We start from the raw sequence: 57,671 nt of genomic DNA, 5'->3' as shown, positions 1-57,671 counted from the left end.
TCGTTGCCGATCGGCTCCCGGCCATCCTGATTTCCAGTCAGTACAATGTAAAAAGGTACCGGGCGCCCCAGGCGACTCCGGAAGCGGGTAATCAGCTCTTCCAGTGCCTGTTCATATTCAGCAGGGGTCATCTTTTGGTCGAAGATGGCGTTGGCATCACGCTCGCCCTGCAACCAGATAATGCCGGCCGTCTTCAGGCCTGTTTTCCGTTCTGCCTGCTGAACTTTGAGGATGGCGTTTTCAAAAAGCGGCTTGCGGCCGGTCGGGTACCACGTCCCCATGTCGCCCAGCTCCGCTTTTTCGTGGCAGGAGCTGCCGCCACGGGCCGCTGGCACCAGTACTACTTCTCTGCCTGTCCGCTCAAAGTACCTCGCGGCGAAGGCAGGCCAGGCGCTGCCGGTATTGGCCCGTTGAAAGTCGAGCGCATTTTCGCCGACAGGATCAAGCAACCGGGCGAGGGAATCTCCCTGCGAACGGTATTCCCATCCATGCGCCGTTTTCACGGATTGAGCGGCATCTCCCTGCCCTACTGAATTGCTTTGACCTGCAGCGACGAACAGAACCCGCTGGCCCATACCTGCCTGATATACAAGCAGAAAAGCGATAACCAGGTATCTTTTCATTGGCCGGTCAGGTCTATCGCCAGTACGTCAATCCCGAAGCCGGGGATCTCCAGCGTCCCTTCGTTCCCTGTTTTTCCCGACGTCAAACTGCGGATAGCACGAACGCTGCTTCCGGCTTTCCATTTTTCGGGATGAAAGGCAAGGCGGGTAGTCGTCGGCTGCACGCGGTTATTCAACAGAATGACATACAGCCGGTTGGATTTCTCTGAACGGGCGAGAACATAGTCTACCGCCGGCTGGTCTGTCTCTACTACCCCTTCACGAATAAGCAGGCGGGCTTTGTCTCCATAAATCGTTCCGGCAGCAAAACCATAGGTCTGGTGCGGGCCTACTTTCGGCGTTACAAAACCGCGGGGAAAGGCTACTTCCCGGTTCGACCGTAGTTCCGCCTCCGCCATGAGGTAATCTGTGATCCAGCCGATCTGCCACCAGGCGTGGTGCGGATAGGGGCCGGCACCGCGGTTCATCGCCTGCCAGTAGTAGGAAGCGACGCTGGTTTTCGGGTCGACGAACGCGTCACGACCAATCGCGCCGGCACGGGCCATATCCCGGAAAAGCGGGTCTTTCGTCAGCTGATACAACCGGATAAACATCCCGGCATGGCTGCACAACTGAATAGGTCCGTGGCGGTTGGCCGAGCCGAAAATACCGCCGTGCTCGAAGCTGAGGCCTGATTGGGCAATTTCCCAGTCTTCCCGGGCGATGCCGTTGACTGTTTTCGGTTTCGTATCTGCAATCGGATGCGTATAAATGGAACTGGTGTAGATTTTCGCTGCCGTGATAGCTCCCTTCTGGTAGCGGGCGTCTTTCGTCAGGTCAAACAGGTCCAGTAAGGCTTGCGCCGATTGGCCCGTTGCAAAATCGGGCGCATAACGCGCATCCCCGCAGACGCCGAGAAAGTGGCCTTTCTCTACCGATTCTTTCAGGAACCAGTCAGCGCCTTTCCGGGCGGCCGCCAGGTACTTCGGATCTTTCAGGATGCGATAGGCGACAATGAGGCCGTAAAACGTCGGACGCACATCGGGAATATCCTTGAAAATCTCTTCCTGGCTATGGTGATCATATGCCACGGCCCAGTGCCCGTCCGGAAACTGATTATGAAGAAGGAAATCGGCGCCGGCGCGCAGCTTTTCCTTCAGCTCCGCATTCTCCGGCTCAAAAAGAAGAATATTGCCGATGTCGAGCATGGTATAGTAGGTAACGCCGATCGGTTCGACGACCTCGCCCCATTCTTCCACAAACTTCTTTGACTTCGCCAGGTAGTACTGCCCTTCCACTGCGCCCTTGAAAAAACCACTGCCGGTTTGCTGGGCGAGCTTGAAGTTCAGGGCATAGGGAAGTACTTTCTGTGTCAGCTCGGGATCACCCGTCGCGTTCGCCAGGAACCACATCGCACCGTAATCGGCGTTTTTCATGGCATCCTTGTTCGAACCTACTACGCCGCCCATGTACGACTGCGCCCCGATTTTCATGCCTTTGTACTCTTCGACATTCCACATCGAGGTGACAGGGTCTGTCAGGTAGTGGTGCATTTTTTCGATCCGGCTCGTGAGCGACTGCCTGCTTTGCCGCAGCGCCAGCGACTCCCGGAACCGGTAGATGTCATACACGGCGTGGTGAATCGCCCGGAACCAGTCGCCTTCCCGGAAGGAATACCGGAACTGATAACTCACGGATTCTCCGGCTTTCAACCCCGATTTCTCTTCCCCGAGTACCGGGTAGTACAATGTCGGTGCGAGTTGGGACTTCCGGTTTTTGTGGGAAAGACCGATGTGCCAGTCTACCTGCGTGATTTTATCCTTCTCCCACGGATCCCGGGCGAGGCCCGGTTCAGGAATAATGGAATACGTAATTCCGGATTTGGTCGTCACCAGCGGGCACAAGGTACTCGCGCAGCGTTCGCGGTAAACGACCGGCAGCTCCGGCACGCCCATTCCGTACGCATAGGCCCGCGGGAAATCCTTCTGAATCGTATTTCCCTGAAAATAACCGGGAACCGACGCCCACGAGAGCTGCTTTTCCTCTACCGAAACCAGCGTAGGAGACGGCAGGGAAAAATACCCGGCCTTCCGGGCGGTCAGCGTCTGAGTAACCTGAATGTCATTCGGGAAACGTGCGTCGAGGCGGTAGTCGGTCACAATGACCCCTTCCGGCATTTCCGTCTCAAACTGTACGTGGCCCTTTCCCTCCTGTCTGCCTTGTTGCGGGAAGAAATGAACGGCAGTACCGGCGGTATTCAGCGACACCGGGTTGATGCTCTCCGCCCATTGGGATTCCTGGTAATGGTAGTTAGCTTCCGGGAAAGTACCTCCGGTGCTTTTCTGAAAGCTCGTCTGCGGCTTTCCGTCGGGCTTTTCTGCTGAGAAAAGCAGCGTTCCCTCTCCGGATGGATTCGCGAGCGTTTCCCACTGCCGGCCTTTCCGGACCGCCGCTTTTTCGAGTACCCAGCCCTGCGGCTTTTTCGTCCACACCAGGTCGAGCTGGTCGTTTTTCAGGGAAAGCCCCGACTGGGCGGCCACCGGAAGCCAGCAGCTCAACGCCAGCCATGCAATCGTGTATCGGATCATTTTGGATTCGTTTCGGTTGAAAGAATGGCTTTCAGACCGTCCGTTGCTTCAGTTTTCAAATGCCCGGTTTCGTCGGCGTAGACGAGCCAGGCGTCCAGTTCCGGATGGCGGGCCAGAAAGGCCCGTGTCCGTTCGAGGCCCATGACCATGAAGGCCGTATCGTAGCCGTCGGCCGTCATCGCATCCGGCGCGAGTACCGTTACACTCAGCAGGTTACTCTGCTCCATCAGACCCGTTTTCGGGTTGATGATGTGGGTATATACCTGCCCGTCGGCGACATAGCGGCTCCGGTAGTTTCCGGCGGTGGTCATGGCCCGGTTTTTCAAGGGAACGGTCGCCAGGTTCCGGCCGGGATGTTCCGGGTTTTCGATGCCGATCGACCAGGGTTTTCCAGGCTGTTTTTCGCCCCGGCAGCGAATTTCTCCGCCTATTTCGACGAGGTAATCGGCTACGCCTTTTTTTTCGAGGTACCGGCCGACGAGGTCAACCGTATATCCCTGTGCAATTCCGTTGAAATCGAGCCGGACGCCCTCCTTTTTCTTTCGGACCGATGTGGCATCATACGCAATATACCCGAACCCGACCCACTGCCGGAGGGAATCAGGATCGGCTCCGGTCCGCTTCCGCGATGCGCCGAATCCGTAGGCCTCGACCAGCGGAAGTACCGTCGGGTCAAACAGCCCATCCGATTCCCGGAATATCTCTTCCGACTTCTTCAATACTTCGAAAAAAATCGGCGAACGGAACCGGTGACTTATTCCCCTGTTGAATGCTGATAGCTCTGAATCGTTCCGGTACAGCGACAGGCATTGGTCCATCGCCTCGAGTACCGAATCGACGCCTGCTTTCAGGGATACGGGATGCCGGCATTTTACCTCCCAGGTAGTTCCCTGTGCCCGACCGCCGAGTACCTGGAGCGGCTGCGCATAGCCCGGAAGTACTCCGGCAAACAGGCAGAGTATCAGAAACAGCTTCATCTAATCTCGGATCAGGGTAACCAGCTCCTGCAGGTAGTCCTGGTAGACGCCGCGGGGGCTGGTCTGGTGTTTCTTTCCGACATATGCCGCATACCCGACTACCTCGCCCATCATTCCGCAAGTACGCATGACGCGCGTACTGCCGAAGGCAACGTGCGTGGTACTGATGTTCCGGCCCGCCATAAACAGGTTGGTAATATTCCGGGAATACAGGCAGCGGTACGGTATGGTATACGGCGCGACCTTGATGTGTTTCGTCCCTGCAAAAAACTCCTGTCCTTCAAAGTACTTGCTGTTTTTGGGGTCGGGGAAGTGAAGGTCTATCGTCCAGGTCGCGGTAGCGGTGCCGTCGGGGTAAAACTTCCCGTCCTGAATATCCATCTGGGTCAGGATATGGTCGCCGAGAAGGCGGCGGGACTCCCGCTTGCCGCCGATGTACGCTACCCAGGCCAGCTGCTTTTTCCCGTACTTTTCCTTCTTGTTGTTTTTGAGGTACGACCAGTTGCCATAGATCGCGCGGAGGTTGTGATCACGGATTTTTTCGGCTTCTGTGATCGTATTGAAGTTACCAAAACCGGTTTCCCACTCCCAATCGGCCTTGTGGCTGTCTACGTGGTATTCTTCCGAAAACGGAATGGCCCAGGGCGTCACGGGGAAAGTCGTCAGGCTGTCCCGGTCGACAGACGCCCAGAGGTTGGAAGTGCCAAGCGTAAAATTGTCCGCTTTATCCGGCGCGAGGGATTCTCCGGTTTCCGCCTTACTCTCCCGACCCATGTGGAAATCCGCGCCGGCCAGGTAGCCGATGGTGCCGTCGCCCGTGCAATCGGAAAAATAGGTTCCCGAAAAACGGTACTCCTGGTTGGTCAGGATATTCCGGCCAACGACCGACTTAATCGTCTTGTTTTCCGTTTCAACCTGATCTACAAACGTATTCAGAAACAAGGTGATGTTCTTTTCAGCCTTGACGATGGCGATTTTACGGGCGTCGCCGTACTCGTTTCCGTCGGGGTTGCCGTTACCGGGGTCGCCATTGTCCATTTCCCGGACAATACGGCCGAGTTTCGGGTAATGGTTCTGGTCGGTTTCTCCCTTCAGGTGTACCCGGATTTCGGAGCTGTTGTTGCCTCCGAGCATCGGGCGGTCCTGAATCAGCGCCACTTTCAGGCCCAGGCGGGCGCCGGAGATCGCGGCGCAGGTACCGGCAATACCGCCGCCGATGACGACGAGGTCAAACTTCCCGGCGTCAATCGGCTGGCTGGTCAGCCCAAGCAGTTTCCGGCGCAAAGGTGTCAGCTCAGCTGTCGTGGCGGGCGGCATAAACTTCGGGGCATCCGTAAAGAGCAGGGCGTCGCAGCGGCCGTTGAAGCCCGTGAGGTCATGCAATGCTACGTTGAGCGTCGCATCAGTGATGTTTACTTCTCCCCCATCGTACCATTTCCATTCGTCAGAACCGCTTTCACCGAAGACCGTACTGACCGGCGTTCCGTTCAGTACCACCTGAAAACGGCCGGGGCCTTTTGGAAACGGCGCCCAGTCTTTCGTCCGGACCCAAAGGCGGTATTTCCCTTTTTTCGGGAATGTTACGGTGGTCGACGCGTCCTTCACCGGCCGGCCCATGCCATGCGCCATCAGGTACGAAGAGCCGATGACGACAAACGATTGCTGGTCGGTGACCCAGCCGCCTTTATTCGCGAAGGATTCTGTTTCAACGAAGACGTGATTCTGCGCCCGGAGTGCGAGGCTTGTCAGGCAGCACAGAAAGAGTAGCAGGTATTTATTCATGAGTCTGTTTCCATTTTTTGAGTTGGTCCCGGACGGCCCGGTCCGCGAGCTTCCAGCTGTCGAGCAGCCGGTAGACTTCTTCGCCCTGTCCGGGTGTGGCGGTGGCGAGGGTTGCGGCCAGTTTCCGGGCGACAGCCACCGACGGTTTTCCTTTTCTCAGAATGCCGAGGAAATAGCCGGTCTGTTCGGCATTGGCGGCGGGCAGGGCCTCCGCGAGGGTTCCGGCGAGGGCGGGGCGTACCGGTATCGTTTCCAGTTTTTTCAGAATAGCGAGCTGGAGCGTATAGCCTGCCCGCCGGTAGGTTTCCCAAAGCCAGACCTGGCGGTCGTCGGAGGCAAATACCTGCGGGTCCAGCTTTTGAAGGGCAGCGCGGGCGACGAACGGATTCTTCCCCCGGATAACCGTCAGCCAGTCGTTCAGAAACGCCGGATTTCCCACTACTTTTTCCATCGCAAAGTACTGATAATGAAAGTTTTGTGATTGAAGAAAGGCATGAAGCAAATCATCTGTCATCAGTGAATCGGTAAGCCGCTTCATTTCGCCGCATCCTTTGCCATAGGCGATGTGCCAGAGGGTATAGCAGGTATAGACGGCGCCTTCGATCACTTCGTTTTTGATGGTTTTGAGCGTGGCTCCGGTTTTTGCGTCAACCGAATCCCGGAGCTTATCGGTATCAGGACCGATGAGGTCGTAGATCGTGACGTCTTTCAGGAGCGACTCCGGGTCACTCAGAATCTGCTGCAGCTTGTCGTAGTTGGCTTCGTCAAATTCCTTGTGGTCCATTTTGGTGAGGGTTTTGCCCTCGGGCAGGTCGTACCGGATGTAATTGCCGAGCAAATCCCAGTAAAAATTGACATAGACCGGTTTGCATTCTCCTGTATAGCAAACCGGCGTGAAAATATTCCGGTAGAAGTACGACGGTTGACCGGCGGCGTCATACGCCAGGTTCAGTACATATGCCGTCGTGTCGTTCTCCCGAAAAGAAAAAGCCTTCACTTTACCCGGCGGATCGCTCTTCGGGAATGCAGCGAGCATTCCCGAAGAGACCATCCATAACCAGGCGGCGACGTACTTTTTCATGCGTTATTTCCAGTCCGGATTCTGCTCCAGTTTGGGATTGGCGTTGATTTCTTCCTGCGGAATGGGGAAGTACTTGTTTTTCGCCTGAACATTCCGGGTCGGATACACGGCGTTGACTGCTTTCGGGATCACCGTGAGGAACTTACCCGTGCGGGTGAGGTCATACCAGCGGTCGCCTTCAGCAAAAAACTCCCATGCACGTTCCTGAATCACAGCGTCGACAAAGGCATCCTTACTCAGCCCTGTTGCCAGATCGGCAAGGCCGGCGCGCTTCCGGACGGCGTTGATGTATCCATACGCGGAAGTAGTAGCTCCGTTCAACCGCGCCTCTGCCTCAGCAGCGATGAGGTACATATCCGGCAGGCGAAGAATGGGGATATTCGGAATCAGACCGATCGTCGAAACCGGGTCCTGGTACTTCTTGATCAGCACGCCGTCGGTCGTAATCGGCGTAACACTGCGCTGCGGAATGGTTTTACCGTTTTTGTCGACATAGGTGGTATCGAGCAGCAAACGTCGCTGGTCTTTCGGATTGAACGAGTTAAAGAAAGACTGGTAGGCGAACATGGAACCGTACGTGGTAACGCCGTATGCCGGCCCGGCACTCCCCGGAGGGCCGCAGAGGCCTGTCAACTGATGTGCGCGCCCCGGAGAAATCGGGTCGGATTCGTAGGCCCACATGTTCTCGATGCGGGCAGCGTCTTCTTTGTCATATTTATAGACGTCGCGGACGTCGGCCATGAGCGAGTACTTTCCGGATGTAATAACAGATTGTGCTTTTTCGAGTGCCTTTGCCCAATCTTCGTTGTACAACGCGGCTTTCGCATAAAGGGCATTGACAACTTCCTTGGAAGGACGGCCTTTATCCACAGTCGGATAGGATGGTAAGCCTGCTTCCAGTGCTTTGTCGAGATCGGCATAAATCTGTTTATACACATCTGCGCGGGAGCTTTTCCCGACAATTGCAGCTTCCTGACTATTACTGGGAGTTGTCTTAATTGGGACATCTCCGAAATTCTTGGTCAGAGACCAGAAGAAAAACGCCCGAAGAAAATAGGCTTCCCCTATGATTTGCTTCTTTCGCGTTTCGTCCATAGCCGTTTCCGGGACCTTCGCAATAAGCCAGTTTGCTTTCTCAATGCCACTATAGGAGGATGCCCAGATTTGCTGCGGAGATTCGTTGAGGCGACCGTTGCTCCGTTGCGTCGTATAGAATGGATCGTAGGTGAAAAGGGTGAGTGTATTTCGCCCTACAACACCGCGCGGGTAAGACTGGTCATCGCTGAAATCCGGCACCAATGTAGCGGCCGGTCCGGAGTACATGTCGCCGAGGGGTCCGTATACCGCGATCAATGCTTTTTCGGCATCTCCAGCCGTTTTGTAAAAGGCATCCGTATAAATGGAAGAGTATAGTTTTTCATCCAACTCGCAGGAGCTCAGCATAACAGCCACTCCGGCGACGGCAAAATTCAGGATCTTTTTCATCTCAGGATAGAGGCTTAGAATGTCAGTTGAATACCACCAAGGAAGGATTTCGCCTGCGGATACACGAGGTTATCAACTCCGATCACCGTATTGGAACCCGCATACGTGTTCACTTCGGGATCATAACCGCTGTAATTGGTGATTGTAAACAGGTTGTTTCCGCTTGCATACACGCGAATCCGTTGAACGCCTTTGATTTTCGGTAGTGTATAGCCCAGTGTGATGTTCTTGCAGCGCAGGTACGACCCGTCTTCAACCATGTGATCCGTCACCGGCAGGCGTCCGCCTTGAAAGCCGCTGACATACTCGTTGCTCGGATTGGAAGCCGACCAGCGATTAGCTACTCCGGCAAACTGATTCCGCTGCCCGAGCGGCATTTCAAACGATAACCGGGCTGCGTTGTAAATCTGGTTACCCTGTGTCCCGGAAAAGAAAGCACTGAAGTCAAAGTTCTTGTAGCTCAGGTTGGTAGAGAATCCATAGATAAATTTCGGATTCGGGTTTCCGGTGATGACCTGATCGGCTGAAGAAATCTGTCCGTCGCCGTTAACATCTTTTACTTTGTACCCGCCGAGACGCCCGTCATAACCCTGGAGAATAGCTTCTCCAGTTTGATTGATACCATCGAAAACGAACGTTTTAAACACTCCAAGCGGCTGGCCAACTTTCAGCAGGGTATAAGCTGTCATGAAAACCTCATCGGTTACGCCGCCATCAATACTCAGAAGCTTGTTTCTGTTGGCCGTTATGTTGGCAGATGCAGACCATTTAAGCGGTCCATTCAAAATCTGACCGCTTACCGCCAGTTCAATTCCTCTGTTTTCAAGAGAAGCGAAATTGCCAACCATGCTTGAATAACCGGAGCTGAGCGGCATGGTTTTCTGATAAAGAAGGTCTTTGGTCTGTTTATAATAGTAATCAACAATGATGTTCAACCGGTTTCGCAACAAACTGATATCCAGACCAATATCTGCCTGAGATGACTTCTCCCAACGCAAATCCGGGTTGGCAATACCCGTCGGGTTCATCCCCGTGGTATAGGTATGATTGATATCATAGTTACTACCCGTAGACCCGACAATCGCCAGTGACTGGTACGGTGATAAACCTCCTGCGTTGCCCGTCACACCCCAGCTTCCGCGTAACTTCAGGTCTGACAGCGAGTTGATATTCTTCAGAAAGGGTTCCTCTATGATCCGCCAGGCTGCTGAAACCGCAGGAAAGATGCCGTACTTATTGTTTTTCCCGAACTTGGAAAGACCATCTGCCCGTGCTGTCAGATCAAGAAAAAACTTGTCTTTGTAGCCATAATTGACACGGGCCATGTACGAATCAAGGCGTTGTTCATTACGGTCAGAATTAGCCGTGAATGTCGCCGCTCCCTGAAGACTTTCGTTTGTCGTCAGGTCATTAGGAAAGCCTTGTGCCGAAATTCCATTGTAGTTATAGGAGTCCTTCTGGGTTGCGAATACCGCTGTCAGTTTGACGCTATGGTGAGCAGCAAACGTTTTGGCGTAAGTCAGGATGCTTTCGTGAAGGAGAGTCAGATTGTTCGTGTTTGTTTTCGATGCCGATCCTGATGTCGCCGTTTGATCTTTTACTGCAATAATCGATCTCGGGGAATAGGTATCCCGAAGACCACTCTGCATATCAACATTGAAAGACGCCCGGTATGTCAGACCCTTCGCCAGAGTGGCTTCACCATAGAGGTTGACAAGCGTCCGCTTCAACGTCAGCTGGTTTTTAACAGCCGTAAAACCAAGAGGATTTGATACTTCTCGATATTGTCCCCCCGCCTGTTCACCGAATGGAGAAATAGACCCGTCAGAGCGATAGGGCTGTAAGGTCGGAGGCGCCCCGATAGCAGCCCCTAAAACTGACGCCGTCACTACTCCCGCATCGCCAATAGCCGTGGCACCGGTGTTAATACCGTTATTAACAGAATAGCTGCCCAGGATGCTGGTACCAACTTTTAACCAGTTGCTGGCTTTATGGTCGACATTGACGCGGTAGGAATACCGCTTAAAGTTCGATGCGACAATGATTCCATCCTGATCAAAGTAGTTAAGAGACATCGCAAGCTGCGTTTTCTCAGAACCTCCTGTTATCGACAACTGATGGCTCTGGATAGGCGCCTTCCTGAAAACAAGGTTCTGCCAGTCCGTCCCCTTCCCAAGCGATGCTGGGTCGGGATAATAGTTATTCTTAAATACTTCATTTTCCAGTTGAGCAAACTGAGCGGCATTCAAAACGGGTAATGTTTTGTTTACCTGCTGTGTGCCGTAGTAACTGTCGACCGTCACGCGGGTCATACCCGATTTGCCGCGCTTTGTAGTAATCAGAACGACACCATTCGCAGCACGCGCGCCATAGATAGCAGAAGCCGAAGCATCTTTCAGTACTTCGATCGACTCAATGTCATTGGGGTTGATCGTCGAGAGCGGACTCACATCGTTGATACCGCCGCTATTGGAAATCTGAATTCCGTCGATAACGTACAACGGTTCCGATGTGCCGCTAATTGAGTTCGTACCCCTTATACGTACACTGACATTGCCTCCTGGTGAACCCGAGTTCTGGTTAATCTGCACCCCCGATACCCGGGACTGAAGCCCCTGAGCGAGGTTGGCAACCGGCGTCTGTACCAGATCCGAGGCCTTCACCGAAGCAATCGATCCGGTCGTTTCCACTTTCCGCTGGGTACCGTAGCCGACGACCACCACTTCATCCAGCCCCTTTTCCTCTGCCTGCATCGAGATGTTGATGATTGTCTGGTTACCCACCGCGATTTCCTGCGACTTGTAACCGATTGATGTGACCGACAGCGTTGCGCCCGCAGGCACGTTACTCAGGACGTATTCTCCCGTGGCGCTGGAGTTCGTTCCGCGGGTTGTTCCTTTGATGGCAATACTGACGCCTGTCAGGGGCTCTCCCGACGACGCTTCCGTTACTTTTCCACGCACAGTGACGTTCTGAGCCGCAACCGAGAGACTCAGCAGACACCCCAACCCGATCCAGAGCTGACGTATGAATGTAGGCATAGGTTTAGAAGTTAAGTTCTTTTTAAAATACAAATTTTGATTGAAACGACCGAATTGCCCCGCTCTGGCTCTTCTGACGTCAATCCTTTGAACTTACTTCGTTTTTTACCAGAATCAATAGAAATAGTGACAGAATGATCGATGAAACTACCGGGAACATTCCCGGAAATGTTCTCGATAGGTAGATTTCAGGAAAATTTGTAGATTTGTGTATCACTTTGGGGAGAATAGGCCAACACATGAAAGTTCTTTCCCAAACCCACACATAATTAAAAAAGTACAATTTCTAAGCCTATGATACGCTGCCCGAAATGCCAGCAGGTCGACGCCGTAACGAAAGCCGGAATCGTCCGGGGAAAACAACGGTATTTCTGCAAAACCTGTGCCGCTCACTTTACCCTTGCCGACACGGCGCCGCCGGCTGCCCGCTCCCGGCACCAGGTGACTATTGTGGATATTGCCCGGGAACTGGGCATTTCGAAGTCGACCGTCTCCCGCGCGCTCCGCGGGCAGTCGGATATCCACCCGGGAACGCGGGAGGCCGTGATGGAGCTCGCCCAGCAGCTCGACTACCAGCCGAACCTCCTCGCTTATGGCCTGGTGAAAAGCCAGAGTAATATGGTCGGAATGATTGTGCCCGAATTCCGGCATTATTTCTTTCCGGAAGTCATCATTGGCGCGCAGGAAGTACTGCAGGCAGCCGGGTACAACCTCATGATCTGCCAGTCCAACGAATCTTATCAGACAGAAGTAGCAAATGTGAAAGCGCTGATGTCGAGCCGGGTCGATGGCCTTCTTGTATCCATCACCAGCCAGACCAACAACGTCGAACACTTCCGGGCACTGGAAAAGAAAGGCATTCCCCTGGTCTTCTTTAACCGCATCTGCCCGGAGCTGGATACGCACCGGGTGGTAGTCGACGACTACGCCGGCGCGTTCCGGGCCGTTCAGCACCTCATCGACCAGGGATACCGCCGGATTGCCCATATCGCGGGCCCGCCCAGTCTCCTCGTCAGCCGCCTCCGGCAGCAGGCCTACCTCGATGCGCTGGAGCAGGCCGGTATTCCCTTCGATCCGGAGCTCCTGATTTCCTACGATCTCACAGACGAAAAAGCACGGATTTACGCCCGGTACCTCCTCGACCTGCCGCAACCGCCCGAAGCGATCTTTGCCGTCAACGACCCCACAGCTATTCAGGTTATTCTGGCAGCCAAAGCACGGGGTATTTGTATTCCCGACGAGCTGGCGGTAGTGGGCTTCAGCGACGACCCTATTTCGGCGATTATTGAACCGGGCCTGACGACGGTCGCCCAGCCCGTCTACGAAATGGGCCGCACCGCCGCCCGCCTGTTCCTCGAAACGGTCGGCACACAAACCGCCCCGACGACGCGGGTTCTTCAAACGGAGTTGATTGTGCGGGGATCTTCGTCGCGGAAGATCTGACAAGCCCCATGCCCTCTGCCCCATGCAATAAAAACGGCTGCCTCTTCCGAAGCAGCCGTTTTCCTTACTCCTTAATCTCCGTCAGCGGAGGTACGTTTTCTTCGTATCCGGAGTACCCCTTGTTCTGGTTGATCCTTCCCTTGGTATTGGAACGGATCGCGTTCCGGGGTATAGGCCACAGTACATGGTAAGGGCTCATCGTGTACTTATCTCCATGATTGGTGACGACGCCCTTGTTGTAGAACTCATTCTTTTCCATGATACGATCATAGAAAAAGTTATTCTCCGAGAAGTTTTCGAGTTTGTACGTCTTGCCGTTGTATGCCGTTTGACCGGTCAAGGCAAAGAGGTAGGCAATCCGCGTCAGCTCGGTTTTCCGGGGCTCTTCGAAATAGAGTTCGCGTGCGCGCTCGTCGAGAATTGTGCCGATGTTCACTTCTCCGGCAGTCAGCGGAGTAGCCCTTGCGCGACTGCGGACCACGTTCAGGTCTGCCGCCGCAGCCGCCAGGTTTCCTTTCCAGTAATGCGCCTCGGCCCGGAGAAGGTACGTTTCGGCGAGGCGGAACACATACCAGTCGGAGTTACCGCCCCGCGCAGGTTTGTTTTGCGGATCGGGAATAAACAGCTTGTAGTGCGGCCAGCTGAACCAGCTCCGGATGGTATCCGTTACGAGCATCACCCCGCTGGCATTGAAGCGCTGAAGAGGTTTTCCGTAGTAGGAGTCGTTGTTTTTCTTGAGATCCGGGTGGTTGTAGACCAGGTCTTCCATGTCCATCCAGTTGCCTTTGGCATGGCGGAGATCGGTCTTGTCGGTCCAGATCCGGTGCGTGCTGTACCAGGTACCCCGGCAGCGGCCGATGCCCCGGCCATATTTGGTGGACTGATCAATTTCAATATCGGCGGCGTCGCTCGTTGCCTTCCGTCCGCTTGGCGTATTGATGGTGTTGTACCATTGCGGGACGGTATTCCGCATGAGCTGCGTGCCGCCATCCATATTTCCTTCAATATTGATCCGGTCGATGACCAGCATCAGCGCTTCCCGGTTCTCAGCCAGGGACTTGTTTTCCGGACGGTGCAGGTCCCATACCACGTTTTTCGTCGCGTCGTTTTTGTCTGCGCCGAAACGATTGGTCATCAGGGCATAAACCCCGCCGTCGATCACATTGCTGGCCGATTTGATGGCATCGTCAAACTTGCCGAGCGCGAGGTTCACCTTCGTCAGCAGGTGGCTGACAGCGCCTTTGGTAACCTCACCCTTGTCCACATTGTCGGGTACCCATTTTTCAGCAAACTCGAGGTCTTCTTTCATTTTCTGAAGAACGACTTCCCGCTTCGTCGAATAAAAATCGAGACGGGGTTCCGTTATTTCCTTCAGAATAAACGGAATATCGCCGAATTGCAGCGCCAGCTTGTAGTAACGGAACGCCCGGTGAAAATAGGCTTTTCCCAATACGGCATTCCGTTCGGCTTCGGAGGCATATTTCGCGTCGTCGATCCGGGAAATGACTACGTTGGCATATTTCACCCCCTTGTAGCCTTCGTACCAGTACCAGCCGATTTTGTTGTAGTCGTTGCTGTTGAGGTTGGCATCGGGGGTAATCATCAGGTTGAGGTCCTGGGCCGGGCCCGATTTATCGGTCGTCCCTTCTACCGCTACTTCCGAAAAGATAGTCTCGGTGATGATCGGCGCAGCATCGCCCGACCATTCGTACCGCATGTTCCGGAGGCAGGCTACGAGCGCGCCGTCCATTCCGTCGGCGTCAATAAAGGTATTTTCAGGCGCGTAAAACGAAAGCGGCTTCGGCGTCAGCCAGTCTTTGTTGCATCCGGCCGTTGCCGCGACGAGCAGGCCCGCAACCGCCAGTCGGTTCATATAAGTTTTCATAGTCGTAAAAAAGGTCAGAGCGTCACATTAAGTCCCATCGTAAAAGTGCGCGGCGTCGGTCCGCTGTTTTCCGGATCCCAGAAATTCCACTGCGGCGCATAGTAGCCGAGGTTCCGGACGGTGAGGTAGGCCTTCAGCCGCTGGATTTTCGCCTTCGAGATCAGCTCCTTCGGGAAGGTGTAAGACATGGAGATGTTATCAAACCGGATGAACGACTTCTGCCGGTACACGCTGAAGTTCGCGCTGCCGTTGCTGGAGGCCAGACGGGCATATTCGTTGTTCGGGTTTTCCGCCGTCCAGTACGGCATGACGTAAGAAGAAGTCCGGTCGGCCAGCCCCTGGTTTTTCGCCTGATTGAAGCTATTCATGTGGCCCCAGTACGAATAGAGCATGAAGGACACGTCGAAATTTTTCCACAGATTGAACTCGTTCCGCAGGTTCCAGCGGAAACGGGGCGCGGTATAACCCAGGAACTGCCGGTCGGCATCGGTGTACTTGAAATCACCGTTGACATCCTGAACCTTGAAATCTCCGGGACGCACGCCATACTTGCCCGCCATATCGGCTTCGGACGACTGCCAGATACCCGTCGTTTTCTGGTCCCAGATCTGATCCAGCGCCTTGCCGATGAACCATTTATTGGTCAGGTCGTCTGCTTCCCGGCTTCCGATGACATTTCCGTTGGCGTCTTTTACATCTACCCTATCTCCGTAGAGGTGCACGACTTTGTTGCGGTTCAGGGAGAAATTGGCCGATACTTTCCAGGAAAACGTCCGCGTATCCATCACCCGTGAGTTGAGCGACAGTTCAATTCCCCGGTTCTGTACCTCGCCGAGGTTATCCCAGACGTAGTTGAAGCCGAGGATATCCGGCAGGGTCCGCTGGACAAGCAGGTCTTTCGTCGACATATGGTACAACTCCACGGTACCATCCAGGCGGCTGTTGAAAAGGGAGAAATCGAGCCCGAGGTTGATCGATGTCGTCTTTTCCCACTTCAGGTTTTTGTTGTTCATCCGGTTGACATACAGCTGGGATACCTGGTACACGGTGCCGTCGTTGCGCACCATCAGGTATTTCCCGGTTGTCAGATCCGAAAGGGCTACGTACCGGCCGATATCCCGGTTTCCGTTCACGCCCCACGACAGGCGTAGTTTTCCGTAGTTAAGCCAGGGCGTTTTGGCGAAGTTTTCGTCGCTGAAAACCCAGCCGCCGGCGATCGACGGAAATGTAGCCCGCGGGTTGGCCTGACCGAAGGCTGAGTATCCGTCGCGGCGGGCCGAAACCGTCAGGAGGTACTTCTGCTTCAGCGAGTAAAACAGGCGTCCCATGAGGGCATCGGCAGTACTGTATTCGTCGTTCGACGTCACAATCGCATTGATTCCCGCCTGAATCCGGTGGTAACCGAGGTTGTCGTTCGGGTCGAAGCCATTGTTGGTGATGGTATTGTTCCAGCTCTGGAACTTCTCGGCGTTGGCGAGCAGGGTCACGTCAAAATGGTGAATCTTGCCGATCGTCTTATTCCATTTAAGAAGATTATCCACCTGCCAGTTGTAGACCATGTTTTCCTCGCGGGAAGCCCGGCCACCCACGTTTTTCCATTCCGGGTGGTGCGAAGATTCTCCGTTGAAGTACCGGTACCACTCAAACCGCGGTGTATAGTTGATCTGATAGGTAATGCCGAACGGCAGGTTTACCTTCGCGAACAACGTGGAAATCAGCGTATTGTATTTCTTGAGACGATCCGTATACGCCATCGACAGGAACGGGTGCCGCGAGCCGCCGCCGGGATCGTCCTGCGGGCTCCAGCGGTAGTTGCCCTGGGCGTCGTATTCCGATCCGTACGGGGAAGCAAGGGTAATCTGGCCCCAGTCGGCCGCTACCTGGCTCTCGTCCCGGTCCGAAAACTGGGCGTTCAGACCTGCCGACAGGAACGAGGTAATCTTACTTTCCATGTTGAAGCGGGTCCGGATCGTTGAAAACCGGTCTCCCACCACAATCCCTTCATTATTGAGATAGCCCAGCGAGTAGTAGTACGTGAAATCGTTTTTCTTTCCGGAGATGCTGACGTTGTAATCCTGGCGTTTGGCGGCGTGGAAAACCTTGTCGTACCAGTTGACCGTCTTTCCGGCTTTGTAATTTTCAATTTCAATCGGCTGAAACTTCAACCGGTTCAGCCATACGTTCGTCGGATCGCCACTCGATCCGTCATAGGCCAGCCACTGTTGCAGCGAAACATCCGAAGGCAGGTTCGACGGATTCGAAAACTGATACGGTTTCGCGTTGAGGTTCTGGCTTTTGAGAACATCCTCCCGCCATCTGACATATCCTTCCGGTCCATACACCGGCTGATCCCGGGCGAGGGTTGAAACGCCTACGTTGGCATCAAAACTGATAGTCGGCTTGTCTCCTTTTCCTTTTTTCGTGGTGATCAGGATTACACCGCTGGCAGCTTTCGCCCCGAATACCGCAGCCGAGCTGGCATCTTTCAGTACATCCAGGGTTTCAATATCATTGGGGTTGATATCGGAAAGGGCGCCGTAGTAAATGACGCCGTCTACTACCAGCAGCGGCGACGAGCTGGCATTCAGCGAAGTACGACCCCGTACCTGGAGGTCTCCGCCTCCTTTCGCAGACGCGTCATAGCCTACGTTCAGCCCGGCTACGTTCCCGCGGAGCATATCCTGCACCGTATTGGGGTTTTCATTTTCGATTTGTGCCGCTTTGATCTGGGAAACAGCGCCGGTAAGGTCGCGTTTCTGAGCGGTACCATAGCCCACCACGACGACCTCATTCAACGCCTGCGTTGCCTCACGCAGGGTAAAGTCAAGGACCGACTTACTGCCGATTTCCACTTCCTCCGCCAGGTATCCGACAGAGCGGAAAACGAGTATTCCTCCGCCGTCGGGTATCGAGAGGCGGTATTTTCCTTTCGAGTCGGTAGAAGTACCCCGGTTGCTGTCCTTCAACTGGATATTCACACCCGGAAGGGGATTGCCCTTCTCGTCGGTAACAGTTCCGGTCACGACCCTGTCCTGGGGTTGCTCAAACTTCGTGACGATTTCCGGTTGTTCTTCCACCGCCGCCGTTCGCCGGAGCAGGATGCGCCGGTCGGTGATCTCATACGTCAGGTTCATCGGGCGCAGCAGCCGCTCCAGCAGTACGTACAACGGCTCCCGTTTCGCATCGAGTGAAATGAGCCGCGCCGACTGAATCAGCTGAGGAGAATACATAAACCGGACATTGGCAATTTCCTCGATTCTCTCGAGCGTCCGTTCAATATCCAGGTTCGAAACCCGAACCGTTACACGCTGGTCAAGGATTTCCTGGGCATGGCCGCTGCGGGCCAGCGCAAGGGTCGTAAAGACGACCGCCAGGAGAAATTGTGGCAATGCGATTCGCATGATTTTCAGCAGAATCTGACAAGAATGTCTACGTTTTCCCATAGATTTGAGCAGGTTTGTTGGTTCTTCGGGATCGGCAAAAAGATCCCCTTCATCCGTTCCAGCGGATGTTTTCGAAAGCACGAATACACGGAGGGTGATTGTGTCGGCGAATGTTCCAGCATTCGCCGATTTTTTTGCCCGGGCGAAAAGCGTTACGACATAGGTTACGGATTTGAGGTTGTATGGTTAAGCGGGATAAGTTGCTTGCAGCCCGTTCCCCGGATGACAATTTCCGAGGAAGAAAGGGTATAGTCGAGTTCCATTGTCCGGCTGATCAGGTTCAGTTTCTCCGGCAGCGGCTCGTCGCCGAGCAGTGCGGTCAACTGGCAGCGCCCCAGTAGTTCTTTATCATAGCGGATCGGAATACCATAGGCTTTTTCGAGCGCGGCGAATACTTCCGACAGCGGCGTCCGGCGAAAATCGAAGCTGAGCTGCTGTATCGGCATCGTCAGCTCTTCCGCGTCTTCAATCTTACTGAAGGTCATTTGCTGCTCCCGGAACGTCAGCCGCTGGTTGGGCGTCAACACTACGCCTGAGGCCGATGCCGCTTCTTCGTCCGGAAAAACCGAGACTTTCCCGGTCTTTACCGTTACCGTCACAATTTTGTTCCGGGAAGCAACGCTGAAGCTGGTTCCGAGTACCCGGGCAACCAGCCCCTGGGTGTATACGTAAAAGGGATTCGCCGGATCTTTCCGTACTTCGAAGAAGGCTTCGCCATCCAGAAATACCTCCCGTTTCCCTGTTCCCTTTGATTTTCCGACCACAATCCGGCTGTTGGGCTGGAGGAGTACCGAGCTTTTGTCGTCCAGGGTAAGCAGCATCGGCTTCGCGGAGGAATTCTTTTTCTCCAGGTAGGCGTGTTCTTTGAGCCCCTTTTCTCCGGTGACGACTGCCACCGGCTGAACCCGGGCAGGACGCTGTGTCCACCAGAACAATCCCGCAGTCAGTACCACCGCGGCGGCAGCGCCCCAGGCTATCCGGAAAAAGGGCTTCCGGGTGCCGCGGGCTGACGCAACGAGGCGGTCTACTTCGCCGTCTATCTCCTCCTCGGAAATCTCATTATAGGCAGAACGGAAATCCCTGATCCAGGCCGCGGCCCGGTCCATCTCCGCCTGCTGCGCCGGCTGTCGGAGGTAGTAGTTGTCCCAGAAAAACTGTTCGTCGCCCGATGCTGTCTTCAGCACCCAGCGGCGAAAGGAAGCATCACGTAAAAAATCGTCAGCTCCGTAAGCGGAATAGTCCATAGCGGATGAGGTTGCTGTATGAAACAGTACCTCTCCCTTCTTTCCTACTGATGATTTTGTAAAAAAAGAAGAAAAAAATGAACAGATTCAACAATTTACCTGATAATCAGTTAGTTGCGAGTACGTGATAAAGGGCGAGGAGAAAGAAGTTCGACTCCGGAATCCAGGTCGTCTTGAGTTGTTTCAGCGCTGTATGCAGGAGGTTATACACCGACTGCGGGTTGATTTTCATCACCTCGGTGATTTCCTCAGCGCTTAGCCCTTCGTAAAAGCGAAGAAAGATGATTTCCTGCTGCCGCGGCGATAGTGAAGCAATTGCCGCACGAAGGCGGTGCTGGTTTTCGGCAGAAAGTTCGAATTGAATAGCCAGGGCTTCCGGTGTAAGTCCGTCGGCCAGGTCGTGCGCGTCAACCGGTTCGGCTTCGGTGATCCACTTTTCGCGGCGAAGTTTCCGGAGCAGGTTGTTGCGCAGGGCTTTGAGGAGGTAGACGGTGACGAAGGGCGATTCACGCAGGGCATCTCTCCGCGTCCAGAGTTCGAGAAAGAGGTCCTGAATGCAATCCTTGATCTGTTCCCGGTCTTTGGTAAACTGGCAGGCATAGTTAAACAGCAGGCGGAAATGAGACCGCGCCAGGGCGCCCAGCGCATCGGCATCCCCTGCCCTGAATTTTAACCAGAGTTCCTGTTGTTCCTGCTCACACATTTCGGGATACTGTCCGGAAAGTTTTCCAATAGACGGCCAAAAGTAGCCTCGTCACCTACTTTTCCTGAAAAGATTCTACAAAATCAATCCAAAAAGAGCTTTCCCCGTTTCTGGAGAAAGCTCTTTTTTATTCGATTATGCTTCGATTTCTTCGGCTTTCAGGCGTTCGATGAAATCCCGTACCAGTGCGATGTCTTTCAGACCGGGTTCTATTTCGAATTTGCTGTTGATGTCGACTGCGTGAATCTTGAGTCCCGTCCTTTCCTTCAGGTCGAGGATTACCTCGGCATCTTCCGGACCGATTCCGCCCGACAGGAAGAAGGGTTTTTCGTTGTCATACCGTTCAAGCAGGGCCCAGTCAAACGCTATTCCTGTTCCGCCGTACTGGCTTGCTTTCGTATCGAAGAGGAAATAGTCGCAGACAGGTTTGTAGTTATTCAACTGGGAAAAGTTGAAGGTATCGTCCACCCGGAATGCCTTGATGATATTCACGCCCTTGAATTGAAGGCTCCGGCAAAAATCCGGCGTTTCTTCACCGTGAAGCTGCACATAATCCAGCGCATACTTCTTGACCGTTCGTATGACCTGATCGATCGAGGCATTCACAAAAACGCCGACTTTCCGGACTGACCGGGGAATCTCCCGGATTATTTCCGGATCGAACGATTCACCTACGTAGCGAGGGGACTTCTCAAAGAAAATAAACCCCAGATAATCAGGCTGTAAATCCAGTAATTCCCGAATATTCTCCGCCTCTTTCATACCGCATACTTTGATTCGCATAGGCTCGTGGGGATTTAAGGTGAAACGTATGGTCAGGTGTTCAGATCGTTACCTGCTGCAGCGCGCCGACCAGGTCGGACAGCGCCTGCCCGGGATGGGGCGTCTTCATGAAGTTTTCTCCGATCAGAAAACCCCGGTAACCGGCCGTATGCAACTGGCGAATGGTTTCAGCGCTGCTGAGACCACTCTCTGAAACTTTAACAACTGTATCCGGAATTTGTTCGACCAGCCGGAGAGAGGTCTCGATGGATACCTCAAAGGTTTTGAGGTTCCGGTTATTGACGCCGATCAGGTTGAGATCGGGAGTCAGGCTCCGGGTCAATTCTTCTTCGTCGTGTACTTCCATGAGTACTTCGAGGCCCAGCGAACGGGCAGTAGCCGCATACTTCCGGATTTCTTCCGGCGTCAGGCAGGCTGCAATCAGGAGGATAACATCGGCTCCCCACGCCTTGGCTTCGAGGATCTGGTATTCATCGACAATGAAATCCTTGCGGAGTACCGGCGTCCGGGGGTTGGACTTGCGCGCCAGCTGAAGGTCGTCGGCATTACCGCCGAAAAACTCCTCGTCGGTCAGGACCGACAGGCCGGCAGCACCGGCAGCGGAATAGGCTGCGGTGACGTCCTGAACGAGTACTTTGTCGTTGATCGTCCCTTTCGAAGGCGATTTCCGCTTGAATTCGGCAATAATTCCGGAAGAACCCTCGGCCAGCAGGCTGGCAGACAGGGAGTTTACCTTCCGCCCGAAAGCCGGAAAAAGCTCCAGTTCTTTGGCCGAAATATTGGCTTTGGCCTGGGCTACCTCCTTCTTCTTGTGCAGGACAATCTTTTCCAGAATATTCATGATGAATGAGTAAGGTTAGCCGTGGAAAATAGCTTCGTTGACTTCGTCGTCAAACTCCAGAAATTCTTCCCAGAACGGGTTGGCGGGCAGCGCCGCCTTGCAGATGATCGCTTCTTTTTTGACCGGATGGATGAAAAACAGCCGCCGGGCATGCAGGTTGATGCTGGCATCCGGATTCGGCCGGGGATAACCGTACTTCAGGTCTCCGCGGATCGGGCAGCCCATGCTGGCCAGCTGCACCCGGATCTGGTGCGGACGGCCGGTTACGGGGTTTACTTCCAGCAGGTAATGGTGGTTCATTTCCCCGAGCAGCTTGTAGGTCAGCTCGGCCTTCTGGGCCCCGGGACGTTCGTAGTCATAAGCCGTTACGACGTTACGGGCTTCGTCTTTCACGAGCCAGTGCGTCAGTTTACCGCTTTTCTTTTCGGGTTTGTTCTTGACGACAGCCCAGTATGTTTTCTGAATGTCTCTCCGCCGAAAGAGCTCGTTCATGCGCTCCAGCGCTTTGGAGGTACGGGCAAACACGACCAGCCCGCTGACCGGACGGTCAAGGCGGTGGACGGTTCCGAGAAACACCGCTCCCGGTTTTTCGTACTTATCGCGGATGTAATCTTTGACGTAATCGGAAAGAGTCACGTCGCCGGTCTCATCGCCCTGCACCAATACTCCTGCCGCCTTGTTGACGATAATGAGATGATTGTCTTCGTAAACGACGTGAAATGGTTTTGCCATGGAAATCCTCACTCTAAAAAAAGCAAAGCTACACATTATCAGGCAAAATTATCCTCCTTTCGGTGGATTCCTGCGGGGTTTTCGCGCTATGGGCGACCCGGCTCCTGATAACGAAGGGCACACGCTTTTCTGTATTCTCTTCCGGACACCCGGCAAAATCCCCGAATGGTCCCCATCCCTGCTCTTTTTATCTTAACTTTCCGTCATGAACCAGCTCGATTTTCAGGAAGAGATTACCCAGTTTGCCGATGTTATTCTTCCTGTTCCGGTTCCCAGGCTGTTTACGTACCGAATTCCGAGAGAATACGCGGGGCAGATTCAACCGGGCGCCCGGGTCATTGTCCAGTTCGGCAAAACGAAGGTATTGACAGCCCTCGTCGCCCGCATTCACCCCAATCCTCCGAAGCAATACCAGGCCAAATATATCCTCGAAGTACTGGATGACACACCCCTCGTAACGCGGTGGCAGTTAGAGCTTTTTAACTGGATTTCAGAGTATTATCTCTGCCACATCGGGGAAGTCATGAACGTGGCGCTTCCTTCTGGCCTGAAAATATCCAGCCAGTCGAAAGTACAGTTCAATCCTGATTTCGAACACCCCGACCTGCTGACAGCCCGGGAGGCTGAAATTGTGGAAGAAATCAAGAAGCGGCAGTCCCTTACCTACGACGAGCTCGCCCGTTTCGCTGACATCAAGAACGTCTACCACCTCATCAAATCCCTGATCGGCAAACGCGCGGTCATAGTTTTTGAAGAAGTAAAGGAAAAGTATACACCTAAAATCGTTCGGAAGCTCCGGCTGACCTCCTTCTATGCCGATGCCGGCAACCTGACGGAGCTCATCCGGCAACTGGAGAAAACGCCCCGGCAGCAGGAAGTCCTGCTCGAATACCTCCGCCATGTGCCGGCGCTCCGCTCCCCCGAACTGAATGCTCATGGCATCAGCAAGTCGGTCTTTTCCAAAAACGAGGAACTATCGGATTCATCGCTCGAAACCCTGATCAAAAAGGGCATTTTTGAAACGTTCGATATTGTCGTAAGCCGCTTTGCCGAAGATACAGGTGTCATCGCTTCGCCTCCGGCACTCTCTGAAGCCCAGCAACTGGCGCTGGCGGGAATCGTACAGGCATTTGAGGAGAAGGACACCGTGCTTTTTCACGGCGTTACGGGTTCCGGAAAAACGGAAGTATATATCCACCTCATCGAGCAGGTACTGGCTTCGGGTTCCCAGGTACTGTACCTCGTCCCGGAAATCGCATTGACGACACAGATTGTCGTACGCCTGAAGAAGATTTTCGGGGAAAAAGTCGGCATTTATCACTCCAAGTTTTCGGATAATGAGCGGGTGGAAGTATGGAAAGGCGTGTTATCCGGCCGCTTTCAGTTTGTGATCGGCGTGCGGTCGTCCGTTTTCCTCCCGTTCGACAATCTCGGCCTGATTATTGTTGACGAAGAACACGAGCCCAGCTACAAGCAATACGATCCCGCCCCACGCTACCACGCCCGTGATACGGCGCTGGTCATCGCACGTATGCAGGGTGCGCGGGTATTGCTCGGATCGGCGACACCATCCATCGAAAGTTATTTCCACGCCACGCAGGAACGGTATGGTCTCGTGACGCTGTCTGAACGGTTTGGCAGTGCGAGCCTTCCCGCTATCGAACTGCTTGATATCCGCCAGGCGCGCCGCAACCGGGGCATGCGCGGAGAGTTTTCCCTCGCGCTTCTGCAGGAGCTCGGCGCGACGCTCGAAAAAAAGGAACAGGCCATTCTGTTTCAGAACCGGCGGGGTTATTCTCCTTACATTACCTGCGAGGATTGCGGCTGGATCGCCAAGTGCGACAGCTGCGATGTCAGCCTTACCTATCACCAGCGGGAAGCCGAGCTGCGCTGCCATTACTGCGGACACAAGGAGCCGGTTCCCCGTACCTGCCCCGCCTGCGGCAGTACCAAGGTTAAAACCATCGGCTTCGGAACCGAAAAGCTGGAAGAAGATCTGCAGCTGCATTTTCCCGCCGCCCGCATCCAGCGGATGGACCTCGACACCACCCGTTCCAAAACGGCCTTTCAGCAAATGATTCAGGATTTTGAGAAAGGGGAAACGGACATGCTCGTCGGTACCCAGATGGTTTCCAAAGGGCTCGATTTCGACCGGGTCAGTCTGGTGGCTATCTTTGATGCAGACCGGATGATTCATTTTCCGGATTTCCGGGCATCTGAGCGCGCTTTTCAGCTCCTTACCCAGGTAGCAGGCCGCGCCGGACGGCGAAAAGACCGGGCCGGGCGGGTCGTCATCCAGACAAACAATACGCAGGATCCTCTTCTGGCGAAGGTTATCCACAACGACTACGACGGCTTTTTTGCCGAAGAGCTGGAAGAGCGCCGTCAATTCTTCTATCCGCCCTTTACCCGCATTATCCGGTTGACTACCCGTCATATCGAGCAGCAGGTGGCGCAGGCAGCCGCCTCCCGACTCGCGGCGCTACTCACCGCTCAACTCGGGACAGACCGCGTAAAAGGGCCTGAAACGCCGCTGGTCGAACGGATCCGCAATCAATTCCTGTTCGACGTTCTCCTGAAATTCGAGCGTAACCTCAACCTCCGTGCCATCAAGGAAAAAATCCGGGAAGTGGTGGAAGAGGTCGTCACAACGAAAGACTTCAAAGGCGTGAGCATCGTCGCGGATGTAGACCCGGTATGACCGAATCCCGGGTCTCCTCAAAATGCGAGATTATTTTGCTGATTGAGACGTGTTCGCTTCGCCTGAACAGCCGGTCCGGTATTCCGCCGAACCGGCTGTATCCAGCAGTTGATGTATTATTTTCTGCCGAACATACAGGCTGATCAGACTTTGCGGGTTATGGGTTAAAATCCGCCAGTATGTCGCTGTAGTCAACGATAATAACTACCCTCTTACCCGGATTGGCATTTCGGGCAGCTGACCAGGCCCTCGATAGTGAAATGGCTCCGAGTTCATCTCCCTTTCCCTCAAGGGCGATCGACTTGAACATAACTTTGCAGTTGACAACGTTCCCGTTCAACAGATCGTCGCTTTTTCTCGTATACGATTTCGAAGCAAGCCCCGTAGCATTAGCGACATCAATCCATAAGGTTCCTTCATTTGGAGGATAAAAACCGGACAGGCCGATACCCGAATTGGTTATCGCGTTTACAGCATTCACCAGCAGCGTTCCGGGAGGCGCAAAATACTGTATGGGTGGCGAAGGCTCCCATACTGCGGCAGCCCCGGCGAATCTTGCTGCGCTGTTGATCTGATCGACAACCCATTCATCTTCGCCGTAGTCGTTACTATTGTTTGATTTAACAGCGGCCCACCAATCCCCGAGACTTAAACGGAGATTATATAAGTATGCCCGCATCCGGTAGGCATCGCCGTTCATAAGGGCGGCGACATCCAGCCAATAGAACTTCTTTCGTGTAAGAGGAACCTTCTCGAATACATATTTCTGAGCCTGGTATTCGAATTGAGCCTGAATCCAGTGATGAAAAAAGACATAATGCTTTTGCAGGTCTGCGGGACCATCTTTCAGCAATTCAGGTGTAAGCTCATTGACGGAAAAACCGGATACGTTTGCGCCTGTCCTGGAATTAAAAGTCTGTATGGTTCCAAATTTCTCCTGGCACCATTGAACAAATTTTGTCCTCATTGGCAGGCAATAGTCTCCGAACGATTGCATCGGGGATCCATCTGCCAATGTCACGTGGGCCGGATAATTTGCTTCGCCATTGTCTGTATTAAAGAAACTGATGCCTGCAATAGTCCCGTCGTTAATCGCTTTCTGGTAGCGCGTGCAGAATTTCCGGAGTGCTTCTTTATAGTGCATCAAAGCTCTGTCGGATGCATACGAGGCGATTCTTGTCAAGTATCCGTTTGAAGGCCGCGCGTCAAATAGTTCCTGATTAACCGTGCGCATCAGGTCATCTGTGCCATACGTAAATCCGGTTGAACTGATCTGTGAATCCAGGCATCCGCCGTCGAAAGTAATCCGGAGCAATCGCCGGGTCTCAATCGAGGAGCCGGAATGATAGGCAGTATAGATAAGGCGGTCGATGGTATTTACATCGTCAAACTCCGTCTGATCCGGAGCCGTATGATCATAGGCCTGTGTCCATCGCGGATGATCCCACTGCGCCTGCGTACCCAGGTACTGAAAAGCATGGAAGTGCCCGCTGTACATATTAAATCCCGGAAAGGAAGACATGGCATTAAAGGCGCGCACCTGTTCCGAAACATCGCCATAATAGGTCGCCCTGAGTCTCACCGGTTTATTCATTACCCTGTGGCTGACTTCATCGATCATTTTCATATAGCTTTTCCCCGTGGCATCGGTCACTTTATAGCCATATCCATAGCTATTGACGGAAAACAATTCTTCGTCTTTGACGGAGCTATTCCGTGTCTCAATAACTACGCCGCTTTCGTTAAGCAGTTCGTATTTATAAGGCTTCGTGCCTTCATTTACCCGGACATAGACGTTGGTCTGGGCGACAGCACGCATGGACAAAAAGACGAGTAATAAGTATGTCGTTTTCATTTGATTAATTCGAGGTAGTAAATGAGCTGACCTTCAGGCCATTCGGGGCTTGTGAAGCAATCGTAACGGTAGCGGCACCGGATGGCGCACTGGTACAGGCGCCAACGGTACAGGACGCCGTATACGGTGTAGTAACAGCGGGCTGAACCTGCATCGTTGCTCCGGTCGTGCCGTTGCTCCAGGTAACGACCCCGCCGGAGCATCCGGAAGCATTCAAAGTAGCCGTTTGTCCGACGGCAATTGTCACGCCGGAAGGTGATATGGTTGGAACCGGAGGAGGACTGCACCCCGGCGTCAGACAGGTTGCCGATTCAAATACAAACAGGCGATAACTATAGTATTGCTCTGAATGACTCCCCCACAATTGCAGCGCGGCGTCCGCGCCATAGTTCCGGATATCCCAGGTACTCCCGGAAGCCGTACTGATGCGGTAACTACCGTCGCCGCTGTTTTGTACCAACCAATGTTGCAGGGACGCGCCGGTATAGGCCGCCGCATTTAGTTGCGTGCCAAAACCATCGCCGGAGGCTGCAATAGCCAGGTTGCTGCCATCCGTTGTCATAAACGAATAGCTACCCGCCCCGGCCTGCGCGGCATACCAGAGCTGTCTGGCGCTTCCGTCGGCAGGTCGCTGTTCGAGTAAGTTTCCTGATACGAGGCTGATCGGGTTTCCGGTATATTTCGATTTTATGCGGTAGCAGCCACTGGCAAGACCAGACGATACCGGTATCGTAACAACCACCGTTACCGGCCCGGAAGCTTCGCTTTCACAGTCATTTACAGTACAGGTGGCGGTGTAGGTAGTCGTTACGGCTGGAGTTACTGATTGGGCGGTCAACGTTCCCACGACATTTCCGGAGTCGTCCTTCCACCGGACAGACCCGTCACAACCCGTCGCGGACAAAGTCGCAGGCTGTCCGGCTGAAATCGAAGCGGAAGCAGCTACCGCAGGTGCCGGTGGTGCTATGCAGGCGGCAGACGCCCCTTCCAGACACACTCTGTCCTGGTGAAAGCTCCCTCCTGAACCGCCCCGTACCCGAACAGTATTTGTCCCGGCGTTTAAACGAACGGTCAGGCTGGTTTCCGCATAGGTATACCAGCTTGTGGTGCTGGTCGTAGGCAACGATAGCTGCTGCACCGTACTTCCATTGACCACCAGACTCCCGGACGGTCTTTCGGCAGTGGAATACCGGAGTTTGAAGGAATAATTTCCGGCCGACGGTACATTGGTAAAAGTATAGTCCACGTAGTCGGATTGACCGGTATAGCTCCACAGCGCAGAACCACCCGAAGCGCCGGCATTGGAATAAACGCTGCCACTATGAGCGGAGGTACTCTCTGATTCGATGCACTGGCTATAGGCAGCGGCAGCTGCTTCACGGGCTGCTTCATTGCCTTTCAAAACCCGGACCGTCAGGTTGTCTTTTCTGATCCATGTATTGGCAGACAGGCTGCCGTCGGTTCGGATAAGTATGAAAGACCTTACACCTTCTCCGGAGACAAATTTTCCCCTGATTGTCCACTCCTGTACCGGCATTTTGGAGCTGACCTGACACAGCATGTTTTCATAGCAGTCTCCTGCCGTCGGCACAAACCCTTCCGGGAAAACCACGCGCAACCGGTTTTCCGACGGTACTTCGGTATAAAGAGACGACGGAGAAATACGCATAAAATGCGCGACTATCCTCAAGGCAAATACCTCGCCAACCGGTACATTTTTTACCGATGAAGTGATCGTATACCGGATGGGTTCGGGGCCGGATGTTCCTCGTTCCGGCTCTTTTCGCCGGGCAGGTGAGGAGGGTTCCTTGTTTTTGCTTTTTCCGGAATCGTCGGCAAGCACGGCCGTCACCCCCATCCAGCAGAGGGATAGAGTCAGCCAAAGTAGTTTTTTCATATCGGATCGGCCGAAGGGGTTGGAGTTCGGGCCGGTCCAAAACTAGGAAGTGAAAAATAAGAATAAATACCTACTAATAACCATCTGATTATTCGGTTGCTTTATTTAAAATTGTATATTCAATACGGTATTGAGGGACGAAATCCTTAAAATTGAATTGATTTTAACCTGATCTCCCCTCAACTGCCTGATTTTGCCTGCATAGTGGTATTGAAAATGAGTACATCTATTCGTTTGGAAACCAACCTGCTCAGGTATGTCTGTTCCGTCACCCGGCATTGCGTATCTTCTGATCGTTCATAGCCAACCCAATCATCTCAAGCGGATTATTCGCAGACTTGCCCACCCGGATGACCACTTTTTCGTGCTGGTCGATAAAAAACAGCACGCCGCGCCTTTTCAGCAAGCGTTGTCCGGTTTGAAAAACATTACCATTCTTCCTCAGACCACGTCAATTTACTGGGTGGGAATGGGAACGGTCGAAGCGGAGCTCGCCCTCTTCCGGGCGGCATTTCACCGCGGTCCGTTTGCTCATTATGTATTGATGAGCGGGGCGGACTATCCCATCAAGCCGATGCCCTATATCCGGCAGTTCCTGCTCAGTGCCGGCAAGAACTTCATTCCTGTTCATAGCCGCCTCCATCCCGGCGGCGAGGCGCACTTTACCTCCCGGTTTACCCGCTATCATTTCCTGAACAACGATTACCTTAACCCCCGCGGAGCCTATCGGAATCACCGCTTTTTCCGGCAGGTACGCAGGCTTCTCGAAAAATACCCGATCCCCCGGCGTATGACACGGAGCCGGACTATTTACCACGGCCCAACCTGGGTCAGTCTGACGCATTCTTTCGTCGACTATGTATTGAAGACAGTCAGCAGGCAGCCGAACGAGCTGGCATTTTACAGGCATACCTATTGCCCTGACGAAATGTTTCTACATTCCCTGATCAAAGAATCGCCTTTTGCTACGTCAAATTATTACGATTTTGAACGGGAGACAGACGGCAAAAACTGGCTTGGGCTATTTTATGCCGACTGGCACACGCCCGATGTCGTCCTCCCGAAAACACTGGATACTGCCGATTTCAATGCGCTGAAAGAAAGCCATCCGCACGCATTGTTCGCACGGAAATTCGACGAAAAAGCGTCTGCCGGCCTGCTCGACCGGATAGATGAATACCTGCTCGTCTGACCTGTGGAAAAACGAAAAACCCCGGGTCGTTTCCAACCCGGGGTTTTTCATTTTATCAGGAAGTAAACCGGAGATTAAGCCAGTTCTTTCTTCTTGCGGGAAGACGCCTTGGACTCGGACATCTTTTCTCCTTCTTCCGGATTGGAGACCAGAAGATCCTGGTAGCGGCGAACGCCGGTACCGGCCGGAATGAGGTGTCCGACAATAACGTTTTCCTTGAGACCTTCCAGCTTGTCGGCCTTGGCCCGGACAGCGGCTTCGGAAAGTACCTTCGTCGTTTCCTGGAAGGAAGCCGCCGAAATGAACGATTCCGTGCCGAGAGAGGCCTGGGTGATACCCATCAACGTCGGGCGGGAAACGGCCGGCATAGCGTCACGTACGAGGACGAGCGCTTTATCCTGACGTTTCAGCGTCGAGTTTTCGTCGCGCAGCTGACGTGCCGTGATGATCTGACCTACCTTGAGGGCAGCTGAATCACCGCCATCGATTACGACCTTCCGATCCAGGATCGAGTCGTTTTCGGTACGGAACGTCCACTTGTCTACGCCCTGGCCTTCGAGGAAGTTGGTATCGCCTGCATCGATAATCTCCACTTTCTGCATCATCTGACGAACGATACATTCGATGTGCTTATCGTTGATTTTTACCCCTTGCAGACGGTAAACTTCCTGGATTTCATTTACCAGGTATTCCTGAACCGCGGTAGGTCCTTTGATCGACAGGATGTCGGCCGGGGTGATGGCACCATCCGACAGCGGCATACCGGCCTTGATGAAGTCGTTGTTCTGAACGAGGATGTGCTTCGACGTCGAAACAAGGTACTTCTTCTCGGTTTCGTCTTTTCCGCGGACGAAGATTTCCCGGTTACCACGCTTCACAGCGCCAAGGGTAACCACGCCGTCGATTTCCGAAACAACCGCCGGGTTCGACGGGTTACGGGCTTCGAACAATTCCGTTACCCGGGGCAGACCACCCGTAATGTCACGGGTTTTACCTACCGAACGCGGAATCTTCGCGAGGATATGACCGGCCTGAAGTTGAGCGCCGACTTCAGCAGCCAGACGCGCGCCTACCGGCATGTTGTACCCACGGCTGGTACCGTCTTCGTTCTTCACCCAAACCGTCGGGTTCTTGGTGCGGTCACGGCTTTCGACGATTACCTTTTCCTTAAAGCCGGTCGTTTCATCGAACTCTTCCTTAAAGGTGAGTCCTTCTTCGATGGCTTCGTAATCTACCGTACCGGAGATTTCACTGAGGATGACGGCGTTATAGGGATCCCAGGCGCAGAGTTCCTGTCCTTTGGACACCTTCTCGCCATCTTTCACACTCAGGTAAGCCCCGTAAGGTACGTTGTTCGAGATCAGCACCTGACCGGCATAGGCCGTTCCGGCTTCACCGATGATCTGGATTTCACCTGAACGTCCCATGACCACGAGGGTATCCTCGCCGCCCGTCGGACGGGTGGTTTCCAGCGTACGGAGTTCTTCGAAGCGAACAATACCTTCAAACTTGGCCCGGATGGTCGCATCCAGGGCAATGTTCTGGGCAGTACCCCCTACGTGGAACGTACGGAGTGTCAGCTGGGTACCCGGTTCACCGATGGACTGGGAAGCGATAACCCCTACAGCCTCACCGATGTTGACCATCCGTCCCGTCGCGAGGTTCCGGCCGTAGCACTTCGCGCATACCCCGTTACGGGTTTCGCAGGTAAGTACCGAGCGGATTTCCACGCTTTCAATAGCGGTTTCGTCGATTTGCTTCGCCTTGTCTTCGTCGACGATTTCGCCGGCTTTAACAATGGTTTCGCCCGTCAGCGGATCCACTACATCATAAGTCGTTACACGGCCAAGGATACGCTCGGACAGCGGCTCGACGATGTCGTCGTTTTCCTTCAGAGCCGAGATCGTGATACCCCGCAGCGTACCGCAGTCTTCTTCGTTGATGACAACGTCCTGGGCAACGTCGTGGAGACGACGGGTCAGGTAACCGGCATCCGCCGTCTTGAGGGCGGTATCAGCCAGACCTTTCCGTGCACCGTGCGTCGAGATAAAGTACTCGAGTACGTCCAGACCTTCCTTAAAGTTGGAACGGATCGGGTTTTCGATGATTTCGCCGACAGAACCCTGGAGGTTTTTCTGCGGCTTCGCCATCAGACCCCGCATACCGCCCAGCTGACGGATCTGCTCGCGTGAACCGCGGGCGCCGGAGTGCATCATCATGTAGATGGAGTTGAAACCACCCTGATCTGACTCCAGCTGCTTCATCAGCGTATCGGTGATCTTGGAGTTTACACGCGTCCAAATATCGATGATCTGGTTGTAACGCTCGTTGTCCGTGATCAGACCCATGTAGTAGTTGTCCCACACGCCCTGAACGTCTACCTCGGCGCCGGAGAGAAGCTCCTGCTTCGCTTCCGGAATCTTGATGTCGTTCAGACCGATCGACAGACCACCCTTGAATGCCATCCGGAAACCGAGTTCCTTGATGTCATCGAGGAATTGAGCCGTACGGGCTACTCCCGCAATCTTGAAGACGTGGGCAATGATCTGCTGAAGCTTCTTCTTCGTGAGCAGTTCGTTGAGGTATCCCACTTCTTCCGGAACGGCCTGGTTGAACAGGACACGACCGGCTACCGTTTCAATGATCTTCGTTTCAAACGTTCCGTCTTCGTTGCGGACGCGTACCTTACACTTGATGTTCGCGTGCTTCGAAATACGGTTTTCGTTGACCCCGATGATGACTTCTTCCGCTCCGTAGAACGTCATGCCTTCACCCGGGATCGGGTATTGTTCGGTATGCTTGCGGCCTTTCGTCACGTAGTACAGACCAAGAACCATGTCTTGAGAAGGTACTGTGATGGGCGCGCCGTTTGCCGGGTTCAGGATGTTGTGCGACGCCAGCATGAGCAGAGAGGCTTCCAGAACGGCTTCATGTCCCAGGGGAACGTGAACGGCCATCTGGTCACCGTCAAAGTCAGCGTTGAATGCCGTACAAACCAGCGGGTGCAGCTGAATAGCCTTTCCTTCGATGAGCTTCGGCTGGAACGCCTGGATACCCAGACGGTGCAGCGTCGGAGCCCGGTTCAGGAGTACAGGGTGTCCTTTCAGTACGTTTTCGAGGATGTCCCAGACCACCGGGTCCTTGCGGTCCACGATCTTCTTGGCCGACTTCACCGTCTTGACGATACCGCGCTCGATGAGCTTCCGGATGATGAACGGCTTGAAAAGCTCGGCTGCCATGTCTTTCGGCAGACCGCACTCGTGCAGCTTCAGTTCCGGACCTACTACGATAACCGAACGACCGGAGTAGTCGACCCGCTTACCGAGGAGGTTTTGACGGAAACGTCCCTGCTTACCTTTCAGCATGTCAGAAAGCGACTTCAGCGCCCGGTTTCCTTCGGAACGGACCGCATTCACTTTCCGGGAGTTGTCGAAGAGCGAATCAACCGCTTCCTGGAGCATCCGCTTTTCGTTGCGGAGAATTACTTCGGGAGCCTTGATTTCGATGAGGCGCTTCAGACGGTTGTTCCGGATGATTACCCGGCGATACAGATCATTGAGATCGGAGGTCGCAAACCGGCCGCCATCCAGGGGGACGAGCGGGCGCAATTCGGGGGGAATCACCGGTACCATACGGATCACCATCCACTCGGGGTGGTTCTCGATACGGGTCTTCGCGTCGCGGAAAGCCTCCACGACTTTCAGCCGCTTCAGTGCTTCCTGCTTCCGCTGCTGCGACGTATCGGTCGCCGCCGCGTGACGGAGTTCGTAAGACAGTTCGTCGAGCCTGATGCGCGAAAGCAGCATTTCCAGCGCCTCAGCACCCATCTTCGCAATAAACTTGTTCGGATCAGTGTCGGGCAGCAACTGGTTTTCGCGCGGGAGCTTGTCGATGATGTCGAGGTACTCGTCTTCCGTCAGGAAATCAAGCGCCTGCACACCGTCTTCCGCCTTGATACCCGGCTGAACAACCGCGTACCGCTCGTAGTAAATAATTTGGTCGAGTTTCTTCGAAGAAACGCCCAGCAGGTAACCGATTTTGTTCGGAAGGCTCCGGAAGTACCAGATGTGTGCCACCGGAACAACCAGTTCGATGTGGCCCATCCGCTCGCGGCGTACCTTCTTTTCGGTCACTTCCACGCCGCAACGGTCGCAGATAATGCCCTTGTAACGAATCCGTTTATATTTCCCGCAGTGACATTCCCAGTCTTTGACAGGACCGAAAATCCGCTCGCAGAACAACCCGCCCATTTCAGGCTTGTAGGTCCGGTAGTTGATGGTTTCGGGCTGCGTCACTTCACCATACGACTGCTCCAGGATAGACTCCGGAGAAGCGAGGCTGATCGTAACTTTCTGGAAGTCACTGTTAAACTTTTTACCCTTTTTCAGCGACATAATTGTCTGTTTTAGAGTGAAAAAAAGACTTCAGCTCTTTGTTTTATTCTACTGCCGTTGCCGGCCACCCTTCGCGGTAAAAACAGGCACTCCGCTTTCCCGCGGTACCGGGCCTGCGGGTTTTTCAGGCCGGGTGTGAAAGCCGGTCGTGCACGCGATACGCACACGACCGGGCTCGATGTTAGTCCAGCGTAATCTCCAGCGCCAGACCACGGAGTTCGTGGATGAGGACGTTGAAAGATTCCGGAATATTCGGCTTGGGCAGGTTTTCACCCTTCACAATGGCTTCGTATGCCTTCGCACGGCCCTGCACGTCATCCGACTTCACGGTCAGAATTTCCTGCAGGATGTGAGACGCACCGAATGCTTCCAGTGCCCAAACTTCCATTTCCCCGAAACGCTGCCCCCCGAACTGAGCTTTACCACCCAGCGGTTGTTGCGTGATGAGGGAGTAGGGGCCGATCGAACGGGCGTGCATCTTGTCGTCTACCAGGTGACCCAGTTTCAGCATGTAGATGATCCCGACCGTTACCGGTTGATCGAAGCGATCGCCGGAAAGACCGTCGTAGAGGAAGGTCCGTCCGAACGCCGGCAGGCCGGCGGCTTCGAGTTCGTGTACCACTTCTTCTTCGGAAGCACCGTCGAAGATCGGCGTGGCGTACTTCTTGCCGAGTTTCTGACCGGCCCAGGCCAATACGGTCTCGTAAATCTGACCGATGTTCATCCGGGAAGGTACCCCCAGCGGGTTCAGTACGATGTTCACCGGCGTACCATCTTCAAGGAACGGCATGTCTTCTTCACGGACAATACGGGCCACAACCCCTTTGTTACCGTGGCGACCTGCCATCTTATCCCCTACCTTCAGCTTGCGCTTCTTGGCGATGTATACTTTGGCGAGCTGTACAATACCGGCGGGCAGTTCGTCACCGACTTCGAGGGCGAAACGCTCGCGCTTGAAGTGGCCGGAAACTTCACTCCGGTTCTTGATGTAGTTCTTCACCAGGGTAACGAGGAGACCGTTGAGGTGCTCATCGTCGGTCCAGCCTTCGAGGTTCAGGTCCGTCAACAGGTTGACTTCTTCCGGCACCGCGTAGTTGCTTTCATCCCGGTACGGGTTCTTCTCGGGGAAGAGGTACGTTTCGATGTTCGCACGGGTGAAGCGCGTGGTCTTCGGCATTACTTCATCACCGAATTTGTGCTTCACGCCCTGAGACGCCTTGCCTTCGAGCAGCGCGGCGATCTTGTCGATCATCGTGTCCTTGATCCGGTTCAGGTCCCTGCTGTACTGCTTCATCAGCACTTTCAGGTCGGCCTTGGCCTTCTCACGTACTTCCTTCTCCTTGCTCGGGCGCTTGAAGAGCTTGGTATCGATAACCACACCCTTGAGCGACGGCGGTGCTTTCTTGGAAGCATCCTTCACGTCACCGGCCTTGTCGCCGAAGATCGCACGGAGGAGTTTTTCTTCCGGAGTCGGGTCGGTTTCTCCCTTCGGCGTAATCTTACCGATGAGAATGTCGCCTTCCTTCACTTCCGAACCGATGCGGATGATACCGTTTTCATCGAGGTTCTTGACCATGTCTTCTGACACGTTCGGGATTTCAGAGGTAAGCTCTTCTTCTCCGCGCTTGGTGTCACGAACTTCCAGGTCAAATTCTTCGATGTGGATCGAGGTGAAGACGTCGTCGCGGACGATCTTCTCCGAAATCACGATCGCATCTTCAAAGTTGTATCCCTGCCAGGGCATGAACGCCACGAGCAGGTTGCGGCCCAGGGCGAGTTCGCCCTGCTGGGTTGCATATCCTTCGGTCAGGATCTGGCCTTTCACCACGCGCTCGCCCTTGAAGACGATCGGCTTGAGGTTGATGCAGGTATCCTGGTTGGTCCGGCGGAACTTCACGAGGTTGTACGTCCGGACTTCGCTGTCGAAGCTCACGAGCTTCTCTTCGTCGGTCAGGTCGTAGCGAACCACTACTTTTGTCGCATCTACAAACTCGATCACACCGTCGCCTTCTGCCGCCACCATCGCACGCGAATCTTCGGCTACGCGGCCTTCGAGACCGGTTCCGACGATCGGTGCTTCGGGGCGAAGCAGGGGCACAGCCTGACGTTGCATGTTGGAGCCCATCAAGGCCCGGTTCGCATCATCGTGCTCCAGGAAGGGAATCAGGGACGCAGCCACTGAAACGATCTGATTGGACGCGATGTCCATCAGCTGGGTTTCAGCAGGCGCCGCCATCGGGAAGTCGCCTTCGAAACGGGTTTTGATCTTGTCTACCAGGAAATTACCCTTGGTATCGATCTCCGCGTTTGCCTGAGCAATGTACTGGCCATCTTCTTCTTCCGCAGTCAGGAACACGATTTCGTCGGTTACCTTGCCGTCAGCGATCTTCCGGTAGGGCGTCTCGATGAAGCCCATGGAGTTGATCTTGGCGTGAACGCAGAGCGAAGAAATCAGACCGATGTTCGGACCTTCCGGCGTTTCGATCGTACAGAGGCGACCGTAGTGCGTATAGTGAACGTCACGAACTTCGAAACCGGCGCGCTCGCGGGAAAGACCACCGGGGCCAAGTGCCGACATACGGCGCTTGTGGGTGATCTCGGCCAGCGGGTTCGTCTGGTCCATGAACTGAGACAGCTGGTTGGTTCCGAAGAATGAGTTGATGACGGAAGACAGCGTCCGCGCGTTGATCAGGTCAACGGGCTTGAAGTCTTCGTTGTCACGCACGTTCATCCGCTCCTTGATCGTACGGGCCATCCGGGAGAGACCTACGCCGAACTGGGCGTAAAGCTGCTCGCCGACCGTCCGTACACGGCGGTTGGAAAGGTGGTCAATGTCATCGACCACTGCCTTGGAGTTGATCAGACCGATCAGGTACTTCACGATGCAGACAATATCTTCTGTCGTGAGCACCTTCGTGTCCATCGAAATATCCAGACCCAGCTTCTTGTTGATCCGGTACCGGCCTACGTCGCCGAGGTCATACCGCTTGTCTGAGAAGAAGAGGCTCTGGATGATGTCCCGTGCCGTCTGCTCATCCGGTGCTTCGGTGTTCCGGAGCTGGCGGTAGATTTGCTCTACTGCTTCCTTTTCCGAGTTTGCCGAGTCCTTCTGGAGCGTATTGTAAATGATATTGTAGTCGGCGATGTTCATATCTTCCTTGTGGAGGATGATAGACTTCACGCCGCTATTGAGAATCAGATCTACGTCTTCGGAAGTCACGACCGAATCCCGTTCCATGAGGATTTCGTTCCGGTCGATCGACATTACTTCTCCCGTGTCTTCGTCTACGAAGTCTTCCTGCCAGGTCCGCAGTACCCGCGCAGCGAGTTTACGGCCCAGCGCCCGCTTGAGAGAGGCGGGAGTAGCGGGGAGTTCTTCGGAGAGGCCGAACAGGTCGAGGATTTCCTTATCTGATCCGAAACCAATGGCACGGAGCAGCGTCGTCACCGGGAATTTCTTCTTCCGGTCGATGTACGCATACATCACGTTGTTGATATCGGTCGAGAATTCGATCCAGGAACCCTTGAACGGAATAATACGGGCCGAATACAGCTTCGATCCGTTGGTGTGCTTGCTCATGGAGAAGAATACCCCCGGTGAGCGGTGCAGCTGGGAAACGATGACGCGCTCGGCACCGTTGATCACGAACGAGCCGCGCTCGGTCATGTAGGGAATATTCCCGAGGAATACTTCCTGCTCAATGGTTTCGAAATCTTCGTTGTCCGGGTCCTCGCTCCGGAGACGGAGCTTGGCTTTGAGCGGGAGCGCATAGGTCAGCCCGCGATCGATCGATTCGTCTACCGAGTACTTCGGCGGGTCGATCGAGAAGTCGACAAACTCGAGAATGTAGTTCTCGCGTGAGTCTGTAATCGGAAAGTTTTCCGCAAATACTTTAAAAAGACCTTCATTTTTTCGGCGGTCAGCCGGAGTCTCCAGTTGGAAAAACTCTTTGAAGGACTTCACCTGCAGATCCAGAAAGTCGGGGTAGTCGATGACCGGCCGGATGCGGGCGAAGTTGTGTCTGTGAGTTTTGTTGTTTGCCAAGGCACTACGGTTTTAATAGTCCGATTTTGACAATTTGACATCGGGTGATGCCAAGCCGGGAAAGCGGTAACAGCGTCTTTCCCAAATGAGTACCTCGTAGTTGACGGGTGTATTTCCCTCTTGGATTCCCCTACGAAATGGAATCGTGTTTCGGAAATAAACCCCTGGGGTAAGAACCTGTCGGATGAGATTCATCCGGTGGGCCGGAAACAGGAAAATTCCGGCACGCAACTTGTATAACCCGGGAAATCCGTTTTTTGTTCAAATCCGGACTTCCTTACCCTACCTGTCGCCACATATACTGATAATCAGCACACTACGTCGACCGGCAAGTGTATGCTATCGCCTTCCCGTATGAACGCAGGAAAGACCCAGCCCGGAGACTGGGTCTATTCTGCTTTGCAATCGGAAAGGAAGCAATTACTTCACTTCAACTTCAGCACCAGCCTCTTCGAGAGCTTTCTTCAGTGCTTCAGCTTCGTCTTTCGTAACGCCTTCTTTCACCGGCTTCGGAGCACCGTCAACCAGTTCTTTCGCTTCTTTCAGGCCAAGACCGGTCAGATCTTTCACAACCTTCACCACTTGCAGCTTACCAGCGCCGGGGCTCTTCAGGATTACGTCGAAAGAAGTCTTTTCTTCAGCGGCCGGGGCATCACCACCAGCAGCAGCGCCACCAGCTACAACTACAGGAGCAGCAGCAGCAGGCTCGATACCGTACTCATCCTTCAGGATTTGTGCGAGTTCGTTAACTTCCTTAACCGTCAGGTTTACCAGCTGCTCAGCAAATGCTTTCAAATCTGCCATTTTATTATTCGTTAAATTTTTTCGAAATGAGTTAAAAACAGAGTGATTTATATTCAGGCTTGGAAGCCAAATCGGAGTTCAGTTCCCGGCCGGAGCCGAATGAACCGAAGGTTACTCGGGACGCTCGCCGAGCGTCTTGAGGATACCGGCGATCTTGTTTCCACCACCTTGAAGACCGCTGATAACGTTCTTCGCGGGAGACTGGAGAAGGCCGATGATTTCGCCGACGAGTTCTTGCTTGGACTTCAGGTTGAGGAGCGTTTCGAGCTGATCTTCGCCGATGAATACGCTGTAGTCAACAGAAGCACCCTTGAACTTGAGCTTGTTGGCTTTTCCGGATTCCTTGATAAAGTCCTTGATCAGTTTGGCAGGAGCTTTACCCGATTCCGGATGGAACATGATGCCGCTGAATCCTTTGAGAACATTCTCGGTGAATTCAACGTAGTCGGTGTCGAGTTGCTCGAGTGCTTTCGCAATGAGGGTGTTTTTTACAACACGGTACTCGATTCCGGCCTGGAAGCATTTTCTGCGAAGATCGTTCGTCTGCGCAACGGACATGCCGCCTGCATCGGTAATATAGAAATACGGAGTGGTCTTGAACTTTTCAGCCAGCTCCTCGATGATCACACCTTTTTCTTCTCTTGTCATGACTTACAGACCGTTTACAGTGTTTTTATCAATTTGCACACTCGGGCTCATGGTACTTGACAGGAAGATGCTCTTCACATAGGTACCTTTTGCCGAGGACGGCTTCAGCTTCATGAGGGTGTTGATTACCTCCTGCGCGTTTTCAGCCAGTTTACCCGGTTCAAAAGAAACTTTACCGATAGAAGTGTGAATGATACCGGTCTTGTCGACTTTGAAATCGATCTTACCAGCCTTCACTTCCTTCACCGCATTACCTACTTCCAGTGTTACCGTACCAGACTTCGGGTTGGGCATCAATCCGCGGGGACCGAGGATTTTACCCAGACGGCCGATTTTTGCCATTACGGTCGGCATGGTGATGATCACGTCGATATCAGTCCAGCCTGCCATGATTTTCTCGATATAATCATCGAGACCGACGTGGTCGGCTCCGGCAGCCTTGGCTTCTTCTACCTTGTCAGGTGTACAGAGAACGAGAACACGGACATCTTTCCCGGTTCCGTGCGGCAGGGCAACAACGCCACGGACCATCTGGTCTGCCTTACGGGGGTCTACGCCGAGACGAACATCGATATCAACAGATGCGTCGAACTTGGTGTAAGAGATTTCCTTCAGAATGGAAGCTGCCTTTTCCAGGTCATACGCGGCTGCCTGATCAAACTTGGCGCGCGCTTCTTTTTGCTTCTTGGTTAACTTCGCCATTGGAATGGTGTTTTTGGGGTAAGTGACGAACGTACGTGATCAAACGATCACCCCTTGTTCTCCCCCGTTTGCGAAAAATTAAGCCTGCCAGGGGGCGGTACCGGAAACGGTGATCCCCATAGAACGGGCAGTACCGGCAACCATCTTCATCGCTGCTTCGATGGTGAAGCAGTTGAGATCCGGCATTTTGATTTCGGCGATGGTACGGATCTGGTCCCAGCTGACGGAGCCTACTTTCTTCAGGTTAGGCTGGGCAGAACCCAGTTTCACCTTTGCAGCTTCCAGCAGCAGGTTGGCAGCCGGAGGAGTCTTGATAACGAAATCGAACGATTTGTCCGAGTAGTACGTAATCAAGACCGGCAGCACCTGACCCATTTTGTCTTGGGAACGGGCGTTGAACTGCTTGCAGAATTCCATGATGTTCAGACCCTTGGAACCCAGCGCCGGACCGATCGGGGGCGACGGGTTTGCCTGACCACCTTTCACCTGCAGTTTAACGTATCCAGTGATTTGCTTAGCCATTGTTTGGATAAAATTTGAGGCTGCCGGGCAGCCCTGTTGCATCTATCGAAAGAAGCGGTACAACGAGACAATTCTGTGGAAGCCGGATTTGCCTGCTACTCCGAAGCTCACTCAACGGAGTCTGTACTAGCTTTCTTTTTCTACCTGAGCGTAGCTCAATTCTACCGGTGTATTCCGTCCGAAGATTTTGACGGTCACCTGGAGCTTTTTCTTATCGTCGAAAATTTCCTCGATCGTACCGGAGAAGCCGCTGAACGGGCCGTCCATTACCTTGATCGATTCACCCTTGAGGAAGGATACCGAAGCGACAGCCGCTTCTTCTACGACCTCGTCCACCTGACCCAGCATCCGCTTTACTTCAGAAGCCCGGAGGGGTACGGGTATTTTCGCCGCATTTTTGTCCTTGTCATTACTGCCCAGAAAGCCGATTACGCCCGGCATACTGGTGATCAAGTGCATGACTTCTCCGTTGGACAAATCGGCTGAAATCATGATATACCCCGGAAAAAAAGCCTTCTCGCGAATCCGCTTCTTTCCGTTACGCATCTCCACGATCTTCTCCGTCGGAATCAGAATCTGCGGTACCGATTCGGTCAGTCCCTGTCTGGCTACTTCGTTTTCCAGATAGGACTTCACCTTCTTCTCCTGCCCTGACACAGCCCGCAAAACATACCAATTCACGTTGCTCATAATTCTTTGACGTTTTGAGTTGGGAGTCCTGCGTTTTGAACCGCACACCGGGCGCGAAACTCAAAACACGAAACAGCTACTCAGCTTACTTGGAGAGACTGTAGAAAGCGTTCAATACATTCTGGAAACCGGCGTCCATCAGACCTACCACCAGGGCAAAGATCAGTGATGCGATCAACACCAGCCAGGAGCTGGATTGCAGCTCCTTGAAAGGAGGCCAGGTAATATGCTGCGTAACTTCCTCCCAGGAGGCCTTGAACAAAGACGTGACCTTTTCCATTGTTTCTGGTTTAAACTCTTCAGGTTTAAAGTTTAAAACGCGCCGGCCTCCACTGGAAGCCAACTTCCTTTTAAACCTTAAACCTGAAATTCACTGCACGGGCACCAGGATTCGAACCCAGACCGAAGGTTTTGGAGACCTCTGTACTACCCTTATACTATGCCCGTGTACTTTAATACTCGATTTGGGACTGCAAAAATAGCGTTTGAACGAGTCAGATCAAATAAAACGTTCAACTTTTTTCAGATATTTTTTAGCCCCTCTTCCTACACCCGGCTCCGCTACCCCTTCTTCCGGCTAGCTTTCTGTGAAGTCTGTGTATTCTGTGAGAATAATTTTATTTCTCACAGAATACACAGACTTCACAGAAAAAGCGTACGGTCGTTTCTAACAATCAAAGAGGCTGTCTCACGAATGAAACAGCCTCTTTAGAAAGGTATATCAGAGAATCCTGATTAGAGGATTTCCGTTACCTGACCAGCACCTACGGTACGGCCACCTTCGCGGATAGCGAAACGGAGACCCTTATCCATAGCGATCGGGTTGATCAGGGTTACGTCGATCGTAATGTTGTCACCCGGCATAACCATTTCCACGTTCTCGGGAAGTTTGATTTCGCCTGTTACGTCCGTGGTACGGAAGTAGAACTGGGGACGGTACTTGTTGAAGAACGGCGTGTGACGGCCACCTTCTTCTTTGGAGAGGATATACACCTCAGCCTTGAAGTGGTTGTGGGGCTTCACAGAACCGGGCTTACAGATAACCATACCGCGACGGATATCGGTTTTTTCGATACCACGGAGGAGGAGACCTACGTTGTCACCAGCTTCACCGCGGTCGAGGATCTTGCGGAACATTTCCACACCCGTTACCGTAGACTTCAGGTTTTCAGCACCCATACCGAGGATTTCAACCGGGTCACCAGAGTTGATAACACCTGTTTCGATCCGGCCGGTAGCTACCGTACCACGACCCGTGATAGAGAACACGTCTTCTACCGGCATCAGGAACGGCTTGTCCGTTTCACGCGGAGGAGTCGGGATCCATGAGTCAACTGCTTCCATCAGTTTGTCGATGGTTTCAACCCACTTCGGCTCGCCGTTCAGACCACCCAGTGCAGAACCCTGGATAACCGGAATGTTGTCGCCGTCGAATTGGTAGAAGCTCAGGAGGTCACGGATTTCCATTTCGACGAGTTCGAGAAGCTCGGGATCGTCAACCATGTCAACCTTGTTCATGAACACTACCAGCTGGGGTACACCAACCTGACGGGCGAGAAGGATGTGCTCACGCGTCTGGGGCATCGGACCGTCGGTAGCAGCTACCACGAGGATGGCACCGTCCATCTGAGCAGCACCCGTAACCATGTTCTTCACGTAATCGGCGTGACCAGGGCAGTCAACGTGCGCGTAGTGACGATTCACAGTTTGGTATTCGACGTGTGCCGTGTTGATGGTGATACCACGCTCACGCTCTTCAGGTGCATTGTCGATTTGAGAGAAATCTCTTTTCTCTGCCAGACCTTTTTCAGAAAGAACCTTCGTGATGGCAGCAGTCAGGGTCGTCTTACCGTGGTCAACGTGACCAATCGTACCAATGTTTACGTGTGGTTTCGAGCGGTCAAAAGTCTCTTTTGCCATTGTTTGAAAGAATTATCGGTTTCGCTATTGGGTTTTATTTGGATGAAAGTTACCTGCGATGAGTCACTTGCACCTTTCGTTACGAAAAAATTCCCTCTCCACAACGGAAGAGGGATTTCGCAATTCTGATCTCTCTGGCAAATTCAGGCCGGAAAGTTTCAGAGCCTTTGAGGGGATTTGAACCCCTGACCTCTTCCTTACCAAGGAAGTGCTCTACCCCTGAGCTACAAAGGCAAAATCTTGACTACAAGTTGCCTGATGGATTTCACGGAAAAGCAGCGAACTGCCTGTTGCCGTAAATCGGAAGCTGTCTCCTAAAAGAACTATGAAGACTTGCTCTACTCGAGAGCGGGCGACGAGGCTCGAACCCGCGACCTGCAGCTTGGAAGGCTGCCGCTCTACCAACTGAGCTACGCCCGCATGATCAGGGACGGATACCGGCAAGATATCCGTCCTGAATTGTGGGGCGAGATGGATTCGAACCACCGTAGGCATACGCCAGCAGATTTACAGTCTGCCCCATTTGGCCACTCTGGTATCGCCCCAAATGGTTAAAATTTCAAACTCTTTTCAGAGAACTTTCCCATTACCGTCGGCTTTGGAGTCGCAAAGGTATATCAGTTTGGGGCCCCTTGTCAACACCTTCGTGAAAAAAATATTTTGGAATGAACCATACCCCTGTTTCTATCCGAGCCTAATGATTTCAGTACCAACCAGTTCAATCACATTTCCGACTTTGCAGTACGACAGAAATTTCTTCAAAAAAAAGCGGGCCGCCCCTCCGGACGGCCCGCTTTCAGCAAAATCTCAATTAAACCGGACGCCGAAACTCACCATCTGCACTTCCGGGCCGCGGTTAGCCTGGTAGAGCTTGTTGAGGTCGTATTGTACAAACAAATCCACCGAGTTCCGGAAACCAAGCTCCGCCCCTACTCCATACCGGAAATTCTCCAGCCAGTAGCCGGCGTGTTTGTGGTCCTTCTTGCCGCCTTCGGTCTTGGTTTTGGTGTAGCTGTCGATCCGGTACCCCGCATAACCTCCGATGGCAATATGTGAAACAATACCCTTCCGGAAAGCGATTGTCGGCATTACCGGAATATTGAAATAACAGGCCGTCAGTTTGCTCTTTTTCAGCGGAGTAGTGCTTTCCGGAAACTCGATGCGATCCGGCCCTTTGGTAGCTACATTGTTGCCTTCAAACATCAGGTTGTACCAGGAAAAATCGAACCCCAGTTTTAATCGAAGCGCTACATTCTGCCCCGGGATAATCGCCGGATTCCGGTAGAAACCCAACGAAACATAGCGTGAGCCCAGCGGGCGCAGGTCGTACAGGTTCGGGTCGGCATACTGGCTGCCTCCGTCGTTCTTTCCGTATACATTCAAGCCAAGCGAAAGAACAAAATTGTCCTGATCGTTTTTATACCATGGCCGCGACGGACGCAAACGCTTTACAGATTTGTTACCCGTCGAATCAGTATTTGCCGTTTCAATCTCAATACCTTTCCGCGTGATGCGTATGGATGCGTTTTGTTTCGCGGCATACTTCGTACCGTCCATCTCTCCCAGAACGATTTTGGTCGTCCCCTGCTCCGAAGTTGAGTCAATCTTCGCTCCCACATCTTTCAGGAGGCGATTGATGTCGTACTTCATCAGCTTCTTCAGCTCTTCCTTGTTCTCCCCGTAGATGATGATTCTCGACTTGTCTCCCATGACGACAATCACTGAATCCCGTTTCATGTCGGTCGTCTTCGCCGAAGCGATACCCAGCGATCCGATAACGGCCAGCAGGGTTGCAAATACTGCTTTCATAACTTAGTAAGAAAAAGAGATGGTTGTCTCACCGTTTGTTGAACAGATTATCTTCGGCACGGGCCAGAATGCCTTTTTTCTTCAGCCCTACTTCGCTCCACTCTCCATCCTGGATATGTTTCCAGCCCTTGGCAAGCCGGGCGAGAAACTTGCCCTTCGGCCGCTTTTCCGTTGTATCCGGTTCGCTTCCTGCTGCTTCCCCCAAGTTCGGCGCAGTGACATTTACTACGAACACTTTCTCCTCTGATGCCTTCGCCAGGCTGGCCGCGGCCGGCTGCTTGACGGCCTCCAGCGGTTTGACAGACTCAACAGGCTTCACGGCAACTTCTTCCTGGCGAATCACCGGCTCAGGCGTGACCTGCACGACCGGCCGGCTTTCCAGTGTTTCAGCGCGAAGGACACGTTTAGGCTGTGCCGTCATCTCCGTACGCCGGGGAACGGCATCCAGTTGGTACCTGACTTTCTCCTCTTTATGCGAAGCTGCCGGCCGTCCCGCTTTTTCCGGCACAACGCTTTCAGGCTGTGCGGCCTTCGTTGCGGTTTGAGCAACTTCTTCCACCGGCTTTTCCACGCGGCCGGCCGGTGCTGTCTTTACAGAAGGAACCGACGCTACTTCGGCGCCGGATGGCGCGTCGGGACGAATCATCCACCACCCGGCAATAAGAAGCACGGACGCAGCCGCCGAGTATTTCACCCAGGCAGGGACTATCCGCCGGGGCGGGTGCGCCAGCCGTCCCTCCAGCCTCGTCCAGGCTTCCGGACGGGGCTTCGACTCCAGCTCCCGTAACTTCCGGGAAAAGAGCTCATCGACGGGGTGTTTCCTTTCTTCGTTTTTCATGTCAGTAGTTAATGGATTGCCGGGTATCTGCTTCAACGATCATTCGCTGCAACAAAGCCCTGGCCCGGTGTAACTGCGACTTCGAGGTACTTTCTGTTATTTGCAGGGTACGGGCGATTTCCTCGTGACTGTAACCTTCGATAGCATACAGGTTGAAGACCGTCCGGTACCCGATCGGCAGCGATTCAATCAACCGCATCAGATCGGCCGCTTCGAGTGATGTTTCGGGTAATTGCGGAGTGGGCTCCTCCAGTACATCGTCGTAGCTTGTCTGCCAGCCCAATTGCTTTTTGGCCCGCAGCGCCATCAGGCATTCATTCACCACGATCCGCCTGATCCATCCTTCGAAACTCCCCTCCAGTTTGAACTGTGCGATTTTCTCAAACACTTTCACAAATCCCTCGATCATGGCTTCTTCTGCCTCGTACTCGTCGTTGAAATACCGCCGGCAAACAGAGAGCATCCGCGAAGCGTACTTGTCGTACACTCTTCGCTGAGCTTTGGGGTCTGCCTTCTGACAGGCTTTGACCAGCTGCTCCTCCGTTTGAAACAAGGGTAGAATTTTCACGACCTGGGATAAGGGTTTCCAACTTCAGCAGGTAGATGCGGGGATATGACAAAAGGTTGCATCGGTTTCCGAAAAATAGGCAACGATTTGTCAAATCAGTAAAAAACAAAAACAAAGCCCCCCGATCCGGAGAACGGGAGGCTATCTATCGGCAATTGATCAAACACAAAATGTCTTGTTCAGGAATGGGCGACGCCACGTAGCCGCTGCCAGATTGCCATCTTGCGGGAATGCTCCTTGCGGCTCTGCCGGTACCACAGATAAGCAATCAGCCCGACGATGAGGTATGGCATTGCCAGCAGGTACAGGATACCGGTATTAAGGCCCGATCCACTCAGGTAGCGCCCGTCGTTATAGGTACTTTCCACCGACGCCCGGCACATCGCGCATTGGGCAAAAGAAGAAACGGTCGTCACGACCAGCAGCAGCAAAGAAAAAAAGAATCTCTTCATATCGCTCAGGCGTAATAAGGACTGATCATCAGGTAGGCAATGACTCCGGTAACGGAAACGTACAACCACAACGGGTACGTCACCTTTACAATCCGCTTATGCCGGCGGATCTGGTTGCTCCAGGCATAGTAAACAGCCAGCAGTACAAACGGCACCACGACAATCGACAACAGGATGTGGCTGATCAGAATGAAGAAATAAAAGCCACGGAGCAGCGCTCCCTTCCCTTCGAAGGTCGTAGACTCATTTGTCAGGTGATACAAAACATATGACACCAGGAATAGCGACCCGAGTACAAAAGCGGTTTGCATGCTCCGGCGGTGCGCTGCTACATTTCCCTTCTTCACAAAATAGAATCCGGCTATCAGCAGCAGGGACGTCGCCGTGTTGATAAGGCCGTTGATATGGGGCAATATCCGTGTCCATTCGCCCAGGTGGAGTTTTGGGAAACGTGGATTCAGCAAGATTGCCACGGCCAGGGGAATGGCAACAGATAGTATGCGGATCCAGAGAAGATACCCTTTTTGTTTTTCTTCCGGAATGACCATTTGATTCATTTTGACTGACGCTTCTTGTAAATATCTTCCAGAATACGGATCTCGAGAATGAGGCGATCTACTTCTTCCCGGTCTTCTCCGTCGTAATATCCCCGGATCACGCCTTCCTTATCTACGAGTACCAACTTACTGTCATGCGTGAAGGTTTCCGAAGCGGGTGTTTTTTCGCTGTCGTCCTGCACGGCCAGTTTATATCCTTTGATAGCAAGGGCATACAGATCGGCTTTGTTTCCGGTCAGGAAATACCACCGGCCGGGTTGTGCATCGAACTGCCCGCCATATCGCTTGAGGACGGAAGGGGTATCGTGCTGCGGGTCGATGGTATGCGAAACCAGCACAACATCGGGATCGGATGCAAAAACATCCTGTACACGGGCCAGTTGCGCAGACAGTTTCGGGCATATAGTCGGGCACCGGGAAAAGAAAAAGTCGGCGACGCGGATTTTCCCTTTGAACGTTTCATTCGTGACAGCAACGCTATCCTGCGACAGCAGCGAAAACGCCGGAATGGTATGAAACAGGGTATCACGCTCCGGCTCCCACCAGGCCCGGCCGGGTCCAAGCTCCCGGATTAATACCTGCCCGGATAATGTATCCTTCAGGGGGAAATACCGTGGCAGGGAAAAATGGTTGGTACTTCCGAACCGGATCCATACAAAAGTCAAAACCGGACCTACCAACAGTAACGTAAGGAGTCCGGCTTTTTTCCAATTCCACATAGTGTGCAAACAGGCAGGGAGCCCGAAGGCTCCCTCCTTTTAAATTCTTAATACGAAGCGATAAAGCCGCCTTCGAGGAGAAGGGCCAGTACCAGCCAGGCGATGAAGACTACCGGTACGAGGATCGTCCAGAACAGGCTCTTCACTTCATGGGCAAGGTGCATAAACTCTCCGATGATGTATCCCGCTTTGAGGATCGTCATACCGACGAAGATCGCAACCTTCAGCAGGTGCATGTGGTGCGGCAGTGTAAATGCAACGACGAATTCCAGTACCGTGATGATCAGCAGAATCCAGAATGTACGCCAGATAACCTTGGTTTGGGGCTTGGCAATCACTTTGCCATCCTTCTCAACAAATTCAGTATATTCAGTTGCCATGAGACAATGAGCTTTTCAATTAAACCAGATAAAAGAACGTGAAGACGAATACCCAGACGAGGTCGACAAAGTGCCAGTAGAGACCTACTTTTTCAACCATTTCATAATGGCCGCGGCGCTCGTACAGACCCATACACACGTTGAAGAAGATGATAACATTGAGGAGTACTCCTGAGAATACGTGCGTACCGTGGAATCCGGTGATGAAGAAGAAGAAGTCGGCGAACGGCTGCGGACCGTACTGATTGATGTGCAGGTTGGCGCCAAAAACTTCCTTCGTAATCTGAACACCATTCACGATGTCATTTACCAGGGTCGGCTTCTCCGCTCCGTGGATAAAGTGAGCCCACTCCCATGCCTGAGAACCCAGGAAGGTAAAACCACCGAGAATCGTCCAGAGCATCCATTTTTCAACGTCAGCCTTGTCTCTCCGGTGGCCGGCTTCTACCGCGAGTACCATCGTCACCGAGCTGAAGATAAGGATAAACGTCATCAGACCGACGAAGACCAGCGGCATGGACTGGCCGTGGAAGAAAGGAACGGCCTCAAATACCTTTTCAGGAATCGGCCAGTACTGAGGGGAAAAAACGAAATCGTGGGGGGCACCTTCGAAGGCGGGGTGGCTGTATCTCACCAAGCCGTACGCAATGAGAAGACCTGAAAAAGTAAAGGCATCTGAGAGGAGGAAAATCCACATCATCAGTTTACCATAACTGGCCTTCATTGGTTCTGCACCGCCCAGCCATAAGTGTTTCGGTTCAGCAGCAGCGTGTGTTGCCATGTACTCAAATACGTTTTACAGTTAACAATTTCGTTTTTTCGCTCCGTAAGAGACGTGTTGGCGATGACCCGCCTTCCGGGGTTCGTCCGTTTCAGCGGAAATTCAGCAGGAAAACGAACAGGTACAACCACAACCCATCCAGAAAGTGCCAGTATAAAGCAGCCATTTCCAGACGATCCAGTTTTTTGGCATGAATTTTCATCCGCCAGGCCGAGACAAAGGAAACGATCAGGACGATCAATCCGCTGATCACGTGAACCCCGTGGATAAAAATCAGTACGTCAAAAAAGGAGACAGAAGGGTTTCCCACCAAATACAGATCCTGACTAACCAGCTCGTAGAAGCCAAGAATCTGCAGATACAGAAAGACCAAGCCGAGTGCAAAAGTAATCGAAATAGCCGTTTTGAGTTGGCCGAATTTGTCTTTTTTTGCAGCACGCAGGGACAAGTGCATAAAAATACTGCTGACCAGCAGGACGCCGGTACTGTACCAGAAAATGGCCGGTATTTCAAACTCAAGCCAGTTACCCTCCGCACGGCGCACCAGATAGGCGCTCGTCCAGCCGGCAAATGACATGGTAATGCTGGCGATTCCCAGCCAGAGCATGAATTTCTTCGGGTGGAACGAAAACGTAGGTTTCGGTTCTTCCGACAAATTCCGCAGGTGCGGTAATTCCGTATTCATCATTTCTACACAGGCCGCAGCCCGTTTTTTCAGGCTTTATCCAACAAAAACACGATCTGCAAAATGGGCAGATACGCAATCGCTACAAAGAAAAGGCGCCGGGCTGCTGCGTCACTGATTTCCCGCATGAGGTAAAACGTATGCCCGAGGAGCAATACCCCGCCCAGCGTCGCCAGAATGGCGGAAGTAATCCCGGTAATACCCATTTCGTACGGAATCCATCCGAGGGGTACCAGGAAAACCGTATACAGCATAATCGCGCGGGCCGTTTTAAGCCCTTTGTTGCCGTTGTAAGGCAGCAACCGGATACCGGCCTGCCGGTAGTCGTCGTCGATCATCCAGGCAAGCGCCCAGAAATGCGGGAACTGCCAGAAAAACTGAATGGCAAACAATACGCCAGGCTCCCAGCCAAACTGGTTCGTGGCCGCCACCCACCCGATCATCGGAGGAAAGGCTCCGGGGATTGCGCCGACAAAGACGGCAATCGGCCCCGAACGCTTCAGCGGCGTATAAACAAATCCGTAAAGAATGACCGAGAGAAGGGCGACAATCGCCGAACGGAAGTTGAAAAAATGTACGAACAGGAACAGGCTTCCTGCCAGCAGAATGAGGCAGAACACCGTCGCCTCCGTGACCGAAAGCCGGCCTGAAGGAATGGGCCGGTTCCGCGTCCGTTTCATCAGCAGATCTGAATCTTTTTCATAGATCTGATTGATGATATTGGCTGCTCCGGTGATACCAAACCCGGCCAGGGTGATCAGCAGCAGGTGCATCCATTCCACCTGATCCACCGCGAGGTAGTAGCCAAACGTGCCGGACAGGGCAACGAAGGTACTCAGCCGGTGCTTCAGCAGTTCAAAATAGGCTTTCGCCTTTTCCTGCCAGGTAAGCTCCCAAACGTTCGTTTTTACTTCAGACATTGCTCGCAAACGGCGCCGCCGGTTTCCCGGAAGGCCTGTTAATCTTTCCGAAGACCTGCTCGGAGTTCAACAATAGAAACGCCACAAACTGGACTCCCAGGAGGATCAGCGCCAGTGTGAGGTGAACAGGCTGGAGAAACGCCGGAATGGCGAAATAGGCCATCCCGATACCTGTCAGTACTTCTGTTGCTACCAGCGCCACCATGGCGCGCGTGTAGCGGTTGACCAATCCTTCTCTTGACGTATTCCGGAAGAGTGCGCGCAGTAACCAGAGGTGCACACCCAGAATCACAAGAGAAAAAGACCGGTGAATGTAAAAAGCCAGTCCGGATTGGGAAACTTCGTCGATCCAGCGGTCCCGGGCTTCGTATCCGATCCGGAAAACCACCTCGTCAATTGCTTCCCGCAGCTGCGTCCCAAGCAATACCTGAAGAACAGAAAGGCCTATCGCAAGACCCAGAATGCGGTTCAGGTAAGACTTCCGCTGTATTTGTCCGACTTCCCAGCTAATGGAATAAGCCCGGGAAACGGCATAAATCAGGATAAACAGAATCACAATGGCGACCAGCATGTGTACCGTCACCATGAGCGGCTTCAGCTCCGTTGCCACAACCTTCGCTCCGAGCCAGCCCTGAAAACCCATCAGCAAAAACGCCCACAAAGATAACCACACAAGCGGTCTGTCCTTACGCCAATACGACAAAGAGGCAAGAAAAGTAGCGAAGACAAAAATTCCGGCAAGGGCGCCAACCAACCGGTTCCCGTATTCCGTCCAGGTTTTAACGGCATTGAAAACGACTTCTCCCTTGAGTTTTGCCCCGAAAATCTCTTGGTAATCGGGCGGGAGCTGTGACGCGTCAGTAGGCGGTACCCAGGTACCAAAGCATTTCGGCCAGTCAGGGCAGCCCATTCCGGCTCCCGTACTTCTCACTACTCCACCGGCTACTACCACCAGATACACGACAACGATCGTCGCTATTCCCAGTTTTCTAAACCACATGCTTCCTTCAACTAAAATGGTACGCGGTCGGTATGACGGCGTTTCGAGCCGCAAATTTCGCTCTCAAAACCTTCTTTTTCAACCGGTTGATCACAAAAAAATCGCGGAGCCCCGAAAGAGGCTCCGCGACGGGAATATCAGTCAGCAACCGGAAATCAATGTCCGCCGGACTTGGCAGAAACGATCCGCTGCTCTGTGTGCAGTTCGTCGATATCCTTTTCGAGTGCGATTTGCTCGGTTTCTTCGGGCAGGTTCGACTCAGGCGTAGCTGAGAACGGTACGGTCTGCGGAATGTAATCTTCCACGGCGCCCGGCTTCGAATAGTCGTACGGCCAGCGGTAAACAGCGGGGATAGGACCTTCCCAGTTTCCGTGACCGGGCTTGATGGGAGCCGTCCATTCCAGCGTGTTGGAATGCCAGGGGTTTTGTACAGACTTCTTGCCTTTGAAGATCGAGTAGAAGAAGTTCCAAGCGAACAGCGCCTGTGCCGCAAACGTCACGATAGCTGCTGCCGAGATGAACATGTTCATGTCTGCGAACGAGTTCGTCAGGTCATACGTCGAGAATGAATAGTAGCGACGCGGGAAACCGGCGATCCCGATGTAGTGCATCGGCAGGAAGACGCAGAACACACCGATAAAGGAAATCCAGAAGTGGATGTATCCGAGCGTCGGGTTCATCATACGACCGAACATCTTGGGGAACCAGTGGTATACCCCTGCCATCAGTCCGAAGAACGACGCCGAACCCATTACCAGGTGGAAGTGAGCGACGACGAAGTACGTATCGTGGAGCTGAATATCGAGGGCAGCGTTACCCAGAATAATACCGGTAATACCACCTGCAACGAACAGCGAAACCAGACCGATCGAGAACAGCATCGCCGGCGTGAAGATGATGTTACCGCGCCAGAGCGTCGTGATGTAGTTGAAGCCTTTTACCGCAGAAGGCACGGCAATGATCAGCGTCAGGAACATAAAGACAGAACCGAGGAACGGGTTCATACCGGTCACGAACATGTGGTGCGCCCATACGATGAACGCGAGCAACGTAATACCGAGCATGGAACCGATCATCGCACGGTAACCGAAGATCGGCTTGCGGGCGTTGGTCGCGATTACTTCAGACGTAATACCCAGTGCCGGAAGAAGTACGATGTATACTTCCGGGTGGCCGAGGAACCAGAACAAGTGCTGGAACAGGATAGCGGAACCGCCCTGCTGCGGAAGCGCCTCACCACCGATATAAATTTCGGAGATATAGAAGCTCGTACCGAAGCTGCGGTCAAAGATCAGCAGCAGCGCCGCTGAGAAAAGTACCGGGAACGACAGGATACCCAGGACAGCCGTAAAGAAGAACGACCAGATCGTCAGCGGAAGTTTGCTGAACGACATTCCGCGGGTACGCAGGTTAATGATCGTAGTGACGTAGTTCAGACCACCCATCAGCTGCGAGACGATGAACAGCGCCATCGCTACGAGCCAGAGGGTCATCCCCATACCCGAACCGGGCGAAGCCTGCGGTAACGCTGAAAGCGGCGGGTAGATAACCCAGCCACCGGAAGCGGGACCGGTCGACAGGAACAAAGACGACAGCATGATCACACTTGCTACCAGGAAAAACCAGTAGGAAAGCATGTTCAGGAAGCCGGATGCCATGTCGCGGGCACCAATCTGCAGGGGAATGAGGAAGTTGGAGAACGTACCGCTCAGACCGGCCGTCAACACGAAGAATACCATGATGGTACCGTGCATCGTCACCAGTGCGAGGTAGAATTCAGGTTCGAGCTTGCCTTCGGCGCTTATCCAGTTGCCGAGGAGCCAGCGGAGTCCTTCCAGCTTCAGATCGGGGAAACCGAGTTGAAGACGGAAAAGTATCGACAGCAAACCACCGATGAAGGCCCAGATAATACCCGTAATCAGGTATTGCTTGGCGATCATCTTGTGATCTTCCGAGAAGACATACTTCTGAATAAAATTTTGCTCGTGATGCTCATGCTCATGGTCGTGCTCGTGGTGTGCATGAGCGTCGTGAGTCGTTGCAGCAGTTGCCATATCGTGTGAAGTTTAAAGATCCAATATTAACGGAGTGAAGCCGCAGCGCCGGCAGCAGAGGCAGTGCTATCGGCAGGAGCCGCTTCTTCGGCAGGAGCTTCCTCCGCCTCACCTGCATACTTCATTGCTTTCGCTTTCAGACGGGCAGGAACGCGCTCGAGGTAACCGGTATTCATCGCAAGGAATGATTTCTGCGACTTCAGCCAGGCCTTGAATTCGTCTTCTTCCAGTACTACCACGTTCATCTTCATAGAGAAGTGACCGGGACCGCAGATTTCGGTACAGTTGAGACGGTACTCGAAGTTCGGATCGTTCGTTTCTGCCTTCATTTCGTCCGTCGACTTGGTAGCCTTGAACCAGAACTTGGTCGGCATACCCGGAACGGCATCCATCTTCACACGAAGGTGGGGAAGGAACACACTGTGCAACACATCGCGGGCACGGATCTTGAGCAGAACCGGCACGCCTTTCGGAATGTAAAGCGTTGAGCTCACAACGTCATCGAAAGAAGCTTCATCGCTCATGTCGATACCGACTTCGTTCGTTGCGTCGATGAGTTTGTAGTTGTAGGAGCCGAGCTTGTTGTCGTCGACACCCGGGTAACGGGCAATCCAGTTGAATTGCTTACCGGTTACTTCCACTACATAAGCATCGGCAGGAGCTTCCTGCGTGATATCACGCCAAACGCGCCAGCCCATGAAAACCATGATCGCCATGACCACTGCCGGGATCACTGTCCAGGCGAGCTCCAGCCGGTGGTTATCCGGGTAGAACGTCGCACGGCGCTTCGGATCGTACTGATACCGGAACGCGAAAACGAACAGCAGTGCGCTGGTCAGGAAAAAGGCAACCGTAACGATGGCCATGAACCACCAGAACATGGTGTCTGTATGAACACCGTGCTCGGAAGCGGAAGCCGGGAGGAACTTGGGAGCCGACTCGATGAACGACCATACGCCGGCGAGAGAACCGCCGAAGAATACGATCGGCAGCAGCGCTCCATTGATTTTGTTTGCCACCCCGGGCTTGTCGCTACCGGCACCGGCAGCAAAACCCTTGGTAAAAACGGACATCCGGTTCAGTACCACGAGAGTGAGTACCAGGAGTACGGCCGCCAGCAAACCAACGATATAAACCATGACAATCTTTAGTTTTTAATACTTCAAATGCTAAACTCAGACGGAATGCTCCGGACTAAATATCGTGGTGGACGGCTTCCTCGAGCATCGGGTGGTTCTTCGCCACGATAGATGCTTTCGTCAGCTGCGCCGAAATCACGTAGATGAATGCAGAAGCAAAGAACAGGGTGGTACCCCACTCGATGAGTCCGAATCCGGCGTTGGCACCGACCAGACCCGGCATCATCATCTGATAGAAGTCGAAGTAGTGACCGATGATGATAACGGAGGCGCCGACCTTCAGGAACGTTTGGTTACGCTTGGCGTCGCGGGTCATGAACCAGAGGAACGGGAAGAGGAATCCCAGAAGCAGGTTGATGAAGAACGGAGCCTTGTAAATTCCGCCGTAACCGCTGAAACGCTCGCGGAAGTAGATCGTTTCTTCCGGCATGTTGGCATAGTAGATCAGCAGGAACTGAGCAAACCATACATAGGTCCAGAAGATAGAGAACGCAAACATAAACTTGCCGAGGTCATGAAGGTGGTTCTCATTCACCCAGCGCAGGTAACCTTTTTCCTTCAGGCTGATAACCGCCAGCGTAGTTACTGCCAGACCGGTCACGTGCCAGGAAGCGAAGTGGTACCAGCCGAACATCGTCGAGAACCAGTGGGTATCGATCGACATGGCCCAATCCCAGGCACTGGTAGAAGACGTTACCGCAAACACGAGGATAAATACCCGCGCAAGGTTCTTCATCTTATACCACCACTCGGTTCCGCCAACGGCATCCTCCTGCTTGGACAGGTTCCGGAGTACTACCCAGAGACCGTACCAGAGACCGATGTACAAAACAGTCCGGACAATAAAGAAAGCGTTATTAAGGTACCAGCTCTTGCCGGCGATGATCGCATCGTAATGCTCACTTTCCGGATCCATCACGCCTTCATGACGCCAGTGGAACAGTTCCTGTCCGAAAGCGAAGTAAAGGATGATCAGGATACCGCCCGAAATCGGGAGGAAAGCTGGGAATGCCTCGGGCACGCGCTTCAGAATAGAAGACCAGCCAGCCCAGGACAGGTACTGAATACATACAAAAAACATCCCGATGACGGAAATGCCGGTAAAGAACTCGGCATTCATCCACAGGTTGGCAACCACACGCTTGGCCCAGCCCGGCAGCCCGTGCTCATGCCCTTCGTGTCCGTGGCCGGCATGCTCGTGTGCGTGCTCGATGCCGATACCAATACCTTTGGACACCATAAACGCTCCGATCAGGAGAATTGCGAGGCCCGCCAGCATACCGATGATCAACTTCCGCTTTGAAGAGGAGGTAAAGTCATACCACTCCTCCATCTCAGCCGGATCAAAATGGTGATTGTGCTCTGCCATTGTACTTACGTTATTCGGTTATGTGTCCTGCAGCCGGTTGCCCTTGCTGCCGGACGACAGTCAACTCTGGAAATTAGGGTTCTTGCTGAAGTTTGTGGACGTACTGAATGATCTTCCAGCGGTCTTCGGGAGAAACCTGTGAACCGTGGGGCCACATCCGTCCTTTTCCGTACGTAATGACGTGGAAGATATGACCGTCGTTGAGATCTTTAAGTGCGTCGCTTGAATAGACAGGAACCCCGCCGTATTTCTTTCCGACCAGACCATCGCCCTTGCCTTTTTCACCGTGGCAGTGCTGGCAATACTTGCCGTACAGCACCTGGCCCTGTTTGGCAGTTGCTTCGCTGGCAGGCAGCGGGTTCTTCAGCACAGCGGCAGACATCTCGAGGCTGTCAGCCGG

At 53.4% G+C, this 57,671-nt stretch carries 43 protein-coding genes and 4 tRNA genes (2 of these 47 running past the window's edge); 3 read left to right on the top strand and 44 right to left on the bottom strand.

Going from position 1 to position 57,671, the window contains the following annotated elements:
• The 7 genes in view from BLR09_RS20830 to BLR09_RS20800 are tightly spaced (at most 14 nt apart) and all read right to left on the bottom strand, a layout consistent with a single transcriptional unit that may run on beyond the window.
• Nucleotides 1-623, bottom strand: the 5' portion of a protein-coding gene (locus tag BLR09_RS20830; protein ID WP_093207525.1) for a sialate O-acetylesterase. Its footprint begins 169 nt before the window's first position; only the first 623 of its 792 coding nucleotides appear in the window; it begins with the start codon at nt 621-623; the stop codon falls past the left edge of the window.
• Nucleotides 620-3,190, bottom strand: a complete 2,571-nt coding sequence (locus tag BLR09_RS20825; RefSeq protein WP_093207524.1) for a glycerophosphoryl diester phosphodiesterase — start codon at nt 3,188-3,190, stop codon at nt 620-622. Before BLR09_RS20825 ends, BLR09_RS20830 begins: the two co-directional genes overlap by 4 nt.
• On the bottom strand, nt 3,187-4,167 hold the full coding sequence (locus BLR09_RS20820; protein ID WP_093207522.1) for an FAD:protein FMN transferase: 981 nt from the start codon (nt 4,165-4,167) through the stop codon (nt 3,187-3,189). The genes BLR09_RS20825 and BLR09_RS20820 overlap by 4 nt, the downstream gene beginning before the upstream one ends.
• A complete protein-coding gene (locus BLR09_RS20815; RefSeq protein ID WP_093207521.1) occupies nt 4,168-5,949 on the bottom strand; it encodes an FAD-dependent oxidoreductase in 1,782 nt (593 codons plus the stop codon).
• Nucleotides 5,942-7,030 carry a hypothetical protein gene (locus BLR09_RS20810; protein WP_245689976.1) on the bottom strand — a complete coding sequence of 363 codons (1,089 nt, stop codon included), beginning with the start codon at nt 7,028-7,030 and terminating at the stop codon, nt 5,942-5,944. Before BLR09_RS20810 ends, BLR09_RS20815 begins: the two co-directional genes overlap by 8 nt.
• 3 nt (nt 7,031-7,033) lie before the next feature.
• Entirely contained in the window at nt 7,034-8,515 is a 1,482-nt protein-coding gene (locus tag BLR09_RS20805; RefSeq protein WP_093207519.1) for a RagB/SusD family nutrient uptake outer membrane protein, read from the bottom strand.
• 14 nt (nt 8,516-8,529) lie between these two features.
• Nucleotides 8,530-11,556, bottom strand: coding sequence for a SusC/RagA family TonB-linked outer membrane protein (locus BLR09_RS20800; protein WP_093207518.1), 3,027 nt, complete (start codon nt 11,554-11,556; stop codon nt 8,530-8,532).
• A gap of 294 nt (nt 11,557-11,850) precedes the next feature.
• On the opposite strand from BLR09_RS20800, the gene BLR09_RS20795 reads away from it, so the two are divergent.
• Nucleotides 11,851-12,999, top strand: a complete 1,149-nt coding sequence (locus BLR09_RS20795) for a LacI family DNA-binding transcriptional regulator (protein WP_093207516.1) — start codon at nt 11,851-11,853, stop codon at nt 12,997-12,999.
• Nucleotides 13,000-13,063: 64 nt separating this feature from the next.
• Here BLR09_RS20795 and BLR09_RS20790 read toward each other — a convergent pair whose 3' ends face one another.
• The 7 genes from BLR09_RS20790 to BLR09_RS20760 form a co-directional block, all read right to left on the bottom strand.
• Nucleotides 13,064-14,884: a RagB/SusD family nutrient uptake outer membrane protein gene (locus BLR09_RS20790; protein ID WP_093207515.1), complete on the bottom strand. Its 1,821-nt coding sequence runs from the start codon at nt 14,882-14,884 to the stop codon at nt 13,064-13,066.
• Between the two features lie 14 nt (nt 14,885-14,898).
• The gene (locus BLR09_RS20785) at nt 14,899-18,327 is read right to left on the bottom strand and encodes a TonB-dependent receptor (RefSeq protein ID WP_245689975.1); all 3,429 of its coding nucleotides are present in this window, start codon (nt 18,325-18,327) and stop codon (nt 14,899-14,901) included.
• Between the two features lie 164 nt (nt 18,328-18,491).
• Complete coding sequence (locus BLR09_RS20780) at nt 18,492-19,571, bottom strand: FecR family protein (RefSeq protein ID WP_093207513.1); 1,080 nt, start codon at nt 19,569-19,571, stop codon at nt 18,492-18,494.
• Nucleotides 19,572-19,677: 106 nt separating this feature from the next.
• The gene (locus tag BLR09_RS20775; RefSeq protein WP_093207512.1) at nt 19,678-20,274 is read right to left on the bottom strand and encodes an RNA polymerase sigma factor; all 597 of its coding nucleotides are present in this window, start codon (nt 20,272-20,274) and stop codon (nt 19,678-19,680) included.
• A gap of 135 nt (nt 20,275-20,409) precedes the next feature.
• Nucleotides 20,410-21,057, bottom strand: coding sequence for a phosphoribosylanthranilate isomerase (locus BLR09_RS20770; protein WP_093207511.1), 648 nt, complete (start codon nt 21,055-21,057; stop codon nt 20,410-20,412).
• A 40-nt stretch (nt 21,058-21,097) separates the two neighbouring features.
• The gene (gene trpC, locus BLR09_RS20765; protein WP_093207510.1) at nt 21,098-21,898 is read right to left on the bottom strand and encodes an indole-3-glycerol phosphate synthase TrpC; all 801 of its coding nucleotides are present in this window, start codon (nt 21,896-21,898) and stop codon (nt 21,098-21,100) included.
• Nucleotides 21,899-21,913: 15 nt separating this feature from the next.
• Entirely contained in the window at nt 21,914-22,630 is a 717-nt protein-coding gene (locus BLR09_RS20760; RefSeq protein ID WP_093207508.1) for an RluA family pseudouridine synthase, read from the bottom strand.
• Between the two features lie 205 nt (nt 22,631-22,835).
• Here BLR09_RS20760 and priA point away from each other — a divergent pair, with 205 nt between their 5' ends.
• Nucleotides 22,836-25,331 carry a replication restart helicase PriA gene (gene priA / locus BLR09_RS20750; RefSeq protein WP_093207505.1) on the top strand — a complete coding sequence of 832 codons (2,496 nt, stop codon included), beginning with the start codon at nt 22,836-22,838 and terminating at the stop codon, nt 25,329-25,331.
• 157 nt (nt 25,332-25,488) lie between these two features.
• Here the strand turns inward: priA and BLR09_RS20745 are convergent, their stop codons facing one another.
• The gene (locus BLR09_RS20745) at nt 25,489-27,186 is read right to left on the bottom strand and encodes a hypothetical protein (protein ID WP_143011171.1); all 1,698 of its coding nucleotides are present in this window, start codon (nt 27,184-27,186) and stop codon (nt 25,489-25,491) included.
• Between the two features lie 4 nt (nt 27,187-27,190).
• The gene (locus tag BLR09_RS20740; RefSeq protein WP_093207503.1) at nt 27,191-29,083 is read right to left on the bottom strand and encodes a carbohydrate-binding protein; all 1,893 of its coding nucleotides are present in this window, start codon (nt 29,081-29,083) and stop codon (nt 27,191-27,193) included.
• Nucleotides 29,084-29,339: 256 nt separating this feature from the next.
• On the opposite strand from BLR09_RS20740, the gene BLR09_RS20735 reads away from it, so the two are divergent.
• Nucleotides 29,340-30,275, top strand: coding sequence for a beta-1,6-N-acetylglucosaminyltransferase (locus BLR09_RS20735; protein ID WP_093207502.1), 936 nt, complete (start codon nt 29,340-29,342; stop codon nt 30,273-30,275).
• A gap of 74 nt (nt 30,276-30,349) precedes the next feature.
• Here the strand turns inward: BLR09_RS20735 and rpoC are convergent, their stop codons facing one another.
• From rpoC to BLR09_RS20595, 28 genes are all read right to left on the bottom strand, one after another.
• The gene (gene rpoC, locus BLR09_RS20730) at nt 30,350-34,669 is read right to left on the bottom strand and encodes a DNA-directed RNA polymerase subunit beta' (RefSeq protein WP_093207500.1); all 4,320 of its coding nucleotides are present in this window, start codon (nt 34,667-34,669) and stop codon (nt 30,350-30,352) included.
• Between the two features lie 181 nt (nt 34,670-34,850).
• Nucleotides 34,851-38,714 (bottom strand): DNA-directed RNA polymerase subunit beta, encoded by a 3,864-nt coding sequence (gene rpoB, locus BLR09_RS20725; protein ID WP_093207499.1) that lies wholly within the window; start codon nt 38,712-38,714, stop codon nt 34,851-34,853.
• 420 nt (nt 38,715-39,134) lie between these two features.
• Nucleotides 39,135-39,518, bottom strand: coding sequence for a 50S ribosomal protein L7/L12 (gene rplL / locus BLR09_RS20720; protein WP_093207497.1), 384 nt, complete (start codon nt 39,516-39,518; stop codon nt 39,135-39,137).
• A 111-nt stretch (nt 39,519-39,629) separates the two neighbouring features.
• Nucleotides 39,630-40,166 (bottom strand): 50S ribosomal protein L10, encoded by a 537-nt coding sequence (gene rplJ, locus BLR09_RS20715; RefSeq protein WP_093207496.1) that lies wholly within the window; start codon nt 40,164-40,166, stop codon nt 39,630-39,632.
• 3 nt (nt 40,167-40,169) lie between these two features.
• Nucleotides 40,170-40,868, bottom strand: a complete 699-nt coding sequence (rplA, locus tag BLR09_RS20710) for a 50S ribosomal protein L1 (RefSeq protein ID WP_093207494.1) — start codon at nt 40,866-40,868, stop codon at nt 40,170-40,172.
• A 78-nt stretch (nt 40,869-40,946) separates the two neighbouring features.
• Nucleotides 40,947-41,390, bottom strand: a complete 444-nt coding sequence (gene rplK, locus BLR09_RS20705; RefSeq protein ID WP_093207493.1) for a 50S ribosomal protein L11 — start codon at nt 41,388-41,390, stop codon at nt 40,947-40,949.
• Between the two features lie 126 nt (nt 41,391-41,516).
• Nucleotides 41,517-42,080, bottom strand: a complete 564-nt coding sequence (gene nusG, locus BLR09_RS20700; RefSeq protein ID WP_093207491.1) for a transcription termination/antitermination protein NusG — start codon at nt 42,078-42,080, stop codon at nt 41,517-41,519.
• An 85-nt stretch (nt 42,081-42,165) separates the two neighbouring features.
• Nucleotides 42,166-42,360 carry a preprotein translocase subunit SecE gene (gene secE, locus BLR09_RS20695; RefSeq protein ID WP_093207490.1) on the bottom strand — a complete coding sequence of 65 codons (195 nt, stop codon included), beginning with the start codon at nt 42,358-42,360 and terminating at the stop codon, nt 42,166-42,168.
• A gap of 96 nt (nt 42,361-42,456) precedes the next feature.
• A tRNA-Trp gene (locus BLR09_RS20690) sits at nt 42,457-42,527 on the bottom strand.
• A gap of 288 nt (nt 42,528-42,815) precedes the next feature.
• Complete coding sequence (gene tuf, locus BLR09_RS20685; protein ID WP_093207488.1) at nt 42,816-44,000, bottom strand: elongation factor Tu; 1,185 nt, start codon at nt 43,998-44,000, stop codon at nt 42,816-42,818.
• A 162-nt stretch (nt 44,001-44,162) separates the two neighbouring features.
• Nucleotides 44,163-44,234: transfer RNA gene (locus BLR09_RS20680), tRNA-Thr, on the bottom strand.
• Between the two features lie 113 nt (nt 44,235-44,347).
• Nucleotides 44,348-44,420 (bottom strand) — tRNA-Gly (locus tag BLR09_RS20675).
• 42 nt (nt 44,421-44,462) lie between these two features.
• Nucleotides 44,463-44,545, bottom strand: a tRNA-Tyr gene (locus BLR09_RS20670).
• 262 nt (nt 44,546-44,807) lie between these two features.
• Nucleotides 44,808-45,809, bottom strand: coding sequence for an outer membrane beta-barrel protein (locus tag BLR09_RS20665; protein ID WP_093207487.1), 1,002 nt, complete (start codon nt 45,807-45,809; stop codon nt 44,808-44,810).
• 28 nt (nt 45,810-45,837) lie between these two features.
• Nucleotides 45,838-46,647, bottom strand: coding sequence for a hypothetical protein (locus BLR09_RS20660; RefSeq protein WP_093207485.1), 810 nt, complete (start codon nt 46,645-46,647; stop codon nt 45,838-45,840).
• A 1-nt stretch (nt 46,648) separates the two neighbouring features.
• Entirely contained in the window at nt 46,649-47,215 is a 567-nt protein-coding gene (locus BLR09_RS20655; protein WP_093207484.1) for an RNA polymerase sigma factor, read from the bottom strand.
• Between the two features lie 179 nt (nt 47,216-47,394).
• Nucleotides 47,395-47,667: a hypothetical protein gene (locus tag BLR09_RS20650; RefSeq protein WP_093207481.1), complete on the bottom strand. Its 273-nt coding sequence runs from the start codon at nt 47,665-47,667 to the stop codon at nt 47,395-47,397.
• Between the two features lie 5 nt (nt 47,668-47,672).
• Entirely contained in the window at nt 47,673-48,224 is a 552-nt protein-coding gene (locus BLR09_RS20645) for a DUF420 domain-containing protein (protein ID WP_093207480.1), read from the bottom strand.
• Nucleotides 48,221-48,943 (bottom strand): SCO family protein, encoded by a 723-nt coding sequence (locus BLR09_RS20640; protein WP_093207477.1) that lies wholly within the window; start codon nt 48,941-48,943, stop codon nt 48,221-48,223. Before BLR09_RS20640 ends, BLR09_RS20645 begins: the two co-directional genes overlap by 4 nt.
• A gap of 47 nt (nt 48,944-48,990) precedes the next feature.
• On the bottom strand, nt 48,991-49,323 hold the full coding sequence (locus tag BLR09_RS20635; protein ID WP_093207475.1) for a cytochrome C oxidase subunit IV family protein: 333 nt from the start codon (nt 49,321-49,323) through the stop codon (nt 48,991-48,993).
• A gap of 19 nt (nt 49,324-49,342) precedes the next feature.
• Nucleotides 49,343-50,104: a cytochrome c oxidase subunit 3 gene (locus BLR09_RS20630; protein ID WP_093207472.1), complete on the bottom strand. Its 762-nt coding sequence runs from the start codon at nt 50,102-50,104 to the stop codon at nt 49,343-49,345.
• 91 nt (nt 50,105-50,195) lie between these two features.
• On the bottom strand, nt 50,196-50,789 hold the full coding sequence (locus tag BLR09_RS20625; RefSeq protein WP_093207566.1) for a cytochrome c oxidase subunit 3: 594 nt from the start codon (nt 50,787-50,789) through the stop codon (nt 50,196-50,198).
• A gap of 29 nt (nt 50,790-50,818) precedes the next feature.
• Nucleotides 50,819-51,709: a heme o synthase gene (gene cyoE, locus BLR09_RS20620; protein ID WP_093207470.1), complete on the bottom strand. Its 891-nt coding sequence runs from the start codon at nt 51,707-51,709 to the stop codon at nt 50,819-50,821.
• Nucleotides 51,702-52,709, bottom strand: coding sequence for a COX15/CtaA family protein (locus BLR09_RS20615; RefSeq protein ID WP_093207468.1), 1,008 nt, complete (start codon nt 52,707-52,709; stop codon nt 51,702-51,704). The genes cyoE and BLR09_RS20615 overlap by 8 nt, the downstream gene beginning before the upstream one ends.
• Nucleotides 52,710-52,864: 155 nt before the next feature.
• The gene (locus tag BLR09_RS20610) at nt 52,865-54,763 is read right to left on the bottom strand and encodes a cytochrome c oxidase subunit I (protein WP_093207465.1); all 1,899 of its coding nucleotides are present in this window, start codon (nt 54,761-54,763) and stop codon (nt 52,865-52,867) included.
• 26 nt (nt 54,764-54,789) lie between these two features.
• Complete coding sequence (locus tag BLR09_RS20605) at nt 54,790-55,902, bottom strand: cytochrome c oxidase subunit II (protein ID WP_093207463.1); 1,113 nt, start codon at nt 55,900-55,902, stop codon at nt 54,790-54,792.
• Nucleotides 55,903-55,957: 55 nt separating this feature from the next.
• Nucleotides 55,958-57,271, bottom strand: a complete 1,314-nt coding sequence (locus tag BLR09_RS20600) for a quinol:cytochrome C oxidoreductase (RefSeq protein WP_093207459.1) — start codon at nt 57,269-57,271, stop codon at nt 55,958-55,960.
• Nucleotides 57,272-57,344: 73 nt separating this feature from the next.
• Nucleotides 57,345-57,671, bottom strand: partial view of a c-type cytochrome gene (locus tag BLR09_RS20595; RefSeq protein WP_093207457.1) — the 3' portion only. Its footprint extends 300 nt past the window's final position; only the last 327 of its 627 coding nucleotides appear in the window; the start codon falls outside the window, past its right edge; its stop codon occupies nt 57,345-57,347.

This window comes from Siphonobacter aquaeclarae, assembly GCF_900103285.1.
In the GTDB taxonomy this organism is placed as follows: Bacteria; Bacteroidota; Bacteroidia; order Cytophagales; family Spirosomataceae; genus Siphonobacter; species Siphonobacter aquaeclarae.
Note: the sequence above shows the minus strand (reverse complement) of the source record. Positions and strands in the feature narration are given on the sequence as shown.

Coding starts and splice junctions, on each gene's coding strand:
- BLR09_RS20825 (WP_093207524.1), bottom strand. CDS start 3,190: ATGATCCGATACACGATTGCATGGCTGGCGTTGAGCTGCTGGCTTCCG.
- BLR09_RS20820 (WP_093207522.1), bottom strand. CDS start 4,167: ATGAAGCTGTTTCTGATACTCTGCCTGTTTGCCGGAGTACTTCCGGGC.
- BLR09_RS20815 (WP_093207521.1), bottom strand. CDS start 5,949: ATGAATAAATACCTGCTACTCTTTCTGTGCTGCCTGACAAGCCTCGCA.
- BLR09_RS20810 (WP_245689976.1), bottom strand. CDS start 7,030: ATGAAAAAGTACGTCGCCGCCTGGTTATGGATGGTCTCTTCGGGAATG.
- BLR09_RS20805 (WP_093207519.1), bottom strand. CDS start 8,515: ATGAAAAAGATCCTGAATTTTGCCGTCGCCGGAGTGGCTGTTATGCTG.
- BLR09_RS20800 (WP_093207518.1), bottom strand. CDS start 11,556: ATGCCTACATTCATACGTCAGCTCTGGATCGGGTTGGGGTGTCTGCTG.
- BLR09_RS20795 (WP_093207516.1), top strand. CDS start 11,851: ATGATACGCTGCCCGAAATGCCAGCAGGTCGACGCCGTAACGAAAGCC.
- BLR09_RS20790 (WP_093207515.1), bottom strand. CDS start 14,884: ATGAAAACTTATATGAACCGACTGGCGGTTGCGGGCCTGCTCGTCGCG.
- BLR09_RS20785 (WP_245689975.1), bottom strand. CDS start 18,327: ATGGGAAAACGTAGACATTCTTGTCAGATTCTGCTGAAAATCATGCGA.
- BLR09_RS20780 (WP_093207513.1), bottom strand. CDS start 19,571: ATGGACTATTCCGCTTACGGAGCTGACGATTTTTTACGTGATGCTTCC.
- BLR09_RS20775 (WP_093207512.1), bottom strand. CDS start 20,274: ATGTGTGAGCAGGAACAACAGGAACTCTGGTTAAAATTCAGGGCAGGG.
- BLR09_RS20770 (WP_093207511.1), bottom strand. CDS start 21,057: ATGCGAATCAAAGTATGCGGTATGAAAGAGGCGGAGAATATTCGGGAA.
- trpC (WP_093207510.1), bottom strand. CDS start 21,898: ATGAATATTCTGGAAAAGATTGTCCTGCACAAGAAGAAGGAGGTAGCC.
- BLR09_RS20760 (WP_093207508.1), bottom strand. CDS start 22,630: ATGGCAAAACCATTTCACGTCGTTTACGAAGACAATCATCTCATTATC.
- priA (WP_093207505.1), top strand. CDS start 22,836: ATGAACCAGCTCGATTTTCAGGAAGAGATTACCCAGTTTGCCGATGTT.
- BLR09_RS20745 (WP_143011171.1), bottom strand. CDS start 27,186: ATGAAAACGACATACTTATTACTCGTCTTTTTGTCCATGCGTGCTGTC.
- BLR09_RS20740 (WP_093207503.1), bottom strand. CDS start 29,083: ATGAAAAAACTACTTTGGCTGACTCTATCCCTCTGCTGGATGGGGGTG.
- BLR09_RS20735 (WP_093207502.1), top strand. CDS start 29,340: ATGTCTGTTCCGTCACCCGGCATTGCGTATCTTCTGATCGTTCATAGC.
- rpoC (WP_093207500.1), bottom strand. CDS start 34,669: ATGTCGCTGAAAAAGGGTAAAAAGTTTAACAGTGACTTCCAGAAAGTT.
- rplL (WP_093207497.1), bottom strand. CDS start 39,518: ATGGCAGATTTGAAAGCATTTGCTGAGCAGCTGGTAAACCTGACGGTT.
- rplJ (WP_093207496.1), bottom strand. CDS start 40,166: ATGACAAGAGAAGAAAAAGGTGTGATCATCGAGGAGCTGGCTGAAAAG.
- rplA (WP_093207494.1), bottom strand. CDS start 40,868: ATGGCGAAGTTAACCAAGAAGCAAAAAGAAGCGCGCGCCAAGTTTGAT.
- rplK (WP_093207493.1), bottom strand. CDS start 41,390: ATGGCTAAGCAAATCACTGGATACGTTAAACTGCAGGTGAAAGGTGGT.
- nusG (WP_093207491.1), bottom strand. CDS start 42,080: ATGAGCAACGTGAATTGGTATGTTTTGCGGGCTGTGTCAGGGCAGGAG.
- secE (WP_093207490.1), bottom strand. CDS start 42,360: ATGGAAAAGGTCACGTCTTTGTTCAAGGCCTCCTGGGAGGAAGTTACG.
- tuf (WP_093207488.1), bottom strand. CDS start 44,000: ATGGCAAAAGAGACTTTTGACCGCTCGAAACCACACGTAAACATTGGT.
- BLR09_RS20665 (WP_093207487.1), bottom strand. CDS start 45,809: ATGAAAGCAGTATTTGCAACCCTGCTGGCCGTTATCGGATCGCTGGGT.
- BLR09_RS20660 (WP_093207485.1), bottom strand. CDS start 46,647: ATGAAAAACGAAGAAAGGAAACACCCCGTCGATGAGCTCTTTTCCCGG.
- BLR09_RS20650 (WP_093207481.1), bottom strand. CDS start 47,667: ATGAAGAGATTCTTTTTTTCTTTGCTGCTGCTGGTCGTGACGACCGTT.
- BLR09_RS20645 (WP_093207480.1), bottom strand. CDS start 48,224: ATGAATCAAATGGTCATTCCGGAAGAAAAACAAAAAGGGTATCTTCTC.
- BLR09_RS20640 (WP_093207477.1), bottom strand. CDS start 48,943: ATGTGGAATTGGAAAAAAGCCGGACTCCTTACGTTACTGTTGGTAGGT.
- BLR09_RS20635 (WP_093207475.1), bottom strand. CDS start 49,323: ATGGCAACTGAATATACTGAATTTGTTGAGAAGGATGGCAAAGTGATT.
- BLR09_RS20630 (WP_093207472.1), bottom strand. CDS start 50,104: ATGGCAACACACGCTGCTGCTGAACCGAAACACTTATGGCTGGGCGGT.
- BLR09_RS20625 (WP_093207566.1), bottom strand. CDS start 50,789: ATGAATACGGAATTACCGCACCTGCGGAATTTGTCGGAAGAACCGAAA.
- cyoE (WP_093207470.1), bottom strand. CDS start 51,709: ATGTCTGAAGTAAAAACGAACGTTTGGGAGCTTACCTGGCAGGAAAAG.
- BLR09_RS20615 (WP_093207468.1), bottom strand. CDS start 52,709: ATGTGGTTTAGAAAACTGGGAATAGCGACGATCGTTGTCGTGTATCTG.
- BLR09_RS20610 (WP_093207465.1), bottom strand. CDS start 54,763: ATGGCAACTGCTGCAACGACTCACGACGCTCATGCACACCACGAGCAC.
- BLR09_RS20605 (WP_093207463.1), bottom strand. CDS start 55,902: ATGGTTTATATCGTTGGTTTGCTGGCGGCCGTACTCCTGGTACTCACT.
- BLR09_RS20600 (WP_093207459.1), bottom strand. CDS start 57,271: ATGGCAGAGCACAATCACCATTTTGATCCGGCTGAGATGGAGGAGTGG.